Here is a 55,251-nt window from a genome sequence, read left to right on the forward strand (position 1 = left end):
CCAGCCGAACTTGTCGTAGCGGTAGCGCCAGACGTGGCCGAGGACGAACACCGCGAGCGCCACGTAGGGCAGGACGACCCAGAGCAGGATGCCGCCGGTGCCCACCTCGACCGCCAGGGTCGCGGGCTGGGCGGGTGCGGTCATCGGGGGCCTCCCACGACCGGATCGGGCAGGAACCGCGGCGCCGCGTAGGGATCGAGGCCGACCTGTTCCTCGGGCGGTCCCTCGGCGGCCAGGCGCCTGACGGCTTCGTGTTCGTCGCCGCCCAGGGCCGGCAGGGTGGCGGACACGGAGTCCAGGACGTGCGCCCAGGGGGAGGCGGCGTCGCGCAGGGCCAGGCGCAGCAGTTCCAGGCCGGCACGGTGCTCGGTGAACAGCCGGCCTCCGGTGGCGGGCTCGGCGGCGGCGAACTCCAGGACGACGGCCAGGTGGTCGGGCAGTTCGTCCTCGGTGAGCCGCCAGCCGGCGCGGGCGTAGGTCTGCTTCAGGCGCAGCAGGGCGATGCCGCGCTTCCTGGTGTCGCCGTGGGCGTAGTAGGTGAGGAAGGGGCAGCAGCGTTTGCGGTGGTCGAAGGTGGCGACGTAGTCGGCGGCCAGCTCCGCGAGCCCGGTGCGGCGGGCGAGTTCGGCGAAGCGCACCAGGGGGTCGGCGACGGCTCCCGGCTGGGTGGCGGCGACCCGCAGGGCCAGGCCGACTCGGCCGGGGAGTTCGTCGTCCGGGTAGGCGAGCAGCAGGGACTGGGCCTGCCAGGCCGGGGCGTTGCGGGCGTCGGGGGTGCGGGGCTTCATGACCGGGGGCCCTTCTCGTCGTCCGCGGCGGGCGGGAAGAGGCCGGGCGGGGTGCCCTTGCCGTCCCAGTGGAGGAGGTTGACGCGGGTTTCCTTGCCGGTGGGGGCGGCGGGGGTGTCGGCGGTCTGGCGGTCGCGCAGGGCGTGGAAGGTCTCCACGGCGACGGGCGCGGCCCCGCCGGAGGCCTCGCCGAAGGGGCCGGAGCCTCCCATGCCCGGGCCGCCCTCGTAGTCGAGGCTGCACTCGGTGGCCAGTTCCTCGAGGCCGTGGGCCTGTTCGGCGTGGGCGGGCGGGATGACGTAGCGCTCGTCGTACTTGGCGATCGCCAGCAGCCGGTACATGTCGTACATCTGCTCCTCGCCCATCCCCACCTCGCTCGGGATGCGGGCGTCGGGTTCGCGGCCGAGGTTGATGTCGCGCATGTAGGCGCGCATCGCGGCCAGCCGGCGCAGGACGGCGTCGACGGGCGCGGGATCGCCGGCGGTGAAGAGCCGGGCCAGGTAGTCGACGGGGATGCGCAGGGCGTCGACGGCGGCGAACAGGTTGCGGTGGTCCTCGGCGTCGCTGCCGGTGTCGCGGACCGCGTCGACGACCGGGGAGAGCGGCGGGATGTACCAGACCATCGGCAGGGTGCGGTACTCCGGGTGCAGCGGCAGGGCCACCTGGTACGTGCTGATCAGGGCGTGCACCGGGGAGCGCTGGGCGGCCTCGATCCAGTCGCGCGGAATGCCCGCGCGCTCCGCCGCGCTGACGACGCGCGGGTCGTTCGGGTCGAGGAAGACCTGCCGCTGGGCCTCGCAGAGGTCCTTCTCGGCGGGGGTGGAGGCGGCGTCGAGGACACGGTCGGCGTCGTAGAGGACCAGGCCGATGTAGCGCAGGCGGCCGACGCAGGTCTCGGAGCAGACGGTGGGCAGGCCGACCTCGACGCGCGGGAAGCAGAAGGTGCACTTCTCGGCCTTGCCGGTGCGGTGGTTGAAGTAGACCTTCTTGTACGGGCATCCGGTCACGCACATCCGCCAGCCCCGGCAGCGGTCCTGGTCGACGAGGACGATGCCGTCCTCCTCGCGCTTGTAGATCGCGCCGGAGGGGCAGGAGGCCGCGCAGGACGGGTTGAGGCAGTGCTCGCAGATGCGCGGCAGGTAGAACATGAAGGTCTGCTCGAACTCCAGCTTGATCTTCTGCGAGACCTCGTTGAGCAGGACGTCCTTCTCGCTGGTGGCGGCCGACCCGCCGAGGTCGTCGTCCCAGTTCGCCGACCAGGAGATCTTGGTGTCCTTGCCGGTGATCAGGGACTTGGGGCGGGCGACCGGGGTGTGCTCCTGGAGCGGGGCGTTGGTCAGGGTCTCGTAGTCGTACGTCCACGGCTCGTAGTAGTCGTCGAGGGACGGCAGCACCGGGTTGGAGAAGATCTGGACGAGCTTCCTGAAGCGGCCGCCCGCCTTGAGCGCCAGCCGGCCCCGCTTGTTGAGCTCCCAGCCGCCCTTCCAGGTGTCCTGGTCCTCGTAGCGGCGCGGGTAGCCCTGGCCGGGGCGGGTCTCGACGTTGTTGAACCACACGTACTCGACGCCGGTGCGGTTGGTCCACGCCTGCTTGCAGGTGACCGAGCAGGTGTGGCAGCCGATGCACTTGTCGAGGTTCATCACCATCGCCATCTGGGCCATGACGCGTCCGATGGGGGCTTCGTCGCGGGGCATCAGTACTCCACCTCCTGGTCGGTGCGGCGGCGGATGACGGTGATCTCGTCGCGCTGGTTGCCGGTCGGGCCCAGGTAGTTGAAGGCGTAGGACAGTTGCGCGTAGCCGCCGATGAGGTGGGTCGGTTTGATCAGCAGGCGCGTCAGGGAGTTGTGGATGCCGCCGCGCCGGCCGGTGGTCTCGGTGCGGGGCACGTCGATCAGGCGGTCGTGGGCGTGGTGCATGTAGACGGTGCCCTCGGGCATGCGGTGCGAGACGACGGCGCGGGCGGCGACGACGCCGTTGCGGTTGACCGCCTCGATCCAGTCGTTGTCGTGGACGCCGACCTTGGCCGCGTCCTGTGTGCTCATCCAGATCGTCGGCCCGCCGCGGGACAGGGAGAGCATGAACAGGTTGTCCTGGTACTCGGAGTGGATCGACCACTTGTTGTGGGGGGTGAGGTAGCGGACCGTCACCCCCAGCTCTCCGACGTCCCCGAGTCCTGGTTCGTCGAAGAGGGCGGCCATGTTCAACGGAGGCCGATACACGGGCAGTTGCTCGCCGAGGGCGGCGATCCAGTCGTGGTCGAGGTAGAAGTGCTGGCGGCCGGTGAGGGTGTGCCAGGGCTTGAGGCGCTCGACGTTGACGGTGAACGGGGAGTAGCGGCGCCCTCCGGTCTCCGAGCCGGACCACTCCGGCGAGGTGATGACCGGCACGGGGGCGGCCTGGGTGTCGGCGAAGGTGATCCGCGTGCCCTCGTGCTCGGCGGCCAGGTCCGCGAGCGGGGTGCCGGTGCGCGCTTCGAGGGTGCGGAAGCCCTGGGTGGCGAGGTGCCCGTTGGTGGTGCCGGACAGGGCCAGGATCGCCTCGCAGGCGTGGACGTCGCGGGCGATCGAGGGCCGTCCGTCGGCGGCTCCGCCGCGTACGGTGCCGTTCTTGTGCCGCAGGTAGTCCAGTTCGCGGTCCACGGTGAGGGTGACGCCCTTGGTGGTGGCGCCGAGGGTGTCCAGCAGCGGGCCGAGGGCGCCCATCTTGTCGGCGACCGCGCCGTAGTCCCGCTCGACCGTCACGAGTTTCGGCATCGTGCGGCCGGGGACCGGCTCGCACTCCCCCGCCTTCCAGTCGCGCACCCGGCCGTGCGGGTTGGCCAGTTCGTCGGGGGTGTCGTGCAGCAGCGGGGCGGCGAGAACGTCCTTGCGCACGCCGAGGTGGCCGGCGGCCTGGCGGCTGAACTCCGCGGCGAGGGTGCGGAAGGCGTCCCAGTCGGTGCGGGTCCGCCAGGGCGGGGCGATGGCGGGGTTGAAGGCGTGCACGAAGGGGTGCATGTCCGTACTGGACAGGTCGTGCTTCTCGTACCAGGTCGCGGCGGGCAGCACGACGTCGGAGAAGACGGTGGTGCTGGTCATGCGGAAGTCCAGCGTCAGCAGCAGGTCGAGCTTGCCGGCCGGGGCCTCCTCGCGCCACACGACGTCCTTCGGGCGGACGTGCGGCGGTGCCTCGGCGGCCCGCACGGAGGCGTCGGTGCCGAGCAGGTGCTTGAGGAAGTACTCGTTGCCCTTCGCCGACGAGCCCAGGAGGTTGGCCCGCCACACCGTGAGCACCCTCGGGAAGTTCTCCGGCGCGTCCGGGTCCTCGGCCGCGAACCGCAGCCGTTTCGCCCGGAGTTCGTCCACGACGTGCTCGGCGACCGGGCGGCCCGCGGCCTGAGCCTCGTCGGCGAGGTCGAGCGGGTTGCGGTCGAAGGTGGGGTAGGACGGCATCCAGCCCATGCGCGCCGACTGGGCGATCACGTCCGCCGTGGACTTCCCGGCGAACGGACCGCCCGCGCCGGCCGCCGCGAGGGTGTCGGCGGAGAACGGGTCGTAGCGGAACTGGTCGCTGTGCAGGTACCAGTACGCGGTCTGGATCATCAGCCGGGCGGGCCGGTTCCAGTCGGCGGCGGTGGCGATCGCCGAGTAGCCGGTGATCGGGCGCACCTTCTCCTGCCCGACGTAGTGCGCCCAGCCGCCGCCGTTGACGCCCTGGCAGCCGGTCAGCGTGGTCAGCGTCAGGAAGGCGCGGTAGATGGTGTCGGAGTGGAACCAGTGGTTCGTCCCGGCCCCCATGATGATCATCGAACGGCCGCCGGACTCCTCGGCGTTGGCCGCGAACTCCCGGGCGATACGGGTCGCGCGGGCGGCGTCCACCCCGGTGATCGCCTCCTGCCAGGCCGGGGTGCAGGGCTCCTCGGCGTCGTCGTAGCCGGTCGGCCAGGTGCCGGGCAGACCGTCGCGGCGCACGCCGTACTGGGCGAGCAGCAGGTCGTACACCGTGGTCACCAGGCGACCGGCGACCCGTCGTACGGGGACGCCGCGCCGCATCCGCCCCGCAGTGCCGTCGGGTGCGTCGAAGCGGGGCAGCTCGACCGTGACCGGGGCCTCGTCGGCGCCTTCGGCGGACAGCGCGGGCCGGATGCCGCCGAGGTCCAGGTTCCAGCGGCCGGCGCCGGCCTCGCCGTAGCGGTCGCCGAGCGTGCCGTTGGGCACCACCGGTCGTCCCGTGGCGGCGTCGAGCAGCACGGTCCGGAAGCGGGCGTGCTCGGCCTCGCGGTGCCCTCCGCCGAGGTCGGCGGCGGTCAGGAACTTGCCGGGCCGGTAGGTGCCCGGTTCGCCTGCGGTCTCGTCGAGGGCGACCAGGAAGGGCAGGTCGGTGTATTTCTTCACGTAGTCGGTGAAGTACGGGGTGGCCCGGTCGACGAAGAACTCCTTGAGGATGACGTGCCCCATGGCCATCGCCAGCGCCCCGTCGGTGCCGGGCCGGGCGGCGAGCCACTCGTCGGCGAACTTCACGTTGTCCGCGTAGTCGGGCGACACGGCGACGACCTTCTGGCCGCGGTAGCGGGCCTCCGCCATCCAGTGCGCGTCCGGGGTGCGGGTCACCGGCAGGTTCGAGCCCCACATGATCAGATAGCCGGCGTCCCACCAGTCGCCCGACTCCGGTACGTCCGTCTGGTCGCCGAACATCTGCGGGGAGGCCACCGGGAGGTCGGCGTACCAGTCGTAGAAGGAGAGCATCGCTCCGCCGAGGAGCGAGTAGAAGCGGGCGCCGGCGGCGTGGGAGACCATCGACATCGCCGGGATGGGCGAGAAGCCGGCGAGCCGGTCCGGTCCGTGCTCCTTGATCGTGTGCACGTGCGCGGCGGCGACCATCTCCACGGCCTCGTCCCAGCTCGCCCGTACCAGGCCGCCCTTGCCGCGCGCCCGCTTGTAGCGGCGTGCGCGTTCGGGGTCGGAGACGACGTCCGCCCAGGCCGCGACCGGATCGCCGAGCCGCCGCTTGGCCTCCCGGTACATCTGCAGCAGCACCCCGCGCACGTACGGGTAGCGGACCCGGGTCGGCGAGTAGGTGTACCAGGAGAACGCCGCACCGCGCGGGCAGCCGCGCGGCTCGTACTCCGGGCGGTCCGGGCCCACCGAGGGGTAGTCCGTCTGCTGCGCCTCCCAGGTGATGATGCCGTCCTTGACGTACACCTTCCACGAGCACGAGCCGGTGCAGTTCACCCCGTGCGTGGAGCGCACGACCTTGTCGTGCGACCAGCGGTCCCGGTAGAACTCGTCCGCCTGCCGGCCGCCCTTCCTGTGCAGACTGCGCAGATCCGCGGAGACCTCCGCACGGGTGAAGTACCGGCGGCTGCGCACCAGCGCCTCCGCCAGTTCGCCGTCCATGCCCGTCCGCGTCCGCTGCCCGCCGGTCTGCCTGCTCACCGTGCCACTCCGCCCCGGACGCCACGGCCCGTTCGAATTGTGATCGGTTCCGCCGCAGACGACTCTAGGGCCGCGGCCCCCGGAACGGGCAACAGCCACACCCCGCGCGCCGCACGCACGGCGGAGCGGGGTGCGGCGCGTGGGGTCCTCGCCGGGCGCGGCGTCAGCCGGCCCTCACGCGGTGGTCCCTGCCGTGCGGTGGCCGCGCCGCCCGTCTGAGCGCTGCCCGCCGTCGCGGCCTTCGACGGCGGTGCGGACGCCGGTGAGGGTGTAGGCGAGCGCGGCGGCCGCCACGATCGCGAGCAACGCGAGACCGGCCGCGAAGGTGCCGTACGCCCCGTACAGCGAGCCCATCACCAGCGGCGGCACGAAACCACCCAGACCACCCGCCGCACCGACCACACCCGTCACGGAACCCACCTGACCGGCCGGAGTCAGCAAAGCCACCAGAGCGAACGTCGCACCACTGCCCGCGCCGAGCGCGGCCGCCATCGACAGGAACGCGACGGTCCCCAGCGGAGCCAGCGGAGGCGTGAACGCCTGCACCACCGCACCCAGCACCACCACACCCAACGCACCCGCCAGCACCCGGACCGGGCCCAGCCGGTCCGACAACCAACCCCCCACCGGACGCATCGCCACCGCCAGCAGCACGAAACCCGCCATACGGTTCGCCGCGTCCGCCTGAGCCAGGCCATAACCACTCTTCAGATACGTGGGCAGATAAACCGAGAAAGCGACATACCCACCGAAGGCCACCGCATACAACACCGACGCCTGCCACGTGACCCCCAGACGAGCAGTCGCCACCAGACGCCGGACCAACGGCTCACCCGGCACGGTCCGCCCCGGCGCATCCCGCAGCAGCAACACCGCCACCACCGCGTACACGGCCAGCACCACCGCCGTGGTCAAGAACGGGGCCGCCATGCCCTTCGCGTCGACCAGCCGCACCGTCGTCAGCGCGCTGATCGCCGTACCACCCATACCCGCACCGAACACCCCGATCGCCAGACCCCGCCGCTGCGGCGGAAACCACGCGTTCACCAACGGCACACCCACCGCGAACGCCGTCCCCCCGATCCCCAGAAAGAGCCCACCCACCAGCAGCGCCGCCAAAGACGAATGCCCCGCCAGACCCAGATAGAGCACCGGCACGATCGTGGCCGCCGACACACACGGAAACATCACCCGCCCACCGAACCGGTCCGTCAACGCACCCACCGGAATCCGCCCCAGCGAACCCACCACCACCGGCACCGCCACCAACAACGACTGCTCGAACGACGACAGACCCAGCTCGTCCTTGAACCGCGGAGCCAACGGACTCAGCAACGCCCACGCCCAGAAATTCACCCCGAACCCCACCGTCGCCAGAACGAGCATCAACCACGCCCGCCCCGACACCGACCCACCCGACGACGAACCACCACGCTTCGAGCTCTTCGGCTGGACCATGTCGTCCGTCCCTTTCGTCCTCGCGGCGGTGCCGCGCCACCCCACCACTGTCGGCGTCCCGGCTCGCGGCAGGCAGGGGTCGTAGGTCCCTGGCGGGGGGAGAGGGGTCCCGGGGCGCCGAGGTGCCGGCCCCTGCCTGCCGCCGGTGCTAGGGCCGACCGGCCCTAGCACCGGCGGCAGGCCCGCGGCGAGGATGGGGCGATGTTCACGAACGACTCCTTCCGGGCCCTCGAGCGGCAGGAGTGCCTGCGTCTGCTCGCCAAGGCGCCGGTCGGCCGTGTGGTCTACACCAGGTATGCGCTGCCCGCGGTGCTGCCCGTCAACTTCGCCCTGGACACGGACGGCTCCGTCGTACTGCGCACCTCCCCGGATTCGGACCTCGTGGCCGGCGTGGACGGTGTGGTGGTCGCCTTCGAGGCGGACGAGTTCGACACGGCGGCCCGGTCCGGCTGGAGTGTGGTCGTCACCGGACGGGCCACCGTCGTGACCGACCCCGCCGAACGCGAACGCCTGTCACAGGCCGGCACCGTGTCCTGGACGCCCCCGCGGGAAGCCGTCTTCGTGCGCATCGAGTCGACGATGATCACCGGACGTGAGCTGAGGGCACCGGCCGGGACGTGGTGAGGCCCGTCCGGTCGCGGTGTCAGGGCCCCGGCCCGTGTCCGTCGGGGGTCGACCGCTCCCCCGCCGACCACGCGCTGCGCACCGAGACGGGCCGGCTGGCCGGACTTCTGCCGGCCGCCCGCATGGTCTTCTGGTACGAGCGCCCCGGCCCGGACGAATCCGGCGCCCGCGAGGGCCTGATGAACCTCGACGGCGTCGAACTGCCCGAGGACGCCACGGTGTTCCTGTGCGGGCCGCTGCCCCTCATGCGCGAGGTCCGCGCCCAGCTGCTGCGCGCCGGGGTCCCGGCCCAGCGCATCCGCTACGAGGTCTTCGGCCCCGACCTGTGGCTGCCCGGCTCGGCGGACTGAACGACGCCGGGACGTCCCGGCCGCTTCCGTCCATTCCCCTGGAAAGGAGCCGGTATGACCGGCAGAACCGGCGACGACACCGCGGCCCCCGTCCCCGGCGTGCTGCTGCGTGCGGACGGCGAGGTGGACGAGGAGACCCTGGAGTACGCCCGCACGACGATCGACGCGGTGGTGGGACGGCCGGGACTGCCCGCCGTCAGCGGGGACGTGCGCATCACGCGCGCCTCCGCCCATCACGCGGACCGTCCCTGGTCGGCGACTGCCACCCTCGGCGTCGGACGACGTGACGTGGTCGTGCTCGCCGAGGAGGCCACCGGCCGCGAGCTCATCGACCAGTCGCAGGACCGGCTGCGCCGCCAAGGGCGACAAGGCCGCGCACGCCGCGCACTCCGGACGCGACGGCCACCGGGCGGTGGAACCCCCGCCCTGGGGCGGCTCCGCCTCCCCGCGTCATGACTCGGACGGCGTGGTCGCCGCGGACTCTCACCCCGCGTGAGGCCGCGGTGAGTGCGGGCCCGGTCGGTGACGGTCCACCGGCCGGGCCTGTCGGCGTGCCGTCGGGTGGCATGTCGGCGTGCCGTCGGGTGGGCATGTCGGCGTGCGGTCGGGTGGGCCACGGCGGTCCGGCGCGGCGTCCTGGAGGCTGTCGGCTGTCGTCACACTCCCCTCGTCACCCGGAGAGGGCGGAGAGACGGGCATGTGATGACAGTCCCTCTAGAGCTCGCCGGCGACACCGAGGCCCGTGAGCGCGCCGACCGGATCCAGATCGGGGGTGCCCCTCGGCCACCAGTCGTCCTGGCCGGGCTCGGACTCGTAGGCGTACCACAGCCCGTCCCGGCCCAGACGGAGCTGGACGTGGCCCTGAGGGTGGGTCAGGCGGTTGCGCCAGGGGCGGAAGGCGGGCAGGTCGGCCGCGAGGAGCAGCGGGCGGGCCCGGTCGAACCGGCCGGCCGGCGGGTCCCACGGCTCCTCCAGCACGGCGAGGCCCTCCAGCCCTCCCTGCCGCCAGGCGGCGACCGCGCGGGCCAGCTCGGACGGGGTGCGGTCCGCAGCGGAGGCCAGCGACGCGTAGAGCGCGCGGGTGCCCGCGGTGAGCCCCGAGCCGGGGCGGGCCGCGGCCAGCCGGACCGCGTCCTGCCAGAGGCTGAGCTGGCCGACCGGGTCGCGGCCCGTGGTGAGCAGGGCGTGGGCCCGGGCGGCGGCGTCCGTGGCCAGCTGGTCCAGGGCGAACGGGTCCGGGCCGCCGGGCGACGCCGGGTAGGCCGGTGGCTGCTCGGGGTGCGGGGGCACGGGCAACGGGGCGGGCAGGGGCGGCACGGTGCGTTGCGCGAGGACCTCGGCGGCCCTGACTCCGGGCGCCGGTGCCGGTTCCCGGTCCCGGGCAGCGCGGGCGGCGCGGGTGGCGCTGAGCCGGGACAGCGCGTCCAGCAGCTCCCGTTCTCCCCGCCCGCGCAGCAGGAGCAGGACGAAGGGGTCGGCGTCGAGCAGCCGGGCGGTCTGGTAGCAGAGGGCGGCGGCGTGTTTGCAGGGGTGGCCGCGGTCGGGGCAGCTGCACCGGGGCTCCAGCTCGCCCGGGCCGGGCAGCAACGGCACCCCGCAGTCGGCCAGCGACTGGGGCATCTCCTTGTCGAGCAGCGCCGCGATGTGGCCGGGCCGGTCGGCCGCCGCGTCCAGGAACCGGTCCCAGTCGGTGTCGTCCAGGGTGCGCAGCCGTACCTGGACGCGGTACGGGCGCGGGCGGCTGCCCTGCACGTACGCCAGCACGAGGCCGGGCGTCACCGTGATGGCGTCGACGTTCCCCTGCCCGGCGTACCCACGGCCGCGCTCCAGCCGCTTGACGTCCAGCGCGCCCTGCTCCAGCGCGGTGACCCAGGCGTTGCCCCACCAGCTCTCGGCGAACGTCCTGCCCTCCCGGGGCGCGAAGCGTGGGAAGGTGCGGCGCAGGTCGCTGTCGCGGCCGGGGGTGGCCATGGAGCGGGGTGTGAGGGGGCCGGTCGGTGAGGTGAGGGGGTGGGACGCGGAGTGGCCGCGGTCGTGGTCGTGATCGTGCGGCCCGGGGCGAGCGTGAGCAGAGCCGCGCCCGCGGTCGTCCCCGGCGTCCAGGGATGCCGCCGACGCATCGGTGTCCGCGGCGGGACGACGGAGCGCCGAGCCGCCGGTGGCGGACGCGGCGCCCCGAGCCTTCGGGACGCCGTCCCCGACCGCGTCCGTGCCCTCCTGTTCCGGGGCGGCCATGTCGTGGGCCGGCATCCGAAAGGCGTCCGACAGCAACTGCCGGAGGTCACGCCCCGTTTCACCCGCCGCGCCGTCACGGGCGCGACGCGCGGCCGCCGCCCTCTCGTCGACCCCGCTCTGCCGCGCCCGGCGCCTTCGCCGGGCGCCTTCCCTCTCGGTCTCCTGCCGCGCCCGCCGCGCGTCGTCCCGCGCTGCGCGCAACGCCTCCCGCGCGACGTCCGCCGCGCAGGGACCGGACGTCGACGGACCTGGGGACACCGCCGGGCCGCAGGACGCCGCCGGGCCGGAGGCCCCGGCTGGGTCCGAGTCGGGCGATGCGGCCGGGTCGGGGGACGGCGGTGCGGGCATCGCACCGGCTGAGGCCACCCGGTCCGGCCTTGTCAGGTCTGTGCCGGAGGCGTGCGGCTCCGGTGCCGCTGCACCTGACATACCGTGAGATGTCGGCTCCCCCGGCGTCACGGCGGCCGCGGCATCGGCGGACAGACCGGCCTGCGACGCTCCGGAACCGTCCCCCGCGCTCCCGTCAGCCCCCGGCTCCTCGCCAGTCCCCGCGCGCCCCTCAGCCACCGCGTCCTCACCACCCGGGCCGTTCCCCCGCTGCTCGGCCACCGCCCTGCGCAGCGCCTCGCGCGCCACGTCCCCGGGCCTGGAGGCCTCCTGGCCGGAAAACGGAGCCGGGGGCGGCCCCGGGCGGACGGCCGGGACCTGGGAAAGGCCGGGGCGGACGGCCGAGACCTGGGAAAGGCCGGGGCGGTTCTGCGGTGCCGCGCCGGTGTCCTGGGCGGCACGTTCCCGGGCGGCCCGCAGGGCCCGGCGGGCCTCGTCGGCCGGGCGGCCGGTCACGACGACCTCCGCAAGGACACGAGGTCCGTCAGCTCCCGGTCGGTCAGTTCCGTCAGGGCCGACTCGCCGGAGCCTAGGATCGCGTCGGCCAGGGCCCGCTTCGCCTGGAGCATCTCGGCGATGCGGTCCTCGACCGTGCCCTCGGTGATGAGGCGGTGGACCTGGACGGGTTGGGTCTGGCCGATGCGGTAGGCGCGGTCGGTGGCCTGTTCCTCGACGGCCGGGTTCCACCAGCGGTCGAAGTGGACGACGTGTCCCGCGCGCGTGAGGTTGAGGCCGGTGCCGGCGGCCTTGAGGGAGAGGACCAGGACCGGGGTCGAGCCGGCCTGGAAGCGGTCCACCATGCGCTCCCGCTCCGGGACCGGCGTGCCGCCGTGCAGGAGGTCGAACGGGACCGCGCGGGTCTCGAGGTGGGAGGTGATCAGACGGGCCATCCCCACGTACTGGGTGAAGACCAGGGCCGAGCCGTCCTCGGCGAGCAGGGTGTCCAGCAGTTCGTCCAGCAGGGCGAGCTTGCCGGAGCGGGTGGCGAGCCGGTCGCCGGCAGGGGCGTGCCCCTCCTTCAGGAACAGCGCCGGGTGGTTGCAGATCTGCTTCAAGGAGGTCAGCAGCTTGAGGACCAGGCCGCGGCGCGCCATGCCCTTCGACGTCTCGATGGCGAGCATCGACTCGCGGACCACCGCCTCGTACAGCGCGGCCTGTTCGCGGGTGAGCGGGACGGGGTGGTCGGTCTCGGTCTTGGGCGGCAGCTCCGGCACGATGCCCGGGTCGGACTTCTTCCGGCGCAGCAGGAACGGCCGGACCAGGCGGGCCAGGCGCTGCACCGCCTCCTCGTCCTCGCCGGTCTCGACCGCCCGGGCGTGCCGGGCACGGAAGGACTTGAGCGGGCCGAGCAGGCCCGGGGTCGTCCAGTCCAGCAGGGCCCACAGCTCCGACAGGTTGTTCTCCACGGGCGTGCCCGTGAGGGCCACGCGCGCGGGGGACGGGATGGTGCGCAGCGCCTTGGCGGTGGCCGAGTAGGGGTTCTTCACGTGCTGTGCCTCGTCGGCGACGACCATGCCCCAGGGCTGCTCGGCGAGGGTGGGGGCGGCCGAGCGCATCGTGCCGTAGGTGGTGAGCACGAAGCCTCCGTCCAGGCCGTCCAGGCTGCGGTCGGGGCCGTGGAAGCGGCGGACGGGGACGCCGGGGGCGAAGCGGGTGATCTCCCGCTGCCAGTTGCCCAGAAGTGAGGCCGGGCAGACCACCAGGGTCGGCTCGCCGCGGGCGCGCTTGAGGTGCAGGGCGATGAGCGTGACGGTCTTGCCCAGGCCCATGTCGTCGGCGAGGCAGCCGCCGAGGCCGAGGGAGGTCATGAGGTCGAGCCAGGCCAGGCCCCGCAGCTGGTAGTCGCGGAGGGTGGCGTGCAGGCCGGGCGGCGGTTGGGTGGGGTGGATTCCCGCGGTCAGGCGGTCGCGCAGGGTGGCGAGCGCTCCGGCGGGGACGGCCTCGACCGTCTCGCCGTCCACCTCGGCGGTGCCGGTGAGGGCGGCGGACAGCGCGTCGACCGGGTCGAGCAGGCCCAGGTCGCGTTTGCGGGCCTTGCGGACGAGGGCCGGGTCGACCAGCACCCACCGGTCGCGCAGCCGGACGACGGGGCGGTGGGCCTCGGCGAGGGCGTCCATCTCGGCGTCGGTGAGCGGGTCGCCGCCGAGGGCCAGCTGCCAGCGGAAGGCGAGCAGGTCCTCGCTCTCGAAGAAGCCGGTGCCGTCGGTGGCCGAGCCGGGGGCCGGGCGGATCACCGCCGCGGCGGACAGGTCATGCGCCAGGTCGCGCGGCCAGTGCACGGCGACCCCGGCCGCCCCGAGCCGGGTGGCGGCGACCCCGAGCAGGTCGCTCAGCTCGTCCTCGGTCAGCGCCAGCACGTCGGGCACGTCCTGGTCGCCCAGGCGGTCCAGGGGCGGCCAGACCCGGGCCGCGCGGCGGACGGCGAGGGCCGCGTCGACCCGCGCGCGGGGGCCGAAGGCGTCGTCGGCCTCGCCCGCCCACAGGGTCGCGGCGTCGGTCACGAGGGTGGGGTCGGCGAGGCTGTGCACCTGGACGATCGCCGCGCCGGCGCTGCGCGCGCCGCCGTCGGAGGCCGCGTCGAACAGGTCGTACGCCGACAGGTCCAGGCGGAGCGAGATCCGCACGCCCGCGTCCATGCCGGCGGCGACCTCGGCGGCCCAGTCGTGGGCGTCGGGCAGCCGCTGGGGGGCGCGGGCGGCGAAGGGTCTGCCGGTGGCGTGGGGGGCGGCCGGGGTGCGCGGCAGGGTGTCCGCGACCGCGTCCAGGAAGGCGCGCACCAGCGCTTCCGGTTCGGGCAGGCGGATCGGGCCCGGGCCGGGCAGCGGGACGGCGTGTCCCTCGGGGGGCAGGGCGGCGGCCACCGCGCGCAGGTGGGCGATGTCGTCCGGGTCGAGGGGGCCCGCGCGCCAGGCGTCGTGCCCGGTGGCCGTGAGGCCGGGCAGCAGGCGGCCACGTGCGGCGATCCGCAGGGCGTGCAGGGCGGCCGCGCCCCAGCAGGCGGTGGCGGGGTGAGCCGCCGCGTCGTGCCGGGCGCGCACCAGCAGTGGCAGGGCCGTCTCCAGCGGGAGGGACAGCGCCGGGGTGGTGCGCCGCCGGACTCCCGCGCCGTGCCGTCGTACGACGGTCAGCTCGGTGTCCTCGGCGGGCAGGGGCGCGCCCTCGGGGTCCCAGAAGGCGACGCGCCCGTCGCGTGGGAGGGGTGCGGGCAGGAAGACGGCCGGGAGCCGGACCGGGGGTGCCGGGTCCTGCGTCCGTTCGGCCACCGCGGCCGTGTCGCCCATACGTCTTGCCACCTCCCGCCGCCTGGTCGGATCAGTTGTCTCCGACTCTACGGGCGGGGTCTGACAATCGGCTCCGGCGGCCGGCTCAGGGCACGGTCCTGGCGACGACGTAGACCCAGGGGTAGGCCGGGTTGGAGAGGTCGACGACCACGTCGTGGGTGGGGGCCGGGTTCTTCTGCCGGTGGACGAAGCCGTACCAGGAGTCGCCGCCCGGGAACCTCCAGCCGGTGATCTTCCGGTCGCGCTCGCCGATGGTGACGGCGCCCTTCCTCAGGTCCTGCCGGGTCAGCCCGAGGCCCGTGAGATAGGCGTCCAGTCCGGCCGAGTTGGTCTCGAACTGGGTGTACAGGCGGCTGGTCTTCCAGTTGTTGGTCTCGTAGTACGCCACGTGCCAGGCCGGGTGCGGGACGGGGACCTGGTAGATGCGGCGCTGGAGCTTGGAGGGCCAGCCCTCGGTGAGGCCCGTCGCCGAGTACTTGGCCTCCTTGTCCTTGCCGCTGTCCCGGCTCTGGTTCGCCGAGATCACCAGGTAGCCGGCCGGGATGCCGATGAGCAGCACGATGATCAGCAGGGTGAGCGCCCTGCGGCGGATCATGTGGCGGCGGTCCTCGACGGGACGGTCCGGATCGCCGGGCCAGGGGCCCTGGTGGGGCAGGGAGGCCGTCACAGCGTCTCCTGGGTGCTGCGGAGCGACTGCGTGTACCGCTCGTAGCGCTCGTGGCGCTCCACTCGGCGGCGCTTGGCGCGGCGGAAGCGGCGGGCGACGAGCCGGGCGAGGTCGGCGGCGCCGACCATGCCGGCCTCGGGGCCGAGCTGGGCGCGGACGACACGGGCCTCGGGGCGGTAGCCGCGGCCGGTGAGATGCCGCTTGAAGGCGTCCCGGGCGGGGCCGATGAGCAGGTCGTCGGCGGCCGAGACGCCGCCGCCGATCACGAAGCAGGAGGGGTCGAGGGCGGCGGCGAGGTTGGCGATGCCGACGCCGAGCCACTGGCCGATGTCCTGCAGCAGTTCGATGCACATGGCGTCGCCCTCGCGGGCCAGCTCGGTGATCACCGGGCCGGTGATGTCGCCGATGTTGCCCTTGACGTGCTCGATGATCCCGTAGGCCACCGGGGAGTCGGCGGCGGCCAGTTCGCGGGCCTCGCGGACCAGGGCGTTGCCGGAGCTGTACTGCTCCCAGCAGCCGCGGTTGCCGCACGGGCAGCGGTGGCCGCCGGGGACGACCTGCATGTGGCCGAACTCGCCGGCGACGCCGTACTTGCCGCGCTTGACCTTGCCGTCCTCCAGGATCGCGCCGCCGATGCCGGTGCCCAGCGTGATCATGACGAGGTGGTCCTCGCCGCGACCGGCGCCGAAGCGCCATTCGGCCCAGGCGGCGGTGTTGGCGTCGTTGTCCACGAGGACCGGCACGGAGAGCCGGCCGGAGAGGCGGTCGCGGAGCGGCTCGTTGCGCCAGGACAGGTGGGGGGCGAACAGCACGCGGTTGCGGTCGGCGTCGACCCAGCCGGCCGCGCCGATACCGACGGCGTGCACGTCGTGCCGGTCGGAGAGGTCCAGGACCAGCTCGGCGATGGTGTCCTCGACGACCTTGGGGCTCTTGGACTTGTCCGGGGTCTCCGTGCGGACCTTCTCCAAGATGTTGCCGTCGGCGTCCACGACGCCCGCCATGACCTTCGTACCGCCGATGTCGATGCCGACCGTCGGGACGCGGGGTGCCGTCAGGTGCGAGCGGCGCTCCCGGGTGCCGGCCGTGCGGAGCGCGGTGGCACGGCGGGAGCCGATGGGGGCGGTGAAGTCGCGGTAGGTGCTCATCGCGCCCGATTCTGCCTCACGGGACGGCGCTGTGCGGAGCGCAGGGGTGGGGCGGACCGCTGCCGGGGGCGGGCCGGTGGGGGCTCGCCGGGCCCGCGCGGCGGAGCCGCGATCGGTACGGCCCGCGCCCCTCAGGTGCGCACGAGCAACTGGAATTCGAAGGAGTACCGCGACGGCCGGTAGGTGTGGGTGCCGTACTCGACCGCCCGGCCGGTGTCGTCGAACGTGACGCGTTGCATGGTGAGCAGCGGCGCGCCCGGTTCCTCGGCCAGCCGCTCGGCCTCCTCCTGGGTGGCCGCCCGCGCGCCGATCGTCTGGCGGGCGCTGTGCAGGGTGATGCCGGCCGCCCGCATCAGGCGGTACAGGCCGGTGGTCTCCAGCTGGCGGGTGTCGAGGTCGATCAGGCCGGGGGGCAGGAAGTTGCACAGGTGGGCCATGGGCTCGCCGTGGGCGAGGCGGAGGCGCTCCACGCGGTGGACGTCGCTGTCCTCGGCGACACCGAGGGCGGCGGCGACCTCGGCGGAGGCGGGGACGACCGTGTTGACGAGGACCTCGGTGGCGGGGCGCTGCCCCGCGGCCTCCAGGTCGTCGTAGAGGCTGCTGAGCTCCAGGGGGCGTTTGACCTGGCTGTGCACGACCTGGGTGCCCACGCCGCGGCGGCGCACGAGGAGGCCCTTGTCGACGAGCGACTGGATGGCCTGGCGGACGGTCGGCCGGGACAGGCCGAGCCGGGCGGCGAGCTCGATCTCGTTGCCCAGCAGGCTGCCGGGGGTCAGCGTGCCGTGCTCGATCGCGGCCTCCAGCTGCTGGGACAGCTGGAAGTACAGGGGCACGGGAGAGCTGCGGTCCACGCTGAGCTCGAGCCGCACGGTCGGGTCCACTTCTGGTTTGGGCACGGGCCGAGCGTAGCCCCGCGCGTTGTTGACGGGAAGTCGCGTAGTCACATTGTCCGGACATACGGATTGACAGCGACGGCCCGGGCACGCACTTTGTTTCCATGCGCATCGGCGTCATCGGTACGGGCCGCATCGGCACCCTCCACGCGAACACGCTCAGCCGGCATCGCGAGGTGGGCTCGCTGATCCTGACGGACGCGGACGCCTCACGGGCCCAGGACCTGGCGCACAGGCTGGGCGAGACGGCGGCGCCGGGGGTGGAGGAGATCTTCCGCTGGGGGGTCGACGCGGTGGTGATCACGACGGCGACGTCGGCCCACGCCGAACTGATCGGTCGGGCGGCGCGCTCGGGCCTGCCGGTGTTCTGCGAGAAGCCGATCGCGCTGGACCTGCCCGGCACACTGACCGCGATCGCCGAGGTGGAGACGGCCGGGACGGTGCTGCAGATGGGCTTCCAGCGGCGCTTCGACGCGGGCTACGCGGGTGCGCGCGAGGCCGTGCGGTCGGGCCGGCTGGGGCGGCTGCACACCGTGCGGGCCCTGACCAGCGACCAGAGCCCGCCGCCCGCCGCGTGGCTGCCGCTGTCGGGCGGGCTGTACCGGGACACGCTGATCCACGACTTCGACGCGCTGCGCTGGGTGACGGGCCGGGAGGTGACGGACGTGTACGCGACCGGGTCCGACGCCGGGCCGGCGATGTTCCGCGAGGCCGGCGACGTCGACACCGGCGCCGCGCTCCTCACCCTCGACGACGGCACGCTCGCCACGGTCACCGGCGCCCGGACGAACGGGGCGGGTTACGACGTGCGCATGGAGCTCGCCGGGGAGCGGGACCAGATCGCGGTCGGGCTGGACGACCGGACGCCGATCGCCTCCACCGAGCCGACGGGACCGCCGGCCGCGGACAAGCCCTGGACGGGCTTCCTGGAGCGCTTCGGCCCGGCGTACGAGGCGGAGCTGAACGCGTTCGTCGAGGTCGTGCGGGGCGGGCGGGCCAATCCCTGCGACGGGCGGGAGGCCCTGCAGGCGCTGCGGATCGCGGAGGCGTGCGAGCTGTCCCGCCGGGAGCGCAGGCCGGTGCGGCTCGTGGAGATCGCCGGCGGGGACGCGCCCGCGACCGGCTGAGCCTCCCCCGTACCCCGGTCACCGCTCCTCCGGTTCCTCCTCCAGCAGGCCCGCGTCGTGGGCGAGGAGCGCGATCTGCACCCTGTTGTTGAGGTCCAGCTTGGCCAGGACGCGTGAGACGTGGGTCTTGACGGTGGCGACGCCCATGAAGAGGCCGGTGGCGATCTCGGCGTTGGACAGGCCCCGGCCGACCGCGACCGCCACCTCGCGCTCACGGTCGTTGAGGGCGGCCATGCGCGCACGCGCACGCCTGCGGCGCGTGTCGGCGGCGCCGCCGGCCGCGCGCCGCATCAGCTGCCGGGTGACGGCGGGCGACAGCACCGGGTCGCCGGCCGCGACCCGGCGCACCGCCGTGAGGATCTCGGCGGGCGGGGTGTCCTTGAGGACGAATCCGGCCGCTCCCGCGCGCAGCGCCCGCAGCACCTGCTCGTCGGCGTGGAAGGTGGTCAGGACGATGACCTGCGGGGCCTTCGCGCGGGTGCGCAGCCGCTCCGTGGCCGTGAGGCCGTCCACCGCCGGCATCCGCAGGTCCATCAGCACGGCGTCCGGGCGGGTGCGGTCGACGAGCGCCTCCACCTCGGCGCCGTCGGCTGCCTCGCCGACGACCTCGATGTCGTCGGCGCCGACCATCATGAAGGACAGCCCGGCCCGCACCATCAGCACCACGAACACCGTGCTCGCCAGGTAGGGCAGCTCCGGGTCGGGGCGCAGCCAGAAGTAGAGGGGGGCGATGGCCAGGTTGATGCCGCCCACCCAGGCCACGTACCGGAAGGGGCGGTGCACGACGAGGCTGAGCAGGGCGATCAGGCCGGCGCCGCCCGAGGTGTCCGAGACGAGGCTGACGGCCGTCATCGCCACGGCCAGCCCCAGCGGCCGGCTGCGCCGCAGCCAGACCGCCGCGCAGGCCAGTGCGCCGACCGCCTGGTCGACGACGGCCAGTCCGGGCGGCACGTGGGGGTTGTCGACGAGCGCGTGGGCGGCGGGCAGACCCAGCGTCGCGGCGAGCAGGAAGCAGCAGAGGTCGACGGCCCAGTCGCGGGCGGTGCGCCGGGGGCGGTGCGCGGCCGGGCTGGCGTCGGGGTCCAGCTCGTGGAGCAGAGCGGACGGGATGAACCATCGGGGACCCGTGAAGGGCGCGGGTGTCTCCTGCGCCGGCACCGCGGGGGCCTGCCCCGCCCTCCGACCACTCACGGTCGGCACATCTACGCAGCGGCGGCCCGGTTCGGCCTCCGCGGGGCGGGTTCGTCGGCCTTAAGCAGCGTCATCGAAGACTTTCGACGCGGACGGGCTGTCCGTGCCGTGCGCCGCCTTACCCGCTGTCCGTGCCGGGCGCCGTCCGGCTGTCCGTGCCCGGCGTCGTACCGACCGGCCCGGGCCGCAGACCGGAGGTCCGCCCGCCCGCCTCAGCATGCGGGCGGACCTCCGGCCGGGGGCGTCGAGGACCCCGGGTGGTCAGCAGCCGTAGTCGACCAGGTCGAACGAGTCGTAGTGGTCGGCGGTGTAGTAGTCCTCCTGGCTCCTCTCGCCGGTGACGATGCGCCGGGCACCGCGGTCGGGCGAGCCGGGGGTGATGACCGTGTACTCGTGGTAGTAGCCGGACGACCGGCTGGGCAGGATGCCTTCCCGGTTCCGGAAGACGGTGCCGTCCCGCTCGAACGGGTAGGGGCCGCCCTGCTCGATCAGGTCGAGCGTGTCGTGGGCCTGGGACGGCAGGGCGCTGTAGCAGATGTCACCGACGGCGGTGGGGGCCGCGTCGGCCGTGGTGGCGGAGACGGTGCCGCCGACGAGGAGAGCGGACAGGAGGGCGGCTGCTGCGCCGAGCCGCGAGGCGCGTGGGGGGAAACTCATGTCGCTCATGATGACGCGCGTAGAAGGTGGCATGTCAATGACAAGCCCGGAGAATTTCCCGTGAAGACCCTCGTGTCAACGAGGAATCAACCTGACCGCGCCTCCTCCGGCATTCCGTACTCGCCGTACTCGGGGCGCCCCTTCGGGTGGTACGTCTGGATCGAGACGCCCGTGCCGGTGACGCTCCCCCCGGCGTGCTCGAACGCGGTCGGCACGGAGCCCTCCGGGAACAGCCGGAACCCGGAGCCCAGCACGACCGGGAAGGTGAGCAGGTGGAGGGTGTCGACGAGGTCGAGCGCCAGCAGGGACCGTACGAGGGCGCCGCTGCCGTGCACCTGGATCTCGCCGGTGGTCCGGTCCTTCAGGCCGGCGACCTCCTCGGCGAGGTCACCGGAGAGCACGGTGGTGCCCGCCCAGCCGGGGGCCTTCAGCGTCGAGGAAGGCACGTACTTCGGCAGGGAGTTGAGCTTGGAGGCGACCGGGTCGGCGGGGTCGGTCACCTTCGGCCAGTACGGGGCGAAGATGTCGTACGTCCGGCGGCCGAGCAGGAAGGCGCCCGGGCGGGCGAAGACCTCGGTGATGAACCGGCCGAAGTCCTCGTCGGCGTACGGGAAGCTCCAGCCGCCGTGCGGGAACCCGCCCCGGGTGTCCTCCTGGGGTCCGCCGGGGGCCTGGTAGACGCCGTCGAGCGTGATGAAGAGGGTGGAGACGAGCGTGCCCATGGCGGGTGCCTTCCTTCCGACGGGTCGTCCTCGGTGGCCGTCAGGTTGCCACCGCTGGTCCTCGGTTGTCATGAGGGCAGACCCCGCCGACCCCCGCAGCTCATCGCCGGGCCGGCCGCGACCTGGATGTCCGTCGGCCGCCAGCGCCGGGGCCGGGCGGACGCTGGGATGGACGCATGACTTCTCAGGGAACTCTGCACGGCAAGGTGGCTCTCGTGACCGGCGGGAGCCGTGGCATCGGTGCGGCGACGGCCCTGCGCCTGGCCCGGGAGGGCGCGGACGTGGCCGTGGGTCACGTGAAGGGCACGGAGGCGGCGGAGGACGTCGTACGGGCGGTGCGGGCGCTGGGGCGCTGGGCGGTGGCCCTGCGCGCGGACGCGGCGCACCCCGCGGAGGCGGCCGGTCTGGCGGACGCGGCCGCCGATGCGCCGGGCGGACTCGACGTCCTGGTGAACAACGCGGGCGTGGGGCTGCTCGCGCCGCTGCACACCCTGTCGCTCGCGGACGTGAACCGCGTCCTCGACGCCAACGTGCGGGGCGTCTTCCTGACGTCCCAGGCCGCCGCCGCACGGATGACGGAGGGCGGGCGGATCGTCACGGTCGGTAGTTGCCTGACCCGGCGGGTGCCGGACCCCGGCCGGACGCTGTACGCGATGAGCAAGGCCGCGCTGATCGGCCTGACGAAGGCGCTGGCCAGGGAGCTGGGCGGGCGCGGCATCACCGCGAACCTCGTGCATCCCGGCCCGATCGACACCGACATGAACCCGGCGGACGGGCCGCACGCGCCCGGCCAGGCGGCGATGACCGCTCTGGGCCGGTTCGGACCGGGGACGAGGTGGCGTCGACGGTGGCGTACCTGGCGGGGGCGACGTACGTGACGGGGCGGAGTTCGCCGTGGACGGGGGGTTCGGCGGCATGAGGTGAGGCACGGACGCGTCGACACCGGCGCACAGCGCGGCCACGACGACGCGCCGGGGACGGCGGGCGCGCGGCTCGGGGGCGATCCCCTGCCGCGATGAGCGTCCCCGGCCCGACGGCACCCCGGTGCCGCCGGGCCGGCGTGCTCCGGGCACCGGGCCCGACCTGGCTCAGCCGCCCAGTTCCTGGTGCCGTGCCTCCAGGTGGGCCGTGCCCTCCTGGGTCAGGGAGCCGAACAGGCGCAGGCGGGAGATGCCGCCGTCGGGGAAGATGTCCACGCGCGCGTACGTGCCGACGGCCGGGGACGGCAGGACGAAACGGTGGGTGGTGTCGGGCTGGAGGCGGGTCCGGGGCAGGATCTCCCGCCAGTCGCCGTCCTCGCCGTCCTGGACGGAGACCGACGCCCACCCGGCGCTGTTGCCCTTGAGGTACGCGGTGTCGATCTCCAGGGCGCGGATCTGCGCCTGGGCGGCCAGCCGGTAGCGGATCCAGTCATGGCCCTGGTCGCGGCGGCGGCGCGTCTCCCAGCCGTCGTCCATCTTGCGGGAGCGGCCCGGCTGGATGGTGTTGTCGGCGGGCGAGTAGAAGCGGTCCGAGGCGTCCTCGACGCGGCCGCCGTTCTCCAGCGCGACCACGTCGAAGGTGCCCAGCGCGGCCAGCCACCCCGGGTCCGGGACGACCTCGCCGTACACGCGGAGCCGGGCGATGCCGCCGTCGGGGTGCTGGTTGACCCGCAGGTGGGTGAAGCGCTGCTCGGCCGCCACGGGGAAGCCGTTGGCCGCGTGGCCGCCGACCGGGGTGCGCGGCACGAGGGTCGTCCACGTGACGTCGTCCCCGAGGAGTTCCTCCGGCGAGGGGGAGCCCTCGACGCGGGTGCCCTCGACGGACACGGCCTGCGGGTAGTTGCCGCGGAAGTGCGCGGTGTCGACGACGACGCCGCGGATCACGCCCGGGGCGCCGAGGCGGATCAGCGCCCAGTCGTGGTCCTCGGCGCCCGGCCAGGGGTGGTCGGCGGAGGCGCCCCGGCGGCGGCGCGTCTCCCAGCCGTCCATGATCTTGCCCTTGTGCCCGAAGTGCTCCGGGTCGAACTCGGCGCGCTCGGGCACCAGCAGGTTCTCGCGCTGGGCGAAGAACTCGTCGTTGGCGGCGAGGACACCGGCACCCAGGCGCCGGTCGGCGAGATCGGCGTACCGGGTGAAGGGGAAGTCGGCGGTGCGGTAGTCCGCGTACGGGTCGCCGCCTCCGTAGGGGTTCGCGTCGCCGGTGAAGCTGGGAATCGCCGTCACGGTGATCAGATCTGCCTTTCGCGGTCGGGGAACGGGCTCAGTGGGCGCGGGTGAGGAGTCGCCCCTTCGGTGCGGTGAACTCGCCGTCCGCGACGATGCGCTGCCCGCGCAGCCAGGTGGACTTCACGACGCCGTGCAGGGTCCGGCCCGCGTACGCGGTGACGCGGTTGCGGTGCTGGAGGACGGCCGGGTCGACGGTGAAGGTCTCGTCGGGGGCGAGGACGGCGAAGTCGGCGTCACGGCCGGCCGCGATGGCGCCCTTGCGGCCGTCGAGCCCGACGAGTTCGGAGGTCCCGGTGGACATCCAGCGCACCACGTCCTCCAGGCCGTGGCCGCGTTTGCGGGCCTCGGTCCACACCGCGGCGAGGCTCAGCTGGAGGCCGGAGATGCCGCCCCAGGCGGTGGCGAAGTCGCCGGTCTTGAGGTCGGCGGTGGACGGGGAGTGGTCGGTGACGACGCAGTCGACGGTGCCGTCGGCGAGCGCCTGCCAGAGCAGGTCCTGGTTGGCGGCCTCGCGGATGGGCGGGCAGCACTTGAACTCGCTCGCGCCGTCGGGGACTTCCTCTGCGGTGAGGGTCAGGTAGTGGGGGCAGGTCTCGACGGTGACGCGGACGCCCTCCGCCCTCGCCTCGGCGATCATCGGCAGGGCGTCGCCGGAGGACAGGTGCAGCACGTGCACGCGCGCGTCGAGGGCCTTGGCCTCGCGGAGGAGGCGGGCGATGGCGGTGTCCTCGGCGCCGCGGGGGCGCGAGGCGAGGAAGTCGGCGTACTTCGGGCCGGGCCGCTGCGGGGCGGTGGCCAGCAGGTGCGGGTCCTCGGCGTGCACGATGAGCAGGCCGTCGAAGGCGGCGATCTCGGCCATGGCGCGGGTGAGCGCGTCCTGGTCCAGGTGCGGGAACTCCTCGACGCCGGACGGCGACAGGAACGCCTTGAAGCCGAAGACCCCGGCCTCGTGCAGCGGGCGCAGGTCCTTGGTGTTGTCGGGCAGGGCGCCGCCCCAGAAGCCGACGTCGATGTGCGCCTTGTCGGCGGCGACCCGCTGCTTGGTGCGCAGGTGGGGGACCGTCGTGGTCGGTGGCAGGGAGTTGAGGGGCATGTCGACGAGGGTCGTGATGCCGCCGGCCGCCGCGGCGCGGGTGGCGGTCCAGAAGCCCTCCCACTCGGTGCGGCCGGGGTCGTTGACGTGGACGTGGGTGTCGACCAGGCCGGGCAGCAGGACATGGTCGCCCAGGTCCTCCAGGCGCGCGCCCTCCGGGACGGGGGCGTCGTGCGGGAGGACGGCCGTGATCGTGCCGCCGGTGACGGCGACCGACGCGGCGCGCGTCCCCTCGGGAGTGATGACACGCGTCGAGCGAAGCACCAGTTCAGCGTCGGACACCGGAACCCCCTACTTCTCACTTCCGCGAAACGGAATTCAACTTTCTGTTGAAGGAGTCTTCACTCCCCCTCCGCCCCCGTCAAGGGCACACTGGGCCCGGCGTTCCCGCCACGCCCCACCTCTGGACGTTTCCATGAAGCGGAATTAGACTTCCAGCAAGCAGAACGTAGCTACGTACAAGCGGGGAGTCAACCGACTGCCGGGTACGCTTCAGCTCTTCCGCCAGCCCCGAAAGGAACGCGCCGTGCCGTCGTCCCGCGCCAGCACCACCGACTCCGCCCGGTCTTCCGCCAACGGCGGCGTCCAGTCCCTGGAGCGCGCCTTCGACCTGCTCGAACGGATGGCGGACGCGGGCGGCGAGGTCGGGCTGAGCGAGCTGTCCGCGAGCAGCGGGCTGCCCCTGCCGACCATCCACCGCCTGATGCGCACCCTGGTGGCCTGCGGATACGTACGCCAGCAGCCCAACCGTCGGTACGCGCTCGGCCCGCGCCTGATCCGCCTCGGCGAGTCGGCCTCCCGGCTGCTCGGCACCTGGGCGCGGCCGTACCTGGCGCGGCTCGTGGAGGAGACGGGCGAGACGGCGAACATGGCCCTGCTGGACGGGGACGAGATCGTCTACGTGGCACAGGTGCCGTCGAAGCACTCGATGCGGATGTTCACGGAGGTCGGCCGGCGCGTGCTGCCGCACTCCACGGGCGTGGGCAAGGCCCTGCTCGCCTCCTTCCCGCCGGAGGAGGTGCGCGCGCTGCTGGCCCGGACGGGCATGCCCGCCGCGACGGAGAAGACGATCACGACGGCCGACGGCTTCCTCGCGGCACTGGAGGACGTCCGCCGCCTGGGGTACGCGGTCGACGACAACGAGCAGGAGATCGGGGTCCGTTGCCTCGCGGTGCCGGTGCCCGACTCCCCCACCGCCGCGGCCATCTCCATCTCCGGTCCCGCGGGCCGGGTCACGGAGGCGGCGACGGAGAAGATCGTGCCGGTCCTCCAGCAGGTGGCCGCCGAACTGTCCGGGGCGCTGGCCAGCCAGAGCCCCGCCTAGCGGCCCCGCGGCAGGCGGCCCGGGCTCAGCGCCCGACGCCCGGTCCGGCAAGCGGGCCGGGCCCGCTGTCCGCCGACCGGTACCCGGCCCCCGGCCCGTCTCCAGGACCGGCTCCCTGAAGGCGGGCGCTCACGGCCCGCCGAGGAGCACGGCCCGCTCCTTCAGCCCCGCCCCCGCACCGGCCCGCCGAAGAGGTCCACCGCCCGGCGCACCTCCGCCAGCCCGGGCGACAGCGCGCTCACCGAGCCGATCGCACCGGCGATCAGCAGCAACGAACGGCGGAGCCGGGAGATGTCGGGGCTGCCGCCGGCGGCCATGGCGTCCAGGGCGGCGAGTTCCTCCTCGGCGATGCTCCGGTCGGTGAACTCGGCCGGATGGGCGGCGAGTCGACGGCGCAGCAGGGCCACGGCGGAGCGCAGCCGCGCCACCCGCGGATCCTCGTCGCTGCCGGTCGCAGACACCTGCCGCTTCTGCTCCACGCTCCGCAACACAGTCCTCCCCCTCGCACCTCGTCGTACGCGTGCCCCTCCGACGCGAACTCCCCCACACCGGACGCCCGGTCGGCCGGTGCGGGCGACAGTAAACGACACGGGCCGCCGGGCGCCAGTCCGTTGCGTCACCGACATGTTCCGCTGCGTGACCGCCTGGCCTGAACCGCTCGCCGGGCCGGGACACCGCACTGCGGGGCCACACTGCGGTATGCAGGGTTCATGACGACCAGAAAGACGACGAGCGAGGCCCACGAGGTCGCGGGGCTGCTGCTGGCCGCGGGCGGGGGGCGGCGGCTGGGCGGCCGGCCCAAGGCCCTGCTCACCCACCGGGGCCGGCCCCTCGTGGAGCACGCGGTGCGGGTGCTGCGCGAGGGCGGCTGCGCCCGGATCCACGTGGTCCTGGGGGCACGGTCCGAAGAGGTACGCGCCCGCGCCTCACTCCCGGACTGCGTGCTCGTCGACAACCCCGGCTGGGAGCGGGGCATGGGCACGTCCCTGCGGACGGGGCTTGATTCGCTCGCCGGCACGGGCGCCCGTGCCGCCCTGGTCTCGCTCGTCGACCAGCCCGGCATCGGCCCGGAGGCGGTGGCCCGGGTCCTCGGGGCCTACGAGAACGAGGAGTCCCTCGCGTCGGCCGCCTACGGCGGGGTGCGCGGCCACCCGGTGCTGTTCGGAGCCGCCCACTGGGCCGGCATCGCCGCGACTGCGACCGGGGACCGGGGGGCACGCGCCTATCTGGAGGAGCACGCGCCGCTGCTCTCGCTCGTCGAGTGCGGCGACGTGGCCCGGCCCTTCGACATCGACACCGAGGCGGACCTGTCCCACCTCGAGTGAACGCCGTGGCACCCGGCGCCACCTTGCCTCGACCCGGAGAATCGCGACATCAACAAACGATTGAACTTCCACCATGAGGAAACTAGTATCCACTGATCAGAAGCGCCCCCTGTTCCGCGGGCGCCGCACGCCGTGTCCGGGAAGACTGGCACCCGGTGCCATGCACGCCGGTTCGTCTTCACAGCTCGCTGAAGGAAGTGACCGTTCATGTCCGCTCCAGCGCCGTCCCCGCTGGCCATCGTCGACGCCGAGCCCCTGCCCCGGCAGGAGGAGGTCCTCACCGAAGCGGCACTCGCCTTCGTGGCCGAGCTGCACCGGCGGTTCACCCCCCGCCGTGACGAACTCCTCGCCCGCCGCGCCGAGCGCCGCGCCGAGATCGCCCGCACCTGCACCCTCGACTTCCTCCCGGAGACCGCCGCGATCCGCGCCGACGACTCCTGGAAGGTCGCCCCGGCTCCGGACGCCCTGAACGACCGCCGGGTCGAGATCACCGGTCCGACCGACCGCAAGATGACGATCAACGCGCTCAACTCGGGCGCCCGGGTGTGGCTCGCGGACTTCGAGGACGCCTCCGCACCCACCTGGGAGAACGTGGTCCTCGGCCAGCTCAACCTGATCGACGCCTACACCCGGTCCATCGACTTCACGGACCCGTCCTCCGGCAAGTCCTACGCCCTGAAGGCGGACGAGGAGCTCGCCACGGTCGTCATGCGCCCGCGCGGCTGGCACCTGAACGAGCGTCACCTCGTCGACGCGGACGGCGCCCGGGTGCCCGGCGCGCTCGTCGACTTCGGCCTGTACTTCTTCCACAACGCCCAGCGCCTGCTGGACCTGGGCAAGGGCCCGTACTTCTACCTGCCCAAGACCGAGTCGCACCTGGAGGCCCGCCTCTGGAACGAGGTGTTCGTCTTCGCGCAGGAGTACTGCGGCATCCCGCAGGGCACCGTCCGCGCCACCGTCCTCATCGAGACGATCACGGCCGCCTACGAGATGGACGAGATCCTCTACGAGCTGCGCGACCACGCCTCCGGGCTGAACGCGGGCCGCTGGGACTACCTGTTCTCCATCGTCAAGAACTTCCGCGACGGCGGCGCGAAGTTCGTGCTGCCGGACCGCAACGCCGTGACGATGACGGCGCCGTTCATGCGCGCCTATACCGAACTCCTCGTCCGCACCTGCCACAAGCGCCGCGCGCACGCCATCGGCGGCATGGCGGCCTTCATCCCGTCCCGCCGGGACGCCGAGGTCAACACGGTCGCCTTCGAGAAGGTCCGCGCCGACAAGGACCGCGAGGCCAACGACGGCTTCGACGGTTCCTGGGTCGCCCACCCCGACCTGGTGCCGATCGCCATGGAGTCCTTCGACAAGGTCCTCGGCGACAAGCCGAACCAGAAGGACCGGCTGCGCGAGGACGTCGACGTCAAGGCAGCCGACCTCATCGCCGTCGACTCGCTCGACGCCAAGCCGACGTACGCGGGCCTGGTCAACGCCGTCCAGGTCGGCATCCGTTACATCGAGGCCTGGCTGCGCGGCCTGGGCGCCGTCGCCATCTTCAACCTGATGGAGGACGCCGCCACCGCCGAGATCTCCCGCTCCCAGATCTGGCAGTGGATCAACGCGGGCGTCGTCCTCGACAACGGCGAGCGCGTCACCGCCGAGCTGGCCCGCCGGGTCGCCGCCGAGGAACTCGCGAACATCCGCGCCGAGATCGGCGACGACGCCTTCGCGGCGGGCCACTGGCAGCAGGCGCACGACCTGCTGCTGAAGGTCTCCCTCGACGAGGACTACGCCGACTTCCTGACGCTGCCGGCGTACGAGCAGCTCAAGGGCTGACGGCCCGACGCGGCGGGCAGGCCGCTACCGCTCCGAGCGGCCCAGGGTCTTCCCCGGGGCCACTCGGCCGCGTACGGCCTTCATGGCCGTCGGATCGGGGAAGCCCTGCTCGCGCCGGTCCCAGACGACCTCGTCGCCGACACGGACGACGAACACGCCGCCGGTGTCCGGCTTCAGGGCCGGCTCCGTCAGCTCGGCCTCGAAGGTCGTGAGCGGCTCCCGCGCCGGCCAGGCAGCGCGGGGCAGCCAGCGGCATCGGCGTGCAGTACCCGATCTCGACGCGGCCACTCACCCGAGGTGCACCGACCAGTCCTGCTCGGCCGCGGGCTCGCCGTGCAGGTCGGGGACCTGCCGGAGCCACGCGGGGCGTCCCTGCTGGTTCCTCGCCGTGCGCAGGGCGTCCTCGGCCGCGAGCTCCTCCCTGCTGGGGAAGCCGGTGGGCAGCCAGGACGCGGAGGCCCGCACGCGCGCGTCGAGGTACGTCACGTACGCCTCCCGTGCCTCCCGCGGGCCGGCGAAGGCCGGGTCGTCCGCCAGCCAGGCGTCCGGGACCTCGGCGAGGATCGCGCGCAGCAGTTCCTCGGTCACCCTGGGCGCGAACTCCGCGTCGGCCGACCGCACGTCGGGCGCGTGGTGGCCGAGGGCGTGGTGCCGCAGGTCGTACGCCTTGGCGGGGTCGCTGCCGTCCCAGCGGTGGTGGAAGACGAGGGCGGCGCCGTGGTCGATCAGCCACAGGTGCGGGCGGGCGACGCCCAGCGTGGGCCAGACCATCAGGTTGGAGCTGTGGACGGTGCGGTCGACGTTCACTGTGAGGGCGTCGAGCCAGACGATCCGGCCGGCCTCCAGCGGATCGACGGGGAAGACCCGGGCGATCTCCGGGGTGAGGTCCCGGGCGCCCGGCAGGAAGTCCATGCCGAGGTTGACGCCCGCGCTGGCCGCATGCAGGCCCCGTACCTCCTGGTGCGGCTCGTGCTCCGCGATCGCCGGGTCGAAGTGCACCAGCACCAGCTCGGGGAAGCGCAGTCCGAGGGCTCGGGCCAGTTCGCCCACGATCACCTCGGCGACGAGTGCCTTGCGGCCCTGCGCGGACCCGGTGAACTTCACCACGTACGTGCCGAGGTCGTCGGCCTCGACGACGCCGGGGACGGAGCCGCCCGAACGCAGCGGCTCGACGTAGCGGGTCGCGGTGACCTCTCTCAGCATGTCCCAGGGCCCCGCAAACCGTGTACCCGGCCTCTCACCGCCGACTCCAGTGCATACTGCCCGAGCATACAAACCAGGACGGCCCGGCGCGGGCGGCGACCGCCCGAGCGCTCCCGGCCCGCCCTCGTCATCGGCCCGGCCGCCTCGCGCGGCGCCGCGCGAGGGGAGGGAGGACGTACAGCCCGAGGATCTCCGGCAGGGGCGCCACACCGGGGCCTCCCGCCCGGACCCAGGAGACGACGTCCTCGGTCGCGTCCCGGTCGTTGACCAGCCCGAGCCAGACCGGCCGGGCACCGGCGGCCCGGCCCGCCGCCGACGGCTGGACGACGATGACGTTCGCCTGGTCGCAGACGTCCAGGCAGCCGGAGATCCGCACCGGCGCCGCGGTGCGCAGCCGTTCGGCCTGGGCGGCGTGGTCGACGCCGGTGACCTTGGGGCTGCCGCAGCAGCAGTCCCGGCAGACGACGACACGGCACGGAAGCGCTCCGGACGGTGTTGCGGACATGGCCGCACCTTCCCTCTCCCCGGGGAGATCCGCCCCGGTGGTTCGTCGAGGAGGCGACCGCGTGAGTCTCCTGGCTCTCGGGTCGACACCGCTCCCGGCCTTCCCACCCGGGCGCGGGCAGTGGCCTGTTCGGGACCGGCTCGCCGATCACAGTGGCGGGACCGCGCCGGGTTCACACCGGCTTCCTCGTTCCGCCGTCGCCTTGTTCGGCGAGCATCATTCCATGAGTGGATTCGGCAGCGGCAGATAGCGGGCGTCGGCGCCGTCCGCGCCCGTCCAGCGCAGCAGCAGGTTCGTCTTGGCGGGCAGGGTGGGTGAGGCGAGCAGCGCGCCGATCTCCGGGAGGTCGTGGCGGGCGAGTGCGCGCCGGACGGCGGGCCAGGGGTCGAACCCGGCGTGCCGTTCGGCGAGGGTGCCGGCGATCTCGGTGAGGTGGTTGACGACCAGGCAGTACACCAGCCGCTCCCAGCCGGCCGCCCGCGTGACGTCCGGCAGCAGTTTCACGCCCTCGGCGTCCCGGTACAGCACCTGCACGGGCATGCCGCCGGCGTCCACGGCGACCAGGGTGTTCTGCAGATGGGCCTCGATGACGACGCCCTGCCCGAAGGCCCTCAGCGCCGGGGGCACCGCCCGGGCGAGGTAGGCCCGCCACCAGGCGTCCGGGTCCCTGACGCGGTCGAGCGGGTTGCCGTCGAAGCCCTCGACGAGGCCGGCGGCCAGCAACGGGGTCGCGCCGGGCAGCAGGACGCCTCCGAAGCCGTCGCGGACGAGGACGGCCAGGGCCTCGAAGGCGAAACCGGCGGTGCGGTAGCCGCGGTCGCTCAGCCAGGCCGGGGGTCCGTCGAACGTCCCGAGCGCGGCGCGCACGGCGGCGTCCGTCCGGCGCAGGGAGAGCAGGTCGCGGCGCCACAGCCGGCGGATGTCGTTGGTGATGCGCACGTCCAGGCTGAACTTGAGGAAGAGGTCCCGCTCGGGCGTGTGGAGCGTACGGATCGCCGCCGTCGGCCAGGTGTCGAAGGCAGTGGTGCCGAGCCGGACGAGCCGGCCGTCCGCGAAGGCGGCCTCCAGCTCCCCCGCGGCCAGTTCCAGTTGCCAGGGGTGGGCCGGCAGCAGCCGGTAGCCGGCCGGGGCCGTGCCGAGGGCGTCGAGCGCGGAGGTGTCGCCCTCCTCGACGACGGTGTCCTCGCGCAGCCCGAGCAGGGTCAGCGGGAAGCGGGCGTGGGCCTCGGGCGCGTAGGGCAGCCAGTCCGCCGCGGGGCCGCTGCCGCGGGCCTTGGGGGCCGGGTGGTGGGGGTGGCCGGTGAGCAGGCACTGCTCGGAGCGCAGGTAGAGGTCGTCGGGCGGGGTGGCACGGTGGGCGAGCAGCGCGGCGACGGCCTCCCTGCTGTCGATCATCTCGGCGGGCAGTTCGTGGTTGGACAGCCCGGTGTGCCGGCGCAGCTCCTCGGCGACGAGTGCGACCAGTCCGGTGTGGCCGAGCCGCCGCCAGCCGCCCGGCACCCGGACCTCCGGGTCGGCGGGCCGCCGGGTGCCGCGGACGCGGAGCAGGCGGTCCGTGCCGGGCAGGTGGTGCACCCGGTGCTCGCCCGCCTGCCGTACCGGCCGGGCGACCTCCCGCAGCAGGCAGTTCAGCAGCGGCACGGCGGCGTAGGCGTCGGCTGCGGCCGGGGGGTCGCCGGGGGCGCGGTCGCCCTGGCCGGAACCGCCCCGGTCGGAGTCGCCGTCGGCGGTCGGGGGCATACGGTCCACGCGATCCACTCGTTCCCTGTGTGTTCCGTGTCCTGGGTTCCTGGGTTCCTGGGTTCCCGTGGTCCCTGCGGCCCCTGCGGCCCCAGCGGTTCCTGCGGTTCCTGCGGTTCCTGCGGTTCCCGTTGTCCTTTCGGACTCCGGGACGTACGGGCGGAGATGATCATTATGTCGGTCGTCGTCGTCCCGCCGTGACGCCCTGTTCGTCACGCCGTGACGCCCTATCCGTACCCGAGGAGCCCGCCCGTGCACCGTCCCCCCAGCGCCGAGGCCGAGGTCGCCGACGAGCTGTCCGCCGTGCGGCCCGGCCTGCTGCCGCGGTACGAGGCCGCACTGCCCGGTGCCCGGGCGGCCGTGCTGTCCCGGCTGTGGCGCGGTCTCACCCATGATCCGCTGCCCTGGGTCACCCGCCGGGAGCGGGGCGGCGACGGCCTGACCCTGTACCTGCGGGACGGCCGCCGGCTGCACGGCCCGCGTCCGGATCCGTACGCGACGTGCGCCTACGTCACCGCCGTACGGCTCGACGGGACGGACCACGAGGATCCGGCCCGGCTCGTGGCCGAACTCGCCGTACCCCACTGCGCCTCCTTCGCCGGTGAGCTCGGGCACAGCGTGGCCTCCACGGCGCTGGCGAGGGCGGGGCAGGAGGACGTCGAGGAGGCCTGGCCGGAGAGCGACTGGGAGTGGGAGCAGCGGATCGTCGACGGGCATCCGTTCCACCCGACCTGCCGTTCCCGGCCCGGTTTCTCGGTGGCGGAGCAGCTCGCCTACGGGCCCGAGCACCGGCCGCTGGTGGAGCTGGGGCTGGTACCGGTGCGGGCGGAGGCGTGCCTGCTGACGGGTGAGTGGCCCGCCGGCCTGCGGGAGGGGCGGCACCTGGTGCTGCCGGTGCACCCCTGGCAGGCGGCGCACGTGCTCAAGCGGTCGTGCGAGGAGCGGCGTCCCGCACATCCGCTGATGTCGCTGCGGACACTCGCCCTGGCCGGCGGCGGACCGCATGTGAAGACCTCCCTCAGCACCCGGCTGACGTCCTCGGTGCGGGACATCTCGCTGCCCTCGATCGCCGCGTCCGCGGGGCTGTCGGACTTCGCCGCGATCCCCGCGGCGCGCACGGACGGGCTGCTGCGCGTCACCCGCACCCTGGGGGCGGCCGCCGGCTCCCCCGATCTCGCGGCCGTGCTGCGGGAGTCGCCGCAGGTGTACGCGGACGGCGGGGAGCGGGTCCTGCCGGTGGCGGCCCTGGCCACCACCGGGCTGCCCGGCTCCCCCGGGTGGCTGGCCGGCTTCGCGCGCCTGGCGCTGGCCGTCGGGCTGCGGCTGCTGGAGCTGGGCGTGGCCCTGGAGGCGCACGGCCAGAACCTCCTGGTCGTGCTGTCGGCGGCGGGCGAGCCGGTGCGGCTGGTCTACCGCGACCTGGCCGACATCCGCGTCAGCCCGGCCCGCCTCGCACGCCACGGCATCCCGGTCCCCGAGCTGCCCGCCCGCATGGTCACGGACGACGAACAGGCCCTGCGCCGCAAGCTGTTCGGCTCCCTGGTCGCCGGGGCCCTGGCCGGCGCGGCCGGGTCCGGGGAGGTGCTGGCGGCGGCGCTGGAGACGGCCGTACGGGACCTGCCGGACTCCCCGGACCTGACCGCGCTGCGCACCCGGCCGCTGCCCGCCAAGGCACTGACGCTGATGCGGCTCTCACCGCGGACGCCCGGGGACCAGTGGGCGCGGCTGCCCAACCCCCTTGCCTGACGCACGGGTTCACCGGCCGCCCCGGGGCGGCCCGTTTTGGAGCCGGGCGCCGGTGCTCCATAGGATCCGGCGATGATCACAAGAACACGGCTGGCGGCGGGGGTCTGTGCCCTGCTCGCCGCGTTGACGGCCGGGATCGCCTTCCCGGCCGGAGCGGCCGCCGGTGAACCCACAGGCCAGGACGCCCCCAAGGTCGATCTCGTCCTCGACGTGAGCGGCTCGATGCGGGCGCGGGACATCGACGGCCGGTCGCGGATGGCCGCCGCGAAGCAGGCGTTCAACGAGGTGCTCGACGCGACGCCCGAGGAGGTCGAGCTCGGCATCCGCACCCTGGGCGCCGACTACGCCGGGGACGACCGCAGGACGGGCTGCAAGGACACCGCGCAGCTCTACCCGGTCGGCCCGCTGGACCGCACCGAGGCCAAGACGGCCGTCGCCACGCTCACCCCGACCGGCTGGACGCCGATCGGCCCGGCCCTGCTGAAGGCGGCCGGCGACCTGGAGGGCGGCGACGGCTCCAAGCGCATCGTGCTGATCAGCGACGGCGAGGACACCTGCGCCCCGCTGGACCCGTGCGAGGTCGCGCGCGAGATCGCCGCCAAGGGCATCGGCCTGACCATCGACACGCTGGGCCTGGTCCCCACCGCCAGGCTGAGCCGGCAGCTGAGCTGCATCGCCGAGGCCACCGGCGGCACCTACACCTCGGTGGAGCACCAGGACGAACTCACCGACCGGGTGAACGAGTTGGTGGACCGGGCGGCCGATCCGGTGGTGACGCCGGTGGCGACCGAGGGGGCCGCCGCGTGCGCGCAGGCGCCCGTGCTGAAGTCCGGGCTGTACAGCGACCGGGAGGAGTTCGGGCAGCAGCGCTGGTACCGGGTGGACGTGCGGCCGGGTCAGGAGCTGCGTGCCTCGGTGAGCGTGGCGGCGGACCGGGCGGTGACCCCGGCCTACGGGGTGCTGCTGCGGGCCGTGACGCTCAAGGGCCGGGAGATCGTGCGCGGCGAGGCGGCGGGCACCGGCCGCACCGACGTGATCTCGGCGGGCCTGCGCTATCCGAAGGCCGGGGGCGACGACGAGGACGCGCCCCCCGAGGCCGTCTGCCTGGCCGTCTCGCACTCCTTCTCGGCGGCGTCCGGCGTGAAGACCACGCCCGGTCTGCCGCTGGAGCTGACGGTGGACGTCGTGGACGGCCCGGACCGGGCGCGCGACGTGGCCGCCTTCGGGCTCGGCCGCGGCTGGTGGCTGCTCGGCGTGCTGATCCTGACCGGCTTCCTCGCCGGTCTGCTCTGGGGCTGGCTGTCGCGCTGGCGGGTCGCGGTCTGGAGGACCAACTGATGCGAACGATACGTGTGGTGAGCGCCGCGCTGCTGACCCTGGGGCTCGCGGCCGGCCCGGCCGCCGCAGACGCCTCGCCGAGCCCGTCGCGGGACGGCGCCGCGGCCGCCACCCGTGCGGGCACCTCGTTCCGTACGGCGACGGAGGTCGAGCAGGGGCAGCGGGCCACCGCGAGCGGCTCGACCGGCGACTACCTGTACTGGTCGTTCCCCGCCGACACCGGCCGGCGCCCCACGGTCCGGGCGACGGTGAAGCTGCCGGAGGCGCACGCCTCCCAGACCTGGCAGGTCGACGTGTACGACGGCCTGCGCCGCCGCCAGGCCTGCCAGTACGGGGCGCAGACGCGCACGGCCGCGGCGGACGCCTCCTCGGTGGAGCTGGCCTGTGTGCTGCGCACGGTGCGCGCCTGGTCGGAGCCGTGGGCCCAGGACCCGCTGCCGGGCACGTACTACGTCCGGCTCACGGCGGTCGGCGTGCCCACCTCCGACCTCGGCCTGCCGGTCTCGACCGAGATCCGGGTGGACTCCGAGGACATCGGCGGCCCGGCGGCGGTGGACGGCTCGCTCGCGCAGCCGCTCGTCCCCGGGATCGCGACGCGTCCCGAGGAGGAGCCGGACGGGGAGCGGGAGGACGCCGCTGTGCTGGCCGCTCTGGAGCCCGAGGACGGCTGGGCGTCCGGCTGGTGGTCGGACCGCTGGGTGTGGACCGCGGCCGGCGGCGTGCTGGCCGCGCTGGCGGGGGTCGGCGGTCACGCCCTGACACGCGGGTCGGGACGCCCGGCGCGGGTGCCGCCGCAGGCCTGAGGTCCCTCCGGGAAGGCCCGCCGCGGCGGGCCTTCCCTCATGTCCCGCGCAGGGCCTTCGCGAGGGGCCCTTCACCGGACACCTCGATCCGGCCCTCCCGCACGGCACGGGTCAGGCTCAGCTCGCCCCGGCCGAGGGCCGTGCAGGTGCCGGTGTCCAGGACCAGCCGGGCGTCCGGTGCCCCCGGGGCGGGCCCGTCGCCGTAGACCGGTCCCTCCACGGCACCGGCGTACACGTGGAACTGCCCTTCTTCCAGGCGGACTTCGACGAGCCCTTCGCCGTCCAGCAGGCGCAGCAGCGGTAGCGCGAACCAGTGCGCGCGGACCGCGTCCGTGGGCCGCCGCTCCCCCAGTTCGGCCTGCCCCCACCGCCCCAGGGCCTGGAGCACCGGCAGCAACTCCCTTCCGCGCGGCGTGACTTCGTAGACGGTGGCCGCGCCGGGCGGCGGCAGTCTGCGCCGGGTGGCGAGGCCGTCCCGCTCCATGTCCTTCAGCCGCGAGGCGAGTACGTCCGTACTGACGCCGGGCAGGTCCGCGTGCAGGTCCGTGTAGCGGCGGGGACCGGCGAGCAGCTCCCGGACGATCAGCAGGGTCCAGCGGTCGCCGACGACGTCGAGCGCGCGGGCGGCGGAGCAGTACTGGTCGTAGCGTCGGCGAGGTGGCATGCGACGCAGTCTAGACAAGTTGTTGGACTTTCCAAGCGCGGACTTGGTAAAACCAAGCAACACCAGTTTCCGGAGGGGTAGCGGCGCATGGAGTTCCGGCAGTCGAGCAAGCTGAGCGAGGTCTGTTACGAGATCCGCGGCCCGGTCATCGAGCACGCCGACGCGCTGGAGGAGGCCGGTCACAGCGTGCTGCGCCTGAACACCGGCAATCCCGCGCTGTTCGGGTTCGAGGCGCCGGAGGAGATCGTCCAGGACATGATCCGGATGCTGCCCCGGGCGCACGGCTACACGGACTCGCGCGGCATCCTCTCCGCCCGCCGGGCGGTGGCCCAGCGCTACCAGACGCTGGGCCTGGAGGTGGGCGTCGACGACGTCTTCCTCGGCAACGGCGTCTCCGAGCTGGTCTCGATGGCCGTGCAGGCGCTGCTGGAGGACGGCGACGAGATCCTGATCCCCGCCCCGGACTTCCCCCTCTGGACGGCGGTGACGACCCTCGCGGGCGGCAGGGCGGTCCACTACCTCTGCGACGAGCAGGCCGACTGGTACCCGGACCTGGACGACATGGCCTCGAAGATCACCGACCGCACCAAGGCGGTCGTGATCATCAACCCGAACAACCCGACCGGCGCGGTCTACCCGAAGGAGATCGTCGAGGGCGTCCTCGACCTGGCCCGCCGGCACGGCCTGATGGTCCTCGCCGACGAGATCTACGACCAGATCCTCTACGACGACGCCGTGCACCACTCGGCCGCCGCCCTCGCGCCCGATCTGGTCGTCCTCACGTTCTGCGGCCTGTCGAAGACCTACCGCGTGGCCGGCTTCCGCTCCGGCTGGCTGGTGGTGACGGGCCCGAGGCAGCACGCGAAGGACTACCTGGAGGGCCTGACCATGCTGGCCTCCATGCGGCTGTGCGCCAACGCGCCCGCCCAGTACGCCATCCAGGCCGCGCTGGGCGGCCGGCAGTCCATCAGCGAGCTGACCGGGCCCGGCGGGCGGTTGCGGGAGCAGCGGGACGTGGCCTGGCGGAAGCTCAACGAGATCCCCGGTGTGACCTGTGTGAAACCGAAGGGCGCGCTGTACGCCTTCCCGCGCCTCGACCCCGAGGTGCACAGGATCCACGACGACGAGCGGTTCGTCCTCGACCTGCTGCTGCGCGAGAAGATCCAGGTCGTCCAGGGCACGGGCTTCAACTGGCCGAGCCCGGACCACTTCCGCATCCTCACCCTGCCGCACGCCGAGGACCTGGAGGCGGCGATCGGGCGGATCGGGCGCTTCCTGTCCGGCTACCGGCAGGAGGGGGCGGCTGTCGGTGGCGGGGCGTAGCCTTCGGGCAGGCGGGGTGGACGCGGAGGCCCCGGGCCGGGAAGGAGGGCGTGATGACCCGACCGCCGACCGCCGCGCAGCGGCGCCTCATCGACGCCGCCGACCCGGTGACCGGGCGGCTGCGGGGTACGGAGGCGCAGCTCGCGGCGCTGGTGAGGCGGGGGCTGGCCTTCCGGCACCCGAGGGCGCCGCACGACCACTTCCTGACGGCGGAGGGACACCGGGTGCGGCAGGGCGTGCCGGAGAGGCCCGAGCCCGCCGCGCAGGCCCCCGCCTCGGCGGGCGTCTTCGCGGCGCGGACCGGGGACGAGCCGGACGCGCCGCGGCCGGGGCCCGCCCGGCACCGTGAGGTGCACAGCGCCTGGCAGGGCCTGCTGGAGCTGCGCCGGATGACCAACCCGGACGGGTCGGTGCACCGGCCCTGCGGCTGGGAGCGCACGCATCTGGTGCAGGCCGCCGCGCTGGCGCTGGAGGCGGCCGGACACCGCCCCGCGGGCCCGGAGGCCGGAGGCTACCGGGTGCGGGAGACCCCGCAGCCGGAGGCCGTCGCCGTGCACGAGCCGGACGGCGAGGCGCTGCGGGCCTGCGCGGCCACCCTGGAGGGGGCGGGCTGGCAGGTGAGCGGGCACCGTGAACCACGCACCGGCACCCGCTATCTCCTGGCCTCCCCTTGCCGGGTGTGAGGGACATGCCAGGATCGGTGGGTCGTCGCGCAGTGCACGAGACACCGAAGGGGAAGCCGTGAACGAGCCGTTTTCCGTCCCTGTGACCGTCCGTGGCTACGAGACGGACGTGCAGGGGCACCTCAACCAGGCGGTCTATCTGCACTACGCGGAGCACGCCCGCTGGGCGCTCCTCCAGGCGGCCGGGATCAGCCAGGCCCGCCTCATGGCCACCGGGGTGGGTCCCGTGGCCCTGGAGACGACCGTCCGCTACCGGCGGGAGCTGCTCGCGGGCGACGAGGTCGAGGTGACGTGCGCCTTCGTCTGGGGCGGCGGCAAGACGTTCCGCATCGAGCAGACCATCCGCAAGACCGACGGCACGGTGGCCGCCGAGGTCACGGGCGTCGGCGGGATCCTCGACCTCAAGGAGCGCAGGCTGGTCGCCGACCCCTCGCGGATCTTCGAGGAACTGGCCACGGACCCGGGGCTGTTCGGGCTCTGAGGGCTGTCCGTCCCGGCCGCGGCCGGGACGGACACAGCGGTGAGCATCCGTCGGATCCCCGGTCTCAGTGTGCGGCCGGGGCCCTGCTCGCGCCCGTGATCTCCTCGCCCGCCTCCATCGGGTGGGTGACGTCCTGGGCCTCACGGTCCTTGCCCAGGTGGTTGAAGACCAGGTTCAGCAGCACCGCCGCCACGCAGCCCGTGGAGATGCCCGAGTCGAGGACGATCCGGGCCGTCTCCGGGAAGGCGTGGTAGAACTCCGGCGCCGTGATCGGGATGATGCCGACGGCCAGGGAGACGGCCACGATCAGGACGTTGTTGTCCTTGTCGAGACGGGCCCGGACCAGGGTCTGGATGCCGCTGGCGGCGACCGAGCCGAACAGGACCACGCCCGCTCCGCCGAGCACCGGGCGCGGTACGACGGCGATCAGCGAGGCGGCCATCGGGCACAGGCCCATCAGCACCAGGAACCCGCCGCCCACCGCGACGACGTACCGGCTGCGGATCCTCGTCATCGCGACCAGGCCGATGTTCTGCGCGAAGGCGCTGCACATGAAGCCGTTGAAGAGCGGGCTGATCGCGGAGCCGAGGGTGTCGGCGCGCAGGCCGGCGGCGATGGTCCTCTCGTCGGCCGGGCGCTGGACGATCTCGCCGAGGGCCAGCATGTCGGCGGTCGACTCGGTCATCGACACCACCATCACCACGCACAGCGAGATGATCGCGGCGAGCTGGAACTGCGGAGCGCCGAAGTGGAACGGGGCGGGGAAGCCGATGACGTCGGCGTCCGCGACGGGGCCGAAGTCGGTGACGCCGAGCGGGATCGCGATGAGGGTGCCGGCGACCAGGCCGAGCAGCACGGCGATCTGCTTGACGAAGCCCCGGGTGAGGCGGCGCAGCAGCAGCACGACCAGCAGGGTGACGGCCGCGAGGCCGAGGTTGGTCGCCGAGCCGTAGCCGTCGGCGGCCGGGTTCGGGCCCTGCGCCCAGCCGAAGGCGACGGGCAGCAGCGAGATGCCGATGAGGGTGATCACGGAGCCGGTGACGACCGGCGGGAAGAAGCGGATCGCCTTGCAGAAGACGGGGGCCGCCAGGAAGCCGAGGAGCCCGGCGACGACGACCGCGCCGAAGATGATCGGCAGCGCGTCGGACTTGTCGCCGGTGGAGGCGACGATCGCGGTCATCGGGGCGACACCGGCGAAGGTGACGCCGTTGACGAACGGCAGCCGGGCGCCGATCTTCCAGATGCCGAGGGTCTGCAGGATGGTGGCGAGGCCCGCGGTGAACAGGCAGGCGCCGGTGAGGAAGGTCAGGTCGGTGGCGGAGAGGCCGATGGCCGCGCCGACGATCAGGGGCGGGGCGACGACTCCGGCGTACATGGCGGCCACGTGCTGCAGGCCGGTCGTCGCCATCTTGAGCGCGGGGAGTTTTTCGTCAACGGGGTGGTCGGCCACGGCGGCGTCCCTCCGGTCGGTTGCCCGGCGGCGTCGATGCCGGCGTGGGTGTCAGGGAGGTGGTGCGGGCGGTCATGCGGGTACCTCCCTGCTCGAGCGAAGCCGGGAGCTTGGGGGAGGGACCGGACGTGCGGGCGTGACGGGGTGACCGTTCCGGGGCGCGGGCGATCGACGCGCACGCCCCGGAGACGGTCGCCGTGGACCCCGCTCGGGTCCGCGGCCACCGGCCGGGAGCCGTCCCTCCCGGCCGGAGTATCCGGGTGGTCAGGCCTCGGCGGCGATCCGCGCCAGGCGCTGTGCCTCGTCCCGCGTGGCGCGGGCGATGGCGTCCTCGTCGGCCGTGAGCAGGCGTCCGTCCTCGACGATCCGGCGGCCGTTGACGAAGGAGGCGGTGACCGGGGCCGCCGCGCCGAGGACCAGGGCGGTCACCGGGTCGGCGACGGAGGCGTGGGCGAGCGTGTCCATCCGCCACAGCACCAGGTCGGCGAGCTTGCCCGGCTCCAGGGAGCCGATCTCGGCGGCCCGGCCGAGGACTTCGGCACCGCCGTACGTGCCCAGCCGCAGGGCCTGGCGGGCGGTGAGCGCGGCCTCCTTGTGGCCGCCGAGGCGGTTGATGAGGAGGGCGTTGCGCAGCTCGGTGTGGAGCTCGCCGGACTCGTTGGAGGCGGTGCCGTCGACGCCGAGGCCGACCGGGACGCCGGCCGCGAGCATGTCGGGGACGCGGGCGATGCCGGCGGCGAGGCGGGCGTTGGAGGAGGGGCAGTGGGCGACGCCGGTCCTCGTGCGGGCGAAGGCGGCGATGTCGGAGTCGTTCATGTGGACGCAGTGCGCCATCCACACGTCCTCGCCGAGCCAGCCGGTGGACTCGAAGTAGTCGGTCGGGCCCATGCCGAACAGCTCGTGGCAGAACTTCTCCTCCTCCACGGTCTCCGAGCCGTGGGTGTGCAGCCGGACGCCGAGCCTGCGGGCCGACCGGGCCCCCTCGCGCAGCAGTTCGGTGGAGACGGAGAAGGGCGAGCAGGGCGCGACGGCCACCTGGGTCATGGCGTCGAAGGAGGAGTCGTGGTGCTGCCGTACGGTCTCCTCGGTCGCCGCGAGGGCGCCGTCCAGCGTCTCCACGGCGAAGTCCGGGGGGAGGCCGCCGTCCTTCTCGCTGCGGTCCATGGAGCCGCGGGCGAGGGTGAAGCGGACGCCCATGTCGCGGGCGGCGCCGATGATCGCGCCGGACAGGTCGCCGGAGCCCCGCGGGAAGACGTAGTGGTGGTCCATGGCGGTGGTGACGCCGCCGCGGGCCATCATCGCCAGCGAGCCCTGGGCGGCCGCGCGGACCATCGGCTCGTCGATGCGCGCCCAGGTGGGGTAGAGCGCGACGAGCCAGTCGAAGAGGTTGTGGTCGGTCGCCAGGCCGCGGGTGATCCACTGGTAGAAGTGGTGGTGGGTGTTGATCAGGCCGGGCGTCACGAGGTGGCCGGAGGCGTCGATACGGCGGGCGACGTTCCGCAGGCCCTCGGGGGCGGGGCCCGGGCCGAGGGATTCGATGCGGTTGCCGGCGATGACGACGTGCCCGGAGGCGTACTCGGTGTCGTGCGCGTCGACGGTCGCGATCGCACCGTTCTCGATGACGATGCGCCGGTCTGCTGCCATGGTTCGTCCTTTGCGCTGAGGTGGAGGGGCACGGCAGGACCCTGTGAGTCTGAGTGCCGTGGCCGGGAGGGGGTTCCCCCGGCCACGGGTGCCGAATGGGGGAACGTCAGAGGTTGGTGAGGTCCTCGGGGATGCGCGCCTCGCAGCCGTCCCTGAGGATCGTCGCCTCGATCAGTCCGTAGGGGCGGTCGGCGGCGTAGTACACCTCGTTGTCGTTCTTCAGGCCGAACGGCTCCAGGTCGACCAGGAAGTGGTGCTTGTTCGGGAGGGAGAAACGGACCTCGTCGATCTCGCTGCGGTGGTTGATGATCCGCGCGCCCATCTGGTAGAGCGTCTGCTGCAGGGAGAGCGAGTACGTCTCCGCGAAGGCCTGGAGCATGTGCTTGCGCACCTGCGCGTAGGACTTCTCCCAGTTCGGCATGGGCTCGTCGTCGTCGGTCCAGTTGAACCGCCAGCGGCCGGCGACCTCGGTGGCCAGGATGCGGTCGTAGGCCTCCTTCAGGGTCGTGTACTTGTCCTTGACGTACCCCCGGAACTCGGAGTTGGTCGAGTTCATCACGACCAGGTCCTTCAGGCCCGAGATCACCTCCCACTCCCTGCCGTCGTAGGTGATCTGGGTCAGCCGGGTCTCCTGGCCCTTGCGGACGAAGGAGTGCTTCACCTCGTCGGCGCCGATGAACCGCGAGCCGGCGTCGGAGGCCTCGATCCGCTCCCAGCCGTACTCCTCGATGCGGATGCGGGCCCGGTGGATCGGCTCCTGGCTGGTGACGAAGTGCCGGGCGAGGTGGATGCCGAACTGCTCGGCGGACGCGATGCCGTGCTCCTTGGCGAACGCGTACACCGTGTTCTTCGTGGTGTCGGTCGGCAGCACGTTGGCGTTCGAGCCGGAGTAGTGGACCTCGTTCATGTCGCCGGAGAGGGCGACGGAGACGTTGAGGTCCTTGATGTGGTGGGTGGCGCCGTCCCGCGTGATCCTGACGACTCTGTTCTCGGCCTTGCCGTACTGGTTCTGTCCCAGGACCACGGGTCGGGCAGGGCGGGAATTGACGGTCATTTAGCTAGCTCCCTCGGTAAACGGAGTAGCCGAACGGGTTGAGCAGCAGCGGTACGTGGTAGTGCTCGCCCGGCACGACGGCGAACGTGATCGCCACCTCCGGGAAGAACACTCCGGCGCCGCTGTCCCGATTCGCGGGGGCGTCCTGCTGCGCATCGGCTTGCCGGTCGGTGAAGTACGGCTCCACGGCGAAGTCGAGCCGTACGTGGGTCGTTCCCTCCGGCAGGGCCGGAAGGTCCTTGCACCGCCCGTCCGCGTCGGTCACCGAGCCCCCGAGCGCCCGCCAGTCGTCCGCGCGCCCCGAGCGGGCGGACAGCTGGACGGCGACGCCCTCGGCGGGGCGGCCGGCACTGGTGTCGAGGATGTGCGTGGACACGGACGCGGTGGCGGAGGTGCTCATGGTGCTGTCAGTCCCCTTCGACGAGTCGGGCCAGACGGATGCGGTTGATCTTCCCCAGCTCGGTGCGGACGATCTCCCGCTCCCGTTCCGGCGTGTTGCCGATCCGGTCCCTGACCGCGTCGCGCATCTGCTCGCCGGTCCGGCCGGTGGCGCAGATCAGGAAGACATGGCCGAACCTCTCCTGGTAGGCGAGGTTCAGTTCCAGCATCTCCGCCTTGAGTGCGTCGGAGGCGCCGGCCATGCCGCGCTGTTCCCGGGCCGAGGTGGGGTCGCCGGGCCTGGGGCGGCCGATGGGCGGGTGGCCGGCCATCGCCTCGTCGAGGTCCGTGTCCGTGAGCTCCGCCGTGGCGGCGTCGCTCGCGCTGTACAGGTCCTCGCGGGTGGCGTAGGGGCGGGCGGCGAGTAGGCGCTTCGCCCACGTCGTGGACGCGCACGCTTCGTGGAGTGCGGTGAGGGCCGCGTGCTCCTCCAGAGCGTTGAACCGGGCCAGGCCCGGCGGCGTGGAAGTGGAAGTCACGGGAGCCTCCGTGGCCGGTTTCGGCCTTCGTGCTGAACGGGCGTGCCGATAGCTAACGCCCAACCGCGACAGCACGTCAACAGTTTGTTGAGAATTCGGTGGCGCGAAACCGGAGGGGCGGCCGACGCTGCCGTCAGGCCCCCTTCTCGCGGTTGAGGTAGTTGTAGACGGTGAAGCGGCTGACGCCCAGGGCGCTCGCCACGGTCTCCACCCCGTGCCGCACGGAGAAGGCGCCGCGCGCCTCCAGTACGCGCACGACCTCCTGCTTGGCCTTGCGGTCCAGGTCGGCCAGCGGCATGCCCTTGCGGCGCTCCATGGCGGCCAGGATGTGGTCCAGGGAGTCGGCGAGCTGCGGCAGGCGTACGGCGACGGCTTCGCAGCCCTCCCAGGACAGCACGACGTCGTCGGGGCCGGCCTCGTCGGGCGGGATCATCTCGCCGCCCATGGCGTCGACCAGGGGCTTGACGGCCGTGATGAACGGCTCGTCCCCCGCGCCGCTCACGAGGCGTCCCCGTCGATCACGTTGACCTGGAGCGAGACCCGGGTGGCACCGGCCGCCAGGGCCTTGCGGAGCAGGGCGTCCACGGCGCCGAGCACCGCGTCGGCACCGCCCTCCGCGGTGTTGCCGAACGGGCCCACGTCCACGGCGTCCAGCTCGGCGGCCTCCACGACCCGGCGGGCCACCACCGCGTGCGCGGGGGCCTCGTCGAGGTCGAAGGGCTCGGTCGTGAACTCCACTCTCAGTCGCACACGCTCAACCTAACGCGCGGTGCTGACTTTCCGGCACCCCCTCTTGACAGCCCTCGCACCTTACGGACAATCTTCCATTCAGCAGAAAAAACATTCCGAAATACGGAAAGTTGCTCCGGAAGCTCAAGGAAGGGAGCGCCGCCCCGATGGGATGCGCAGACCAGCGCTTCACCGTCAACCTGTCGATCCTCTTCACGGAACTCCCGCTCCTGGAGCGCCCCGCGGCCGCCGCCGCCGCCGGCTTCACCGCGGTCGAGCTGTGGTGGCCCTGGACCGGCTCGCCCACCCCGGCAGCGTCCGAACTCGAAGCCCTGAAGCGGGCGGTCGAGGACGCGGGCGTCCGGCTCACCGGGCTCAACTTCTACGCCGGGCAGCTCCCCGGCCCCGACCGCGGCGCCCTGTCGATCCCGGGCGAGGAGTCGGAGCGGTTCCGGGCCAATGTCGACGTGGCCGCCGGCTTCGCCGCCTCGCTCGGCTGCACGGCGCTCAACGCCCTGTACGGCAACCGCGTCGAGGGCGTGGACCCGGCCGGGCAGGACGCGCTCGCGCTGGAGAACCTGGTGCTGGCGGCGCGCGCGGCCGACCGGATCGGCGCGGTGCTGCTGATCGAGGCACTGAACGAGTCCGAGTCGCCGCGGTACCCGCTGGTGTCCGCCCCCGCGGCCGTCGAGGTCGTCGACCGGGTCAACGAGGCCACGGGACTGGACAACGCGCGCTTCCTCATGGACCTCTACCACCTGTCCATGAACGGCGAGGACCTCCCGGCGGTGATCGACGCGTACGCGGCGAAGACCGGCCACGTCCAGATCGCCGACAACCCGGGGCGCGGAGCCCCCGGCACGGGCTTACTGCCCCTCGAAGAAGGGGCGGCGTCGCCCGGCCCAGCCATGCCCACCGCTTCAACAAACTGTTGACGCCCTGATCACACCGACCCTAGGCTCCACAAAGCGGAAAGGCTTTTCCGCTGCTCTCTCGTACGGAAGGTCACGATGTCGCAGCGCGTGCTCACCACCGAGTCCGGCCCCCCGTCGCCGACAACCAGAACTCCGCCACCGCCGGCGTCGGCGGCCCGCTCCTGCTCCTGCTCCTGCTCCTGCTCCAGGACCAGGACCAGCATCTGCTGGCGTCCAACCCGCAGGGCCGGTACGCGAAGAACTACGAGCCGAACTCCTACGACGGCCCGGTCGAGAGCGGCAGCCCGCTGTCGGCGCCGCTGGCGGTGCACGGCCACACGGGCACCCACCCGGCGCCCCGGCACACCAAGGACGACGACTTCTTCCAGGCCGGCGAGCTGTACCGGCTGATGTCCGCCGAGGAGAAGACGCGCCTGGTCGCGAACATCGCCGGCGGCCTGTCCCAGGTCTCCCGCGACGACGTGATCGAGAAGAACCTCGCGCACTTCCACGCCGACCCCGACTACGGGCGGCGCGTGGAGGAGGCGGTCCGCGCCCTGCGCGAGGACTGAGCTCCCTGAACGCGTCCGACCGCCCGGGGCGACCCGGATGAGGGGTGGCCGCCCCGGGCACGGACGCGGGCAGGGCGAGGACCGCGGCGGAGTGCGACCCAGTGCGGTGGTGAAGGACCGGGGGCGGCGTCTCGACCTGAGGGACGGCCGCTCCGGGCTCCGTCGTACCCGCCGCGGTCCCAGTACGTCCCCTCCCCCTCCGAAAGGCCCCGTCCGGCGGCGCGAACGTCCTGTCGCGCCCAGCCTCGCGCCGCCGGACGGCCAGGCCGCCCCGGGATGCGCCCCCGCCCCCGGGGCAGCAGCCTGAAGACATGGCACACCCCACCGAGCACCCGCATGTCGTGGTCCACGCTCCCGCTCTGGACGGATCCCGGCGGGTCACCCTGGACGAGGAGCCCCTGGGCATCGCCACGCACGTCGACGACGTCGCGGAGATCCTGCGGCTGGCCGATCTCTACGTGACCGACGTGGAGGGCAGCGACCTCGTCGAGTGGCAGGGCGGCGGCCCGGACGACTGGCCGGGGCTGTCGGAGCACCACGAGGCGTGAGCGCGTACGGCACCGGTCGCAGGCCACGTACGGAACCCTCAAATCAACCTCTGAACCTGGCCCCGCGGGCTTCAACCGCCCCCGGGGCCGGGCACATTGTGGGCACACGGGACCCGCCGGCACGGGGGCGGCGGGCCCCGGCACGGGGGCACGGGGGTGCAGCCATGGGTGACGGGACGGCGATCCGGCTTCAGCCGCACGAGATCGCACTGCTGGGGCGAGGCCCGCGGGCCGCCGCCACCGTCGCCGTGGTGGATCTGCATCTGCGCGGCCTGGTGGAGGCCGGCCTGCCGGGGACGGTGCGCAGGAGCGTCACGGAAGCCCTGCCGGCGGAGCGTCCGCCGCACCCGCTCGCGGAGGCGGTCCACGCGTCCCTGCGCCGGCCCGCCGGCCCCACGTCCTTGGTGAGGTCCCCCGACGTCCGGCTCGCGATGGCTCTCCTGCGCATCCCCCTCGCGGAGGCGGGCCTGCTGCGCCGTCCCCTGCTCGGGCCCACGCGCGCCGCCCGCCGCCAGGTGCGCCGGCTGCGGGAGCGTCACCCGCTGCCCGCGAGCAGACACGGCCTCGCGGACGAGGAACGGCTGCTGGCCGTCGCCCTGCACGGCGAGCCGGCCCTGCGTCTGCTGGTCCCGCGCTTCGCCCTGCGGGCGGGCCTGGTCCGCCGGGCGGAGGTGGGCGGCGCACGCCTCCTTGGGCACTCCCCCCGCGGCACGGGCTCCGGCGGCGGAGGCCACCTCTACTGCGGCGGGGGCGGGGACTGACGGCCCGGCGCCGCGCGGGCACGGCCGAGGGGCGGTCCGTCCTGCCGACGGGCCGCCCCTGACGTGTGCCCTTGCCGGCGTGTCAGACCTTCAGCGTCCTGATGGACGTCGGCGCGTGGCCGGGCTCGGTCGCGAGCTCCTCGAACTCCACGACGTTGCCGATGTCGTTGCTCGTCGACATGGAGATGTTGGTGACGCGCTCCAGGATCGCCTCGACGACCACCGGCACCCGGTACTGGGCGGCCAGCTTCCCGGCCTGCTCGAAGGCGGACCCGAGCTCGGCCGGGTCGGTGACGCGGATCGCCTTGCAGCCGAGGTCCTCGGCGACCTTGACGTGGTCGACGCCGTAGACGCCGAGCTCGTGCGCGTTGACGTTCTCGAACTCCAGCTTGACCTGGAAGTCGATGTCGAACGCCCGCTGCGCCTGCCGGATCAGGCCCAGATAGGCGTTGTTGACGAGGACGTGGACGTAGGGGATCCGGTGCTGGGCGCCGACGGCCAGTTCCTCGATCATGAACTGGAAGTCGTAGTCGCCGGAGAGCGCCACGACCTGCGCCTCGGGGTCGGGACGGGCACCCCGCAGCCGGTGAACGCACCGGCCGAGGCGTTCGCCGCCTGACGCGCCGGCACCCACCGGGCCGGCACCGGCACAGGGCGGCGCCGGCCCCCGCCGGTGCGGGAGCCGGCGCCTTCGTACGCGGTGTTACGGGTTGACGCAGGTGATCGAGCCGACCGGCAGGTTGTTCCCGGTCGAGGTGGCGGTGAAGCCGAACGTCACCGTGCCGTCCGGCGGGACGGTGCGGTTGTGATCGACGTTCCTGACCGTCACCGTGCCGTCGCCGCCGGAACCGAGACTGCCGTTCCACACCTGGCTGATCTTCGTCCCGGCCCCGGGCTGCCAGCGCACGGCCCAGCCGTCACGGGCGGTGGTGCTGTGGTTCATCACCTCGACGGCGCCCTGGAAGCCACCGCTCCAGGAGTTCGTCACCTTGTACAGGGCCATGCACCCGGTGTGCGGGTCGGGGTCGGTGGGCGTCGGCGTGGGCGTGGGCGTGGGCGTGGGTGTCGGGGTGCCGCCCGAACCGCCGATGCCCGTCACCTCGCCGTTGCCGCCGTCGAAGACGATGTCGGAGCAGGAGAAGAAGTTCTCCCGGCTGTCCGAGCGCACCCACTGGATGAACATCATCGCGTCGCCCGAGCGGCCGGACGGCAGCTTCAGGTCCCAGTAGTAGTGGCCGGACTCGCTGCCCACCGAGCCGGACTGCGGCGGGTCGGTGACCGTCTGGATCAGCTCCAGGTCGCCCCAGCCCAGCGGCTTGGTGGGCGAGTAGCCGGGCTTGGAGACGTACACCCGGAAGTCGCCCGGGTGCGCCGCCCAGTTGCTGTGCTTGACACGGATGGTCGCCCCGGAGGTCAGGTGCGTGCGGGGCCAGTCGGCGCGGGCGGCGTTGTAGCCGGTGAAGTTGTACGGGGAGCGGTCGCCGGCGCTGCACAGCTTGCCGTCCGGGACGTAGCCCGGGCCGCGTCCGCCCGCCTGGGAGTCGAGCACGGCGAACCAGTTGTACAGCGCGTTCGCTCCGCTCTCGGCCAGCGCGGCCTTGCACGCGGGGTTCGTCGGGTCGAGCGCGCCGGTACCCGTCTTGGCGTCCAGGTAGCAGAGGTAGGTCCGCGATCCGGGCATCATCGTCACACCGTGCGCCTGCGCGCTGTTCTGGCCGACCAGGGCCAGACCGAGCCCGCTGAGCAGGGTGGCCAGCAGCGCCAGTAAGGACAGGGGGCGTCTGTTGCTTCGAGCCATGGTGTCTCCTGTTCGGGGTGGGGTCGTGCGATCTCCTCGGTGGTCAACGGGGAGCCTGCGCGGAGCGCGGGACGCGGGGTGCGCGGGGATAGGGGGGTAGGGATGGGGGGGTGGGGCGAGCGCCGGGCGCACGCGGGGCCGGGGACCCGGGGTGCGGGATGAGGAATGTGGGATGTGGCGGGGCGCGGGGCGCGGGCGCGTCGTGGGGCCCTCCCGGTGGGGCCGGACGGGCGAGTGGAACGCTCCGGGGTCCGCCTCGTCGGCGCGGGGCGGAGCCCGGAGCGGGCCGGGTGCGCCGCGGCTCAGGTGACGGAGCAGGCGGTGCCGTCGAGGGTGAAGCCGGCCGGCGTCGCGAAGGTCCCGCTGTAGGTGCCCTGGAAGCCGAAGGTCTGGGTGCCGCCGGCCGCGATGCGCGCGTTGTGCCCGACGGGGCTCGCCGTGACGGCGCCGGAGGTGCCGGACAGGGTGGCGTTCCAGGCGTGGGTGACCCGCTGTCCGGACGGCAGCGTGAACCCGAGCCTCCAGCCGTCGAGGGCGGCCGATCCGGTGTTCCTCACCGTCACGTCGGCGGTGAAGCCGCCCTGCCAGACACTGGTGTCGTACGTCACCTGGCAGGCCGCCGCCGGGGTACCGGGGCCGCCGGGGCCGCCACCGCCGGTGTTGACGGCGGAGGAGAAGGAGTTGACGGCGAGCCCGGCGCCGTTCTGCCACGGCTCGAAGCCGGCCTGGACGCTGGTCAGGTACCAGTCGTTCCGCGCCATGCCCCGGGCGACGGTGTGGTCGACGAAGTCCATGACGTCGAAGTTCCAGCCGGCGAGGGCCGAGGGCGCGACGAAGGAGATGACGTCGTTGGACCCGTTGCTGCCGGTCCACACCTCCCAGTTGCGTCCTCCGACGGAGGCGGTGCCGGCCGGGGAGCCGATCGGCTGGATCGGGCCGACCCGGTTGAACCAGATCATGATCTCGGTGCGGTTGACGCCGTCCTTGCGGGGCGTCGGGTCCAGCCAGATGTCGTAGGAGGCGTTGTACACGGCACCCGAGACGTAGCCGTAGGAGATGCTGCTGGGCGCGCTGGAGATCGTGCTGAGCTGCGCCGGCAGGTTGGTCCCCGGCGAACAGTTGGTGTAGTGGCAGCCGTTGAAGACGGAGGGGTACGACTTCGGTGCGCCGCTGGTGGGGACCGAGCCGTCGGCCTGGGTGAGCCGGAAGCCGGTGTCGGTGGCGGTGACGCACTGGGGGGCGCTGGAGCCCCAGCGGTTGTTCTGGACGACGTAGCGGCCCTGGATCACGGTCGATCCGAACTGCTCGCAGACGAGCGTGTCGGCCTGGGCGGGCGGGGTGGTGGCGAGGAGCGCGGCCATGGTGGCGAGCGCCGTGAACAGCGCGCCGCACAGGGCGCGGAGGGTGCGGAGGGGGTGCGGTGACGATCGCATGTGGGGGGCCTCTCTCCGAGGGAACCGGACTCGACGGAGGTGCTGCGGCTCAGGTTTCGGGAGCGCTCCCGACTCCCCAGGACTGGGAGCGCTCCCACCTCACCGGTTTAGGTCGCGACTGTAGGAGCCCTCCATGCCCCTGACAACCCGTGAGGCAACAATCCGTCAGACGTATCACGAAGTCCGAGGTCAGTCGCGACGCGTTCGTCCCGCCCCACAACAGGCTTACCGGCACCGGGAATTGGGAGCGCTCCCGAACGGCTTTCCCCAAGCGGGCGCGCTCACGCCGGACCGGATCGGGCCGGGCGGGGTCACGCCACGCGCGCTCACGCCGACTCCCGTACCACCAGCCGCGTCCGCAGGATCACGTGCCGCCACGCCGCTTCCGGCTGCTCCATCTCCTCCAGCAGCAGCCGCACCATCGTCCGGCCGATCTCCTCCAGCGGCTGGCGGACGGTCGTCAGCGGCGGATCGGTGTGCCGGGCCAGTTCGAAGTCGTCGAAGCCGATGACCGCGACGTCCTCGGGCACCCGCCTTCCCGCCGCGCGGAGCACGGCCAGGGCTCCGGCGGCCATGGTGTCGGAGGCGGCGAGGACCGCGTCCACACCGGGGTGGCGCTCCAGGAGTTCGGCCATGGCCCGGCGCCCGCTCGCCTCGGTGAAGTCGCCTTCGACGGCCCAGGAGCCGGGCGCCGGCAGCCCCGCCCGCTCCAGGGCCTGCCGGTAGCCGCGCAGACGGCACCGGGCGACGTACATGTCGAGTGGCCCGGTGATCGCTGCGATCGCCCGCCGGCCGCCGCGCAGCAGGTGGGCCACCGCCTCACGGGCGCCGCCGACGTTGTCCGCGTCGACGTAGGTGATCTGCTCGTCGCCGGAGCGGCGCCCCAGCAGGACGGTGGGCAGACCGGCGTCGGCGAGCATGTCCGGCAGCCGGTCGTCGGCGCGTACGGACATCAGCAGCACGCCGTCGACCCGGCCGCCGCGCGCGTACTCGACGAACCGCTGCCGTTCGGCCTCGGTGCGCACCAGCGTGAGCAGCAGTTGCACGGAGGTGTCGGTGAGCGCGTCGCCGACGGCCGTGACGATCTCCGAGAAGAACGGCTCGCCGAACAGCCGCCAGTCCCGTTCCGTCATCACCAGCGCCACCGCGTCGGCCCGCCGTCCGGCCAGCGACCGCGCCGCCAGGTTGGGCACGTAGCCGAGTTCGGCGATGGCCCGCCGCACGGCGACGCGGGTGGACTCCCGGACGCCCGCCTCGTTGTTGACGACGCGGGAGACGGTGCCCCGCCCGACGCCGGCGAGCGCGGCCACCTGCTCCAGCGTGGGCGTCGTACCGGGCCGCCGCCTGACCATGTGTCACCCCCCAAGAGCGCCGATCCTACGGGCCCTCGCCCGCGCGGCCGAGCGGGCCCGCGGGCGTTCAGGCCCTGTAGCGCTCGCGCAGTTCCACCTTCCGCACCTTCCCGGACACCGTCATGGGGAAGGAGTCCAGGACCTGGAGCCGGCTGGGGACCTTGTAGTGGGCCAGCCGTCCCTCGCAGAAGGCCCGCAGCTCCTCCAGGGCCGGCGGGGCGTCCGGGTCGCGGGGGATGACGCAGGCCAGGACCTCCTCGCCGTAGTGCTCGTGCGGGACCCCGACGACCTGGACGTCCTGGATCTTGGGGTGGGCGTAGAGGAACTCCTCGATCTCGCGCGGGTAGATGTTCTCGCCGCCCCGGATGATCATGTCCTTGATACGGCCGACGATCTCGACGTAGCCGTCCTCGCGCATCACCGCGAGGTCGCCGGTGTGCATCCAGCGCCCGGCGTCGACCGCCTCGGCGGTCTTCTCCGGCTCGTCCCAGTAGCCGAGCATCACGCTGTAGCCGCGGGTGCACAACTCGCCCGCCGCGCCGCGCGGCAGAGTCGTGCCGGTGGCCGGGTCGACGACCTTGACCTCGAGGTGCGGCAGGACCGGGCCCACCGTGCCCGTGCGGTGCTCCAGGTCGTCGTCCCTGCGCGTCTGCAGGGACACCGGGGACGTCTCGGTCATGCCGTAGCAGATGGCGACCTCCGCCATGTGCATCTCGGCCACGACCCGCTTCATCACCTCCACGGGGCAGGGCGAGCCCGCCATGACGCCCGTGCGCAGGGACGAGAGGTCGTAGGCGGCGAAGCCGGGCAGGTTCAGCTCCGCGATGAACATGGTGGGGACGCCGTAGAGCGAGGTGCAGCGCTCCTGCTGGACCGCGTCCAGGGTCGCCTTCGGGTCGAAGGACGGGGCGGGGATGACGATGCAGGCGCCGTGGGAGGTGGCCGCAAGGTTGCCCATGACCATGCCGAAGCAGTGGTAGAACGGCACCGGCACGCAGATCCGGTCCTGTTCCGCGTAGGCGAGCAGCTCCCCGACGAAATAGCCGTTGTTGAGGATGTTGTGGTGCGAGAGCGTCGCGCCCTTGGGGAAGCCCGTGGTGCCCGACGTGTACTGGATGTTGATCGGGTCGTCGCAGGACAGGCCGGGGAAGCGGGGTTCGGGCGTCGCCCGGCCGAGCAGCGTCCGCCAGCCCGGGTCGCCGAAGTACACGACCTCGCGCAGGGCGGCGCACCTGCCGCGCACCTCCTCCACCATCGCCCGGTAGTCGCTCGTCCTGTGGCCGAGGGACGCGAAGAGGACGGACACACCGGCCTGGTTGAGGACGTACTCCACCTCGTGGGTGCGGTAGGCAGGGTTGATGTTGACCATGATGGCGCCGATGCGCGCGGTGGCGTACTGGACGAGCACCCACTCGGGGCAGTTGACGGCCCAGATGCCCACCCGGTCGCCCCGGGCGACACCGGAGGCCAGCAGGGCCGATGCCAGCCGGTCCGCGTCCGCGCCGAACTCCGCGTAGGTCCAGCGGCGCCCGGAGGGCACGTCCACCAGCGCCTCGCGGTCCGGCCAGGCGGCGACCGCCCGGTCCAGGTTCGCCCCGATCGTGTCGCCGAGCAGCGCGGTCGTGCCGGTGCCGTGGCTGTAGGAGTTCACCGGAAGTCCTCCTCGCGGTACTCGGCGTCCGAGCCGGACGCCGTGGCCTCGCGCAGTTCGATGCGGCGGATCTTGCCGGAGACGGTCTTGGGCAGGGGGCCGAACTCCAGGCGGCGGATGCGCTTGTAGGGGGCCAGGGCCTCGCGGGAGTGCGCGAACAGCGCCTTCGCCGTGCCGGACCCGGGCTCCCAGCCCTCCGCGAGGACGACGTAGGCCTTCGGAACGGCGAGCCGCACCTCGTCCGGGGCGGGCACCACCGCCGCCTCCGCCACCGCCTCGTGCTCCAGCAGCGCGCTCTCCAGCTCGAAGGGGCTGATCTTGTAGTCGGAGGCCTTGAAGACGTCGTCGGCGCGTCCGACGTACGTCAGGTAGCCCTCCTCGTCGCGGGAGGCGATGTCGCCGGTCCGGTAGTAGCCGCCGGCCATCGCCTCCGCCGTGCGGTCCGGGTCGCCGTGGTAGCCCGTCATCAGGCCGACGGGGCGGTGCGAGAGGTCGAGCGCGATCTCCCCCTCCGTGACGCCCGGGGCGCCGGAGACCGGGTCGAGGAGCTCGACGCGGTAGCCGGGGCTGGGCCGGCCCATCGAGCCCGTCTTCAGCGGCTGGCCGGGGCTGTGATCAGCGAGCTGAGCGGCACGGCGACGCACGCGCTGCGTTCCCTGGTGGTGACGTCCGGGCAGGGCCTGGGCGGCAAGACGCTGGCGCTGTCGAGGCCGTGCGTGGTGACGGACTACTCGGCGTCGCGGCAGATCACCCACGAGTACGACGCCCCGGTCGCGGTGGAGGGGCTGCGCTCGGTGCTGGCCGTGCCCGTGGTGGTGCGGCACCAGGTGCGCGGGGTGCTGTACGGGGCGCTGCGCGCGGCCCGGCCGCTGGGCGGGCGGATGCTGGACGCGGCCGTGGAGGCGGCGCGGGACGTGGAGCGGGCTCTGGTGGTGCGGGACGAGGCCCGGACGCTGGCGGCCGGGGCCGGGCCGGGCGCGGGCTGGGAGCAGGTGCGCGAGGCCCACGCGGCCCTGCGGGCGCTGGCCCCGCGGATCGGGGATCCGCGGCTGCGGGCGGAGCTGCTCGGCGCGTGTGCGCTGCTGACGGCCGACGCAGGTGATCCCGGGCACGCGGCCCGGGTCCGGCTCGCGCCGCGCGAGGTGGACGTGCTGGCCTGTGTGGCCGCGGGGGCCACGAACGCGGCGGCGGCGGAGCGGCTGGGGGTGACGCCGGAGAC

General features: G+C 73.4%; 49 protein-coding genes, 5 pseudogenes and 1 riboswitch (2 of these 55 only partly in view). Of the genes and pseudogenes, 19 read left to right on the plus strand and 35 right to left on the minus strand.

Annotated features, from left to right (window positions below; all coding sequences use genetic code 11):
* From narI to ACFW6P_RS10320, 5 genes are all read right to left on the minus strand, one after another.
* Window positions 1-144 carry the start of a respiratory nitrate reductase subunit gamma gene (gene narI, locus ACFW6P_RS10300; protein ID WP_386357852.1) on the minus strand. 624 nt of this gene lie to the left of the window's left edge, so the window shows 144 of its 768 coding nt (coding positions 1-144); its start codon is at window positions 142-144; its stop codon lies beyond the left edge, outside the window.
* Entirely contained in the window at window positions 141-788 is a 648-nt protein-coding gene (narJ, locus tag ACFW6P_RS10305) for a nitrate reductase molybdenum cofactor assembly chaperone (RefSeq protein WP_386357850.1), read from the minus strand. Before narJ ends, narI begins: the two co-directional genes overlap by 4 nt.
* Window positions 785-2,482 (minus strand): nitrate reductase subunit beta, encoded by a 1,698-nt coding sequence (gene narH / locus ACFW6P_RS10310; RefSeq protein WP_386423388.1) that lies wholly within the window; start codon window positions 2,480-2,482, stop codon window positions 785-787. The genes narJ and narH overlap by 4 nt, the downstream gene beginning before the upstream one ends.
* Window positions 2,482-6,165 carry a nitrate reductase subunit alpha gene (locus tag ACFW6P_RS10315; protein ID WP_386357916.1) on the minus strand — a complete coding sequence of 1,228 codons (3,684 nt, stop codon included), beginning with the start codon at window positions 6,163-6,165 and terminating at the stop codon, window positions 2,482-2,484. The genes narH and ACFW6P_RS10315 overlap by 1 nt, the downstream gene beginning before the upstream one ends.
* Before the next feature lie 213 nt (window positions 6,166-6,378).
* On the minus strand, window positions 6,379-7,662 hold the full coding sequence (locus ACFW6P_RS10320) for an MFS transporter (protein WP_386357846.1): 1,284 nt from the start codon (window positions 7,660-7,662) through the stop codon (window positions 6,379-6,381).
* Window positions 7,663-7,863: 201 nt separating this feature from the next.
* Here ACFW6P_RS10320 and ACFW6P_RS10325 point away from each other — a divergent pair, with 201 nt between their 5' ends.
* From ACFW6P_RS10325 to ACFW6P_RS10335, 3 genes are read left to right on the plus strand one after another with little or no spacing between them, the layout of a single operon-like run.
* Window positions 7,864-8,286: a pyridoxamine 5'-phosphate oxidase family protein gene (locus ACFW6P_RS10325; RefSeq protein WP_386357766.1), complete on the plus strand. Its 423-nt coding sequence runs from the start codon at window positions 7,864-7,866 to the stop codon at window positions 8,284-8,286.
* On the plus strand, window positions 8,280-8,636 hold the full coding sequence (locus tag ACFW6P_RS10330; RefSeq protein WP_386423390.1) for a hypothetical protein: 357 nt from the start codon (window positions 8,280-8,282) through the stop codon (window positions 8,634-8,636). Before ACFW6P_RS10325 ends, ACFW6P_RS10330 begins: the two co-directional genes overlap by 7 nt.
* Before the next feature lie 54 nt (window positions 8,637-8,690).
* Complete coding sequence (locus ACFW6P_RS10335; RefSeq protein ID WP_386357763.1) at window positions 8,691-9,092, plus strand: hypothetical protein; 402 nt, start codon at window positions 8,691-8,693, stop codon at window positions 9,090-9,092.
* A 258-nt stretch (window positions 9,093-9,350) separates the two neighbouring features.
* On the opposite strand, the gene ACFW6P_RS10340 is transcribed toward ACFW6P_RS10335, so the two are convergent.
* From ACFW6P_RS10340 to ACFW6P_RS10360, 5 genes are all read right to left on the minus strand, one after another.
* Window positions 9,351-11,300, minus strand: a complete 1,950-nt coding sequence (locus ACFW6P_RS10340) for an SWIM zinc finger family protein (protein ID WP_386423391.1) — start codon at window positions 11,298-11,300, stop codon at window positions 9,351-9,353.
* Window positions 11,301-11,710: 410 nt separating this feature from the next.
* The gene (locus tag ACFW6P_RS10345; RefSeq protein ID WP_386423393.1) at window positions 11,711-14,539 is read right to left on the minus strand and encodes an SNF2-related protein; all 2,829 of its coding nucleotides are present in this window, start codon (window positions 14,537-14,539) and stop codon (window positions 11,711-11,713) included.
* A gap of 85 nt (window positions 14,540-14,624) precedes the next feature.
* Window positions 14,625-15,206 carry a sugar kinase gene (locus ACFW6P_RS10350; protein ID WP_386357757.1) on the minus strand — a complete coding sequence of 194 codons (582 nt, stop codon included), beginning with the start codon at window positions 15,204-15,206 and terminating at the stop codon, window positions 14,625-14,627.
* Window positions 15,203-16,351 carry an ROK family glucokinase gene (locus tag ACFW6P_RS10355; protein ID WP_386423395.1) on the minus strand — a complete coding sequence of 383 codons (1,149 nt, stop codon included), beginning with the start codon at window positions 16,349-16,351 and terminating at the stop codon, window positions 15,203-15,205. Before ACFW6P_RS10355 ends, ACFW6P_RS10350 begins: the two co-directional genes overlap by 4 nt.
* Window positions 16,352-16,482: 131 nt before the next feature.
* Window positions 16,483-17,220, minus strand: a complete 738-nt coding sequence (locus ACFW6P_RS10360) for a GntR family transcriptional regulator (protein ID WP_386357775.1) — start codon at window positions 17,218-17,220, stop codon at window positions 16,483-16,485.
* Between the two features lie 128 nt (window positions 17,221-17,348).
* On the opposite strand from ACFW6P_RS10360, the gene ACFW6P_RS10365 reads away from it, so the two are divergent.
* Window positions 17,349-18,371, plus strand: a complete 1,023-nt coding sequence (locus ACFW6P_RS10365) for a Gfo/Idh/MocA family oxidoreductase (RefSeq protein WP_386357753.1) — start codon at window positions 17,349-17,351, stop codon at window positions 18,369-18,371.
* A gap of 18 nt (window positions 18,372-18,389) precedes the next feature.
* Here ACFW6P_RS10365 and ACFW6P_RS10370 read toward each other — a convergent pair whose 3' ends face one another.
* From ACFW6P_RS10370 to ACFW6P_RS10380, 3 genes are all read right to left on the minus strand, one after another.
* Complete coding sequence (locus ACFW6P_RS10370) at window positions 18,390-19,028, minus strand: response regulator (protein WP_386357773.1); 639 nt, start codon at window positions 19,026-19,028, stop codon at window positions 18,390-18,392.
* Window positions 19,029-19,823: 795 nt separating this feature from the next.
* Window positions 19,824-20,219, minus strand: a complete 396-nt coding sequence (locus ACFW6P_RS10375; protein ID WP_386357751.1) for a ribonuclease domain-containing protein — start codon at window positions 20,217-20,219, stop codon at window positions 19,824-19,826.
* Between the two features lie 86 nt (window positions 20,220-20,305).
* Window positions 20,306-20,941: a dihydrofolate reductase family protein gene (locus tag ACFW6P_RS10380; protein WP_386357749.1), complete on the minus strand. Its 636-nt coding sequence runs from the start codon at window positions 20,939-20,941 to the stop codon at window positions 20,306-20,308.
* A 176-nt stretch (window positions 20,942-21,117) separates the two neighbouring features.
* Here ACFW6P_RS10380 and ACFW6P_RS10385 point away from each other — a divergent pair.
* Window positions 21,118-21,865, plus strand: a pseudogene (locus ACFW6P_RS10385) (SDR family oxidoreductase).
* 164 nt (window positions 21,866-22,029) lie between these two features.
* Here the strand turns inward: ACFW6P_RS10385 and alc are convergent.
* On the minus strand, window positions 22,030-23,145 hold the full coding sequence (gene alc, locus ACFW6P_RS10390; RefSeq protein WP_386357747.1) for an allantoicase: 1,116 nt from the start codon (window positions 23,143-23,145) through the stop codon (window positions 22,030-22,032).
* A gap of 37 nt (window positions 23,146-23,182) precedes the next feature.
* Window positions 23,183-24,523 (minus strand): allantoinase AllB, encoded by a 1,341-nt coding sequence (gene allB, locus ACFW6P_RS10395; RefSeq protein ID WP_386357745.1) that lies wholly within the window; start codon window positions 24,521-24,523, stop codon window positions 23,183-23,185.
* A gap of 244 nt (window positions 24,524-24,767) precedes the next feature.
* Between allB and ACFW6P_RS10400 the strand changes: the two genes are divergently transcribed.
* The gene (locus ACFW6P_RS10400) at window positions 24,768-25,565 is read left to right on the plus strand and encodes an IclR family transcriptional regulator (protein WP_386357743.1); all 798 of its coding nucleotides are present in this window, start codon (window positions 24,768-24,770) and stop codon (window positions 25,563-25,565) included.
* 161 nt (window positions 25,566-25,726) lie between these two features.
* Here ACFW6P_RS10400 and ACFW6P_RS10405 read toward each other — a convergent pair whose 3' ends face one another.
* The gene (locus ACFW6P_RS10405) at window positions 25,727-26,056 is read right to left on the minus strand and encodes a DUF5955 family protein (RefSeq protein ID WP_386357741.1); all 330 of its coding nucleotides are present in this window, start codon (window positions 26,054-26,056) and stop codon (window positions 25,727-25,729) included.
* A 219-nt stretch (window positions 26,057-26,275) separates the two neighbouring features.
* Here ACFW6P_RS10405 and ACFW6P_RS10410 point away from each other — a divergent pair, with 219 nt between their 5' ends.
* Window positions 26,276-26,890 (plus strand): NTP transferase domain-containing protein, encoded by a 615-nt coding sequence (locus tag ACFW6P_RS10410; protein ID WP_386357739.1) that lies wholly within the window; start codon window positions 26,276-26,278, stop codon window positions 26,888-26,890.
* A gap of 207 nt (window positions 26,891-27,097) precedes the next feature.
* Window positions 27,098-28,723 (plus strand): malate synthase A, encoded by a 1,626-nt coding sequence (gene aceB, locus ACFW6P_RS10415; protein WP_386357737.1) that lies wholly within the window; start codon window positions 27,098-27,100, stop codon window positions 28,721-28,723.
* Between the two features lie 24 nt (window positions 28,724-28,747).
* On the opposite strand, the pseudogene ACFW6P_RS10420 reads toward aceB, so the two are convergent.
* The 4 genes and pseudogenes from ACFW6P_RS10420 to ACFW6P_RS10435 all read right to left on the minus strand — a co-directional run bounded on the left by ACFW6P_RS10420 (window position 28,748) and on the right by ACFW6P_RS10435 (window position 32,189).
* Window positions 28,748-29,015: pseudogene (locus ACFW6P_RS10420) on the minus strand (SelT/SelW/SelH family protein).
* The gene (locus ACFW6P_RS10425) at window positions 29,012-29,926 is read right to left on the minus strand and encodes a HipA family kinase (protein ID WP_386357736.1); all 915 of its coding nucleotides are present in this window, start codon (window positions 29,924-29,926) and stop codon (window positions 29,012-29,014) included. The pseudogene ACFW6P_RS10420 and the gene ACFW6P_RS10425 overlap by 4 nt, the downstream one beginning before the upstream one ends.
* Window positions 29,927-30,053: 127 nt before the next feature.
* Window positions 30,054-30,431 (minus strand): (2Fe-2S) ferredoxin domain-containing protein, encoded by a 378-nt coding sequence (locus tag ACFW6P_RS10430; RefSeq protein WP_386357735.1) that lies wholly within the window; start codon window positions 30,429-30,431, stop codon window positions 30,054-30,056.
* A 44-nt stretch (window positions 30,432-30,475) separates the two neighbouring features.
* Window positions 30,476-30,661: riboswitch (cobalamin riboswitch) on the minus strand.
* On the minus strand, window positions 30,648-32,189 hold the full coding sequence (locus ACFW6P_RS10435) for an IucA/IucC family protein (RefSeq protein ID WP_386357734.1): 1,542 nt from the start codon (window positions 32,187-32,189) through the stop codon (window positions 30,648-30,650). It overlaps the preceding riboswitch by 14 nt.
* Before the next feature lie 234 nt (window positions 32,190-32,423).
* On the opposite strand from ACFW6P_RS10435, the gene ACFW6P_RS10440 reads away from it, so the two are divergent.
* The 3 genes from ACFW6P_RS10440 to ACFW6P_RS10450 all read left to right on the plus strand — a co-directional run bounded on the left by ACFW6P_RS10440 (window position 32,424) and on the right by ACFW6P_RS10450 (window position 36,058).
* Window positions 32,424-33,917, plus strand: coding sequence for an IucA/IucC family protein (locus ACFW6P_RS10440; RefSeq protein WP_386357733.1), 1,494 nt, complete (start codon window positions 32,424-32,426; stop codon window positions 33,915-33,917).
* Window positions 33,918-33,989: 72 nt separating this feature from the next.
* The gene (locus ACFW6P_RS10445) at window positions 33,990-35,255 is read left to right on the plus strand and encodes a VWA domain-containing protein (protein ID WP_386423398.1); all 1,266 of its coding nucleotides are present in this window, start codon (window positions 33,990-33,992) and stop codon (window positions 35,253-35,255) included.
* Window positions 35,255-36,058: a hypothetical protein gene (locus tag ACFW6P_RS10450; protein ID WP_386423400.1), complete on the plus strand. Its 804-nt coding sequence runs from the start codon at window positions 35,255-35,257 to the stop codon at window positions 36,056-36,058. The genes ACFW6P_RS10445 and ACFW6P_RS10450 overlap by 1 nt, the downstream gene beginning before the upstream one ends.
* Before the next feature lie 37 nt (window positions 36,059-36,095).
* Here ACFW6P_RS10450 and ACFW6P_RS10455 read toward each other — a convergent pair whose 3' ends face one another.
* Window positions 36,096-36,722: a winged helix-turn-helix transcriptional regulator gene (locus tag ACFW6P_RS10455; RefSeq protein WP_386357729.1), complete on the minus strand. Its 627-nt coding sequence runs from the start codon at window positions 36,720-36,722 to the stop codon at window positions 36,096-36,098.
* A gap of 87 nt (window positions 36,723-36,809) precedes the next feature.
* Between ACFW6P_RS10455 and ACFW6P_RS10460 the strand changes: the two genes are divergently transcribed.
* From ACFW6P_RS10460 to ACFW6P_RS10470, 3 genes are read left to right on the plus strand one after another with little or no spacing between them, the layout of a single operon-like run.
* Window positions 36,810-38,045, plus strand: coding sequence for a pyridoxal phosphate-dependent aminotransferase (locus ACFW6P_RS10460; RefSeq protein WP_386423402.1), 1,236 nt, complete (start codon window positions 36,810-36,812; stop codon window positions 38,043-38,045).
* Window positions 38,046-38,098: 53 nt separating this feature from the next.
* Window positions 38,099-38,728, plus strand: a complete 630-nt coding sequence (locus tag ACFW6P_RS10465; RefSeq protein ID WP_386423404.1) for a hypothetical protein — start codon at window positions 38,099-38,101, stop codon at window positions 38,726-38,728.
* A 58-nt stretch (window positions 38,729-38,786) separates the two neighbouring features.
* On the plus strand, window positions 38,787-39,209 hold the full coding sequence (locus tag ACFW6P_RS10470; protein WP_386423406.1) for an acyl-CoA thioesterase: 423 nt from the start codon (window positions 38,787-38,789) through the stop codon (window positions 39,207-39,209).
* 64 nt (window positions 39,210-39,273) lie between these two features.
* Here the strand turns inward: ACFW6P_RS10470 and ACFW6P_RS10475 are convergent, their stop codons facing one another.
* The 7 genes from ACFW6P_RS10475 to ACFW6P_RS10505 all read right to left on the minus strand — a co-directional run bounded on the left by ACFW6P_RS10475 (window position 39,274) and on the right by ACFW6P_RS10505 (window position 45,024).
* Window positions 39,274-40,659, minus strand: a complete 1,386-nt coding sequence (locus tag ACFW6P_RS10475; RefSeq protein WP_386357721.1) for a nucleobase:cation symporter-2 family protein — start codon at window positions 40,657-40,659, stop codon at window positions 39,274-39,276.
* Between the two features lie 264 nt (window positions 40,660-40,923).
* Window positions 40,924-42,303, minus strand: a complete 1,380-nt coding sequence (locus ACFW6P_RS10480) for an 8-oxoguanine deaminase (protein WP_386357719.1) — start codon at window positions 42,301-42,303, stop codon at window positions 40,924-40,926.
* A gap of 106 nt (window positions 42,304-42,409) precedes the next feature.
* The gene (pucL, locus tag ACFW6P_RS10485) at window positions 42,410-43,357 is read right to left on the minus strand and encodes a factor-independent urate hydroxylase (protein ID WP_386357717.1); all 948 of its coding nucleotides are present in this window, start codon (window positions 43,355-43,357) and stop codon (window positions 42,410-42,412) included.
* A gap of 4 nt (window positions 43,358-43,361) precedes the next feature.
* A complete protein-coding gene (uraH, locus tag ACFW6P_RS10490; RefSeq protein WP_386423407.1) occupies window positions 43,362-43,757 on the minus strand; it encodes a hydroxyisourate hydrolase in 396 nt (131 codons plus the stop codon).
* A 7-nt stretch (window positions 43,758-43,764) separates the two neighbouring features.
* Window positions 43,765-44,274 (minus strand): 2-oxo-4-hydroxy-4-carboxy-5-ureidoimidazoline decarboxylase, encoded by a 510-nt coding sequence (gene uraD / locus ACFW6P_RS10495; RefSeq protein WP_386357714.1) that lies wholly within the window; start codon window positions 44,272-44,274, stop codon window positions 43,765-43,767.
* A gap of 133 nt (window positions 44,275-44,407) precedes the next feature.
* Window positions 44,408-44,776 (minus strand): helix-turn-helix domain-containing protein, encoded by a 369-nt coding sequence (locus tag ACFW6P_RS10500; RefSeq protein WP_386357713.1) that lies wholly within the window; start codon window positions 44,774-44,776, stop codon window positions 44,408-44,410.
* Window positions 44,773-45,024: a hypothetical protein gene (locus tag ACFW6P_RS10505; RefSeq protein ID WP_386357711.1), complete on the minus strand. Its 252-nt coding sequence runs from the start codon at window positions 45,022-45,024 to the stop codon at window positions 44,773-44,775. The genes ACFW6P_RS10500 and ACFW6P_RS10505 overlap by 4 nt, the downstream gene beginning before the upstream one ends.
* Window positions 45,025-45,170: 146 nt before the next feature.
* Between ACFW6P_RS10505 and ACFW6P_RS10510 the strand changes: the two genes are divergently transcribed.
* The gene (locus ACFW6P_RS10510; RefSeq protein WP_386357709.1) at window positions 45,171-45,938 is read left to right on the plus strand and encodes a TIM barrel protein; all 768 of its coding nucleotides are present in this window, start codon (window positions 45,171-45,173) and stop codon (window positions 45,936-45,938) included.
* Between the two features lie 8 nt (window positions 45,939-45,946).
* Here the strand turns inward: ACFW6P_RS10510 and ACFW6P_RS10515 are convergent, their stop codons facing one another.
* Entirely contained in the window at window positions 45,947-46,141 is a 195-nt protein-coding gene (locus tag ACFW6P_RS10515; protein ID WP_386423408.1) for a hypothetical protein, read from the minus strand.
* On the opposite strand from ACFW6P_RS10515, the pseudogene ACFW6P_RS10520 reads away from it, so the two are divergent.
* The 3 genes and pseudogenes from ACFW6P_RS10520 to ACFW6P_RS10530 form a co-directional block, all read left to right on the plus strand.
* Window positions 46,142-46,489 (plus strand): annotated as a pseudogene (locus ACFW6P_RS10520) (catalase-related domain-containing protein); the annotation flags it as partial.
* A gap of 311 nt (window positions 46,490-46,800) precedes the next feature.
* Entirely contained in the window at window positions 46,801-47,037 is a 237-nt protein-coding gene (locus tag ACFW6P_RS10525; RefSeq protein WP_386357705.1) for a hypothetical protein, read from the plus strand.
* Window positions 47,038-47,201: 164 nt separating this feature from the next.
* On the plus strand, window positions 47,202-47,798 hold the full coding sequence (locus tag ACFW6P_RS10530; protein ID WP_386357703.1) for a TIGR04222 domain-containing membrane protein: 597 nt from the start codon (window positions 47,202-47,204) through the stop codon (window positions 47,796-47,798).
* A gap of 82 nt (window positions 47,799-47,880) precedes the next feature.
* On the opposite strand, the pseudogene ACFW6P_RS10535 reads toward ACFW6P_RS10530, so the two are convergent.
* The 6 genes and pseudogenes from ACFW6P_RS10535 to ACFW6P_RS10560 all read right to left on the minus strand — a co-directional run.
* A pseudogene (locus tag ACFW6P_RS10535) lies at window positions 47,881-48,450 on the minus strand (thiamine pyrophosphate-dependent enzyme); the annotation flags it as partial.
* A 51-nt stretch (window positions 48,451-48,501) separates the two neighbouring features.
* Complete coding sequence (locus tag ACFW6P_RS10540) at window positions 48,502-49,596, minus strand: lytic polysaccharide monooxygenase (protein WP_386357702.1); 1,095 nt, start codon at window positions 49,594-49,596, stop codon at window positions 48,502-48,504.
* A 302-nt stretch (window positions 49,597-49,898) separates the two neighbouring features.
* Entirely contained in the window at window positions 49,899-51,029 is a 1,131-nt protein-coding gene (locus ACFW6P_RS10545) for a cellulose binding domain-containing protein (RefSeq protein WP_386357700.1), read from the minus strand.
* 326 nt (window positions 51,030-51,355) lie between these two features.
* The gene (locus tag ACFW6P_RS10550; protein ID WP_386357698.1) at window positions 51,356-52,381 is read right to left on the minus strand and encodes a LacI family DNA-binding transcriptional regulator; all 1,026 of its coding nucleotides are present in this window, start codon (window positions 52,379-52,381) and stop codon (window positions 51,356-51,358) included.
* Window positions 52,382-52,448: 67 nt separating this feature from the next.
* The gene (locus ACFW6P_RS10555) at window positions 52,449-54,032 is read right to left on the minus strand and encodes an AMP-binding protein (RefSeq protein ID WP_386357696.1); all 1,584 of its coding nucleotides are present in this window, start codon (window positions 54,030-54,032) and stop codon (window positions 52,449-52,451) included.
* A pseudogene (locus ACFW6P_RS10560) lies at window positions 54,029-54,646 on the minus strand (AMP-dependent synthetase); the annotation flags it as partial. The gene ACFW6P_RS10555 and the pseudogene ACFW6P_RS10560, both read right to left, overlap by 4 nt.
* On the opposite strand from ACFW6P_RS10560, the gene ACFW6P_RS10565 reads away from it, so the two are divergent.
* Window positions 54,644-55,251, plus strand: the 5' portion of a protein-coding gene (locus ACFW6P_RS10565; protein ID WP_386357694.1) for a response regulator transcription factor. It continues 97 nt past the right edge of the window; only the first 608 of its 705 coding nucleotides appear in the window; the start codon lies at window positions 54,644-54,646; its stop codon lies off the right edge, out of view. The pseudogene ACFW6P_RS10560 and the gene ACFW6P_RS10565 overlap by 3 nt on opposite strands.

Origin of the sequence: Streptomyces sp. NPDC058741 (assembly GCF_042746715.1) — a bacterium.
Lineage (GTDB): Bacteria > Actinomycetota > Actinomycetes > Streptomycetales > Streptomycetaceae > Streptomyces.

Excerpts from the sequence above, each read along its gene's own strand:
- narJ (WP_386357850.1), bottom strand. The coding sequence starts at position 788 with ATGAAGCCCCGCACCCCCGACGCCCGCAACGCCCCGGCCTGGCAGGCC.
- narH (WP_386423388.1), bottom strand. The coding sequence starts at position 2,482 with ATGCCCCGCGACGAAGCCCCCATCGGACGCGTCATGGCCCAGATGGCG.
- ACFW6P_RS10315 (WP_386357916.1), bottom strand. The coding sequence starts at position 6,165 with ATGGACGGCGAACTGGCGGAGGCGCTGGTGCGCAGCCGCCGGTACTTC.
- ACFW6P_RS10320 (WP_386357846.1), bottom strand. The coding sequence starts at position 7,662 with ATGGTCCAGCCGAAGAGCTCGAAGCGTGGTGGTTCGTCGTCGGGTGGG.
- ACFW6P_RS10325 (WP_386357766.1), top strand. The coding sequence starts at position 7,864 with ATGTTCACGAACGACTCCTTCCGGGCCCTCGAGCGGCAGGAGTGCCTG.
- ACFW6P_RS10335 (WP_386357763.1), top strand. The coding sequence starts at position 8,691 with ATGACCGGCAGAACCGGCGACGACACCGCGGCCCCCGTCCCCGGCGTG.
- ACFW6P_RS10340 (WP_386423391.1), bottom strand. The coding sequence starts at position 11,300 with ATGTCAGGTGCAGCGGCACCGGAGCCGCACGCCTCCGGCACAGACCTG.
- ACFW6P_RS10345 (WP_386423393.1), bottom strand. The coding sequence starts at position 14,539 with ATGGGCGACACGGCCGCGGTGGCCGAACGGACGCAGGACCCGGCACCC.
- ACFW6P_RS10355 (WP_386423395.1), bottom strand. The coding sequence starts at position 16,351 with ATGAGCACCTACCGCGACTTCACCGCCCCCATCGGCTCCCGCCGTGCC.
- ACFW6P_RS10365 (WP_386357753.1), top strand. The coding sequence starts at position 17,349 with ATGCGCATCGGCGTCATCGGTACGGGCCGCATCGGCACCCTCCACGCG.
- ACFW6P_RS10370 (WP_386357773.1), bottom strand. The coding sequence starts at position 19,028 with ATGGTGCGGGCCGGGCTGTCCTTCATGATGGTCGGCGCCGACGACATC.
- ACFW6P_RS10375 (WP_386357751.1), bottom strand. The coding sequence starts at position 20,219 with ATGAGTTTCCCCCCACGCGCCTCGCGGCTCGGCGCAGCAGCCGCCCTC.
- ACFW6P_RS10380 (WP_386357749.1), bottom strand. The coding sequence starts at position 20,941 with ATGGGCACGCTCGTCTCCACCCTCTTCATCACGCTCGACGGCGTCTAC.
- ACFW6P_RS10410 (WP_386357739.1), top strand. The coding sequence starts at position 26,276 with ATGACGACCAGAAAGACGACGAGCGAGGCCCACGAGGTCGCGGGGCTG.
- aceB (WP_386357737.1), top strand. The coding sequence starts at position 27,098 with ATGTCCGCTCCAGCGCCGTCCCCGCTGGCCATCGTCGACGCCGAGCCC.
- ACFW6P_RS10425 (WP_386357736.1), bottom strand. The coding sequence starts at position 29,926 with ATGCTGAGAGAGGTCACCGCGACCCGCTACGTCGAGCCGCTGCGTTCG.
- ACFW6P_RS10430 (WP_386357735.1), bottom strand. The coding sequence starts at position 30,431 with ATGTCCGCAACACCGTCCGGAGCGCTTCCGTGCCGTGTCGTCGTCTGC.
- ACFW6P_RS10445 (WP_386423398.1), top strand. The coding sequence starts at position 33,990 with ATGATCACAAGAACACGGCTGGCGGCGGGGGTCTGTGCCCTGCTCGCC.
- ACFW6P_RS10450 (WP_386423400.1), top strand. The coding sequence starts at position 35,255 with ATGCGAACGATACGTGTGGTGAGCGCCGCGCTGCTGACCCTGGGGCTC.
- ACFW6P_RS10455 (WP_386357729.1), bottom strand. The coding sequence starts at position 36,722 with ATGCCACCTCGCCGACGCTACGACCAGTACTGCTCCGCCGCCCGCGCG.
- ACFW6P_RS10460 (WP_386423402.1), top strand. The coding sequence starts at position 36,810 with ATGGAGTTCCGGCAGTCGAGCAAGCTGAGCGAGGTCTGTTACGAGATC.
- ACFW6P_RS10465 (WP_386423404.1), top strand. The coding sequence starts at position 38,099 with ATGACCCGACCGCCGACCGCCGCGCAGCGGCGCCTCATCGACGCCGCC.
- ACFW6P_RS10480 (WP_386357719.1), bottom strand. The coding sequence starts at position 42,303 with ATGGCAGCAGACCGGCGCATCGTCATCGAGAACGGTGCGATCGCGACC.
- pucL (WP_386357717.1), bottom strand. The coding sequence starts at position 43,357 with ATGACCGTCAATTCCCGCCCTGCCCGACCCGTGGTCCTGGGACAGAAC.
- uraH (WP_386423407.1), bottom strand. The coding sequence starts at position 43,757 with ATGAGCACCTCCGCCACCGCGTCCGTGTCCACGCACATCCTCGACACC.
- ACFW6P_RS10510 (WP_386357709.1), top strand. The coding sequence starts at position 45,171 with ATGGGATGCGCAGACCAGCGCTTCACCGTCAACCTGTCGATCCTCTTC.
- ACFW6P_RS10515 (WP_386423408.1), bottom strand. The coding sequence starts at position 46,141 with ATGCTGGTCCTGGTCCTGGAGCAGGAGCAGGAGCAGGAGCAGGAGCGG.
- ACFW6P_RS10525 (WP_386357705.1), top strand. The coding sequence starts at position 46,801 with ATGGCACACCCCACCGAGCACCCGCATGTCGTGGTCCACGCTCCCGCT.
- ACFW6P_RS10530 (WP_386357703.1), top strand. The coding sequence starts at position 47,202 with ATGGGTGACGGGACGGCGATCCGGCTTCAGCCGCACGAGATCGCACTG.
- ACFW6P_RS10540 (WP_386357702.1), bottom strand. The coding sequence starts at position 49,596 with ATGGCTCGAAGCAACAGACGCCCCCTGTCCTTACTGGCGCTGCTGGCC.
- ACFW6P_RS10545 (WP_386357700.1), bottom strand. The coding sequence starts at position 51,029 with ATGCGATCGTCACCGCACCCCCTCCGCACCCTCCGCGCCCTGTGCGGC.
- ACFW6P_RS10550 (WP_386357698.1), bottom strand. The coding sequence starts at position 52,381 with ATGGTCAGGCGGCGGCCCGGTACGACGCCCACGCTGGAGCAGGTGGCC.